The sequence below is a fragment of the Streptomyces sp. NPDC056452 genome (genome assembly GCF_042796085.1).
Taxonomy (GTDB): domain Bacteria; phylum Actinomycetota; class Actinomycetes; order Streptomycetales; family Streptomycetaceae; genus Streptomyces.
This window is the reverse complement of record NZ_JBHTRI010000023.1, coordinates 57,672-115,342: the sequence shown is the minus strand read 5'-3', so window position 1 is coordinate 115,342 and position 57,671 is coordinate 57,672. Positions and strand designations below refer to the sequence as shown.

The window sequence follows — 57,671 nt, the reverse complement described above, 5'->3', positions numbered from 1 at the left end:
ACAAGTGAAATGATCTATAGCAACTGTTAAGCTCATCTACATGCTGGATATGAGGCGCCTGCAGATCCTCCGTGCTGTGGTCACCAGCGGATCGGTGTCCGCAGCGGCCGCGAATCTCGGATACACACCGTCGGCCATCAGCCAGCAGGTAGCGGCTCTGGAGAAGGAGGCGGCGACGCCGTTGCTGGAGAGAGCCGGCCGGGGCGTACGGCCCACCGAGGCCGGGCGGCTGCTGACCGGGTACGCGGACACCATCAGCAGGACCGTCGCCGAGGCGGAGACGGCGCTCGCCGACCTCCGGGAGGGCCGGACCGGCCATGTGAGTGTCCGCTACTTCAGCTCCGCCGGCGCTTCTTTGGTGGCTCCGGCACTCGCCCGCATGCGGCACGGCCACCCGGGCATCCGGGTCGAGCTCAAGCTGAGCGATCCTCACGACCCGTTGCCGGAGGTCAAAGAGGGCTCTGCCGATCTGGCGGTAGTGGTCCGGCCGCAGGGGGACGTCCCGGGTGGGGTCCGCCTGGTACCTCTTCTCGACGACCCGTACCACGTGGTCCTGCCGGTCGGGCACCGGCTGGCAGGGCAGCCGGTGATCGATCTCGGCGCCCTCGCCGACGAGGCATGGGTGGGCAGCGAGCGGGCCTCCGACCGGTGCCTGGACATCGTGCTGACCGCATGCGCGTCCGCGGGCTTCAGCCCCGGCTTCACGGTGGAGAGCGGGGACTACGCGACGGCGCTGGGTTTCGTCGCCGCCGGCATCGGTGTGGCGCTGATCCCCCGGATGGGCTTGCGCGGCACCGATGCGGACGTTGTCGTGCGCCGGGTCCGGGGGCCCGAACCGGTCAGGGAGATCTGCGCGGCGGTGCGCGGGACGACGAACGTCCCGCCGTCACTGGGCGCCCTGCTCACCGCACTCTCGGACGCCGCGAGCTGCCTGGACGCGTCTCCTCCGGAGTCCGCGGCGGCAGGCAGGGACTGACGGCGGGGGCTCGGCGCGCCGACGCGTCCATCGGCCGTAAGCGGGGCGTGCGTCGGCACCACGGGCCGGCGGGACGGAACTCCGCCTCGCCGGGCCGGGGTTCGGCCGGGCCTGCCGCAGCAGGTCAGGCCTTGCTGGTGCAGATCGTGTCGTACGGCCTGCCCGGACTCGGGAACAGGTCCATGGGGTCGGCTCCCGCAGGACATTCCTCGGCCGTCTTCGTCAGGGCCACCACCTTGCTCGCGCCGCTGCCCCCAGCACCGCAGGCCACTTCCTTGGCCGTGTCGTCCACGCAGTCGCCCACCACCAGTTGGCCACCGCCCGCTCCGGCATCACCGGGGTGGTCGCCGGACAGGTTGCGGCCGCAGATGGTCTTGCTGGGGAGCCCGTTGCTGGCGTCACCGGAGCCGATGGCGACCTTCACCGAGATGATCTCGTCCGTACCGGCCGGGCATTCGACGGCCCCGGCGAAGAAGGAACCGTCAGTGACGGCAAGGGCCTTGATCGTCGCCTTGGGGTCGTCGCAGTCGAGGCTCTGGAAGCTGTCCTTCGCCCCGCCGCTGTCGGGCCCGGCACAGTCTCCGACCTTCCACTCCCGGGCCTTCTGATCGCCGCCGCCGGAGGATTCGCCGCAGGCAGTGGTGACCCCGAGGACGAGCGCGAGGAGCAGCACCGCCCTGGCACCCGCACCAGGACCGCGTCGCGATGACGAAACCGGGTTGCTCCGTCTGCTGTGGGGTCGCGTGCTGCCGTGAACGCTCATCTGCTGCTCCTTGGGTATATGGCGTGGCACGCAAGGCATTTCGGCGTGGCACACGCGCGCCTGACGACGCCCGGAAGGAGCGTGGCGGTTCCCGGGGCGGACCGTGCCGCTTGCATGCGTCCCCCGGGCGCGCTCCCGCACGGCCGTAAGCGGAGGTCTGCGGCCTGCACGGGGATTCCCATGAAATCAGGGGCGCGGGAGCAGGAGCCCGGTTAGAGTCCTGGCATGCACTTCCATCAGATCTACGGCTGAGGCGGACGGGGCAGCGCCCCGTTTCCGTCACGCACGCCCGTGCGCCTCCACGACAGGGACGCCTCTCGTGAGGCCGGCGCACCGGTGTGCTGTTTCCCCTTCGCCGTAGAACTGAAATGAGTGATCTTCCATGTCCCGTCGCCGTGCCCACATCGCGATGATCGGCATCCCCATCGTCAGCCATGTCCTGCCGACTCTTGAGGTCATCCGCGAGCTGGTGGCCCGCGGCCATCGGGTGACGTACGCGAACGATCCGGCGGTGGCCGACCTGATCACCGCCACCGGAGCGGAGTTCGTCGCCTGCACCTCCGTGCTGCCGGTCGCCGACAACAACTGGCCGGACGACCCCATCGCCGCGATGGGCCTCTTCCTCGACGACGCGGTCCAGGCCCTCCCGCAGCTGCGTGCCGTCTACGACCACGACCCCGCGGAGCTGTACCTGTACGACATCGGCGCTTACGCGGCACGCGCCCTCGCCGAGGCGCAGAGCCGTCCCGCCGTGCAGCTGTCCCCCACCTTCGTGGCCTGGACGGGCTACGAGCAGGAGGTCGCAGCACCGGTGTGGAAGCTGCCCGGCGCCGACGCGTACCGGGCCAGGTTCACCCAGTGGCTCACCGACTGCGGAGCGTCCACCACCGACATGGACGCCTTCTCCGGCCACCCCGCGCGAGCCCTGGCCCTGATCCCCCGGGCGATGCAACCGCACGCCGACCAGGTCGACAGCAGCACGGTGACGTTCGTCGGGCCCTGCTTTCGCCCGCGGGGAGACAGGGAGGCCTGGGTACGCCCCTCCGGGGCCGACAACGTCCTGCTGGTCTCCCTGGGCTCGGCGTTCACACGTCAGCCCGAGTTCTATCGCCGGTGCCTGGCCGCGTACGGCAACCTGCCCGGCTGGCACGTCGTACTCCAGATCGGGAAGCACACCGATCCGCAGGAGCTCGGCGACATCCCGCCCAACGTCGAAGTGCACTCCTGGGTACCCCAGTTGGCGATTCTGGAGCAGGCCGATGCCTTCGTCACCCATGCGGGGATGGGCGGCAGCAGTGAGGGGCTGTCCACCGGTGTTCCGATGATCGCCGTTCCTCAGGCCGCCGAACAGTTCATGAACGCCGACCGCCTGGTCGAGCTGGGCGTCGCCCGCCGCATCGACACCGCCGCGGCCACTCCCTCGGCGTTGCGGACCGCACTGTGCGAGCTGGTCGCCGACCCGGAGGTCGGCCGGCGTTCCGCGCAACTCCGCGCCGACATGCAGGCCGAGGGCGGCACCACACGGGCCGTCGACCTCATCGAGGACACGCTGTCGGTGGCTGCACACCTCGGGACGAGGTAGCCCCGACGCCCTGCGCCGCGGCCACGCGCGTATGGCCCAACCTCACTGATTCGGCGGCCTCCTGACGGATCTGCGGGCAGACCCTTCGGCGGGGCGCACGAGCCCCGTGGTGCAATGGGGGCCGCAGAGCAGATCACGGGGTGGAGTGGCGCGTGTTGAGCAACGGTGGTCCCGTCGCGGGGAGTTTCCAGCCGCTGGAGGACGACGATCCGCGGGTCGCGGGCAGTTACCCCCTGGTGGCGCGGCTCGGGTCCGGCGGCATGGGGCGCGTCTATCTCTCGCACACGCCGGGAGGGCGGGCCGTGGCGGTCAAGGTGATCCGTCCGGAACTGGCCCAGAACCCCGAGTTCCGGAAGCGGTTCCGGGCCGAGGTCGCTGCGGCGAGCCGTGTCCACGGGCTCTATACGGCTCCGGTCGTGGACAGCGACACCGAGAGTTCCATGCCGTGGTGTGCGACCGCCTATGTTCCGGGGCCGTCCCTCGCCGATGCGGTGCGTGACCAGGGGCCGCTGCCCGTCGACACCGTGCTGCGGTTGGTCGCCGGAGTCGCGGAGGCACTGCAGGCGGTCCACCGCGAGGGCATCGTGCACCGGGATCTCAAGCCGTCGAACGTACTGCTCGCCTCGGACGGGCCGCGTGTCATCGACTTCGGCATCGCCCGGACCGCGAACACCACGTCGGTGACGCAGAGCGGTACGGCCCTCGGCACGGTCGCCTACATGGCACCGGAGCAGGTGCTCGGCGGGGAGGCCGCCGCTTCGGCCGATGTGTTCGCGTTGGGGCAGACCGCCGTGTTCGCGGCGACGGGCGGTGCCGCCTTCGGCGACGGGGATCCGCACGCGGTGCTGTACCGGGTCGTGCACGAGGAGCCCGACCTGGGCAACGTGCCCGGCCACCTGAGGGACTTGGTGGCTGCGTGTCTGCGCAAGCCCGCCGCCGAGCGGCCTTCTGTCGAGGAGGTCATACGCTGGGTTCAGACGCTCCGTGCGCATCACGGGGACGCTGGGCAGTTCACGTCCGAGGCGTGGCTACCGGACGAGCTGGCGGCCGGAATCACGGCTCGTACCGAAGGGGCCGATCACGCCAGGGCGGGGGCGGATCCGCGCGCGTACCGTCACGACGGCTTCGGCCCCGCGTCGGGCTACAGCCCCACCGATCCGTCCCACGCCGTTCTGCCCGGGCCGTTCGTGATGGGATCTCAGGCCGTACCGCATGGGTACGCGCCGCCTGCCGGACCGCAGTCACAGCATCCGGTCGGTGCGGCGACCTCCTCGGTGGCCGCGAACGGGAAGGGCCGCAGGGCCCGGGTCTGGATGCTGTCGGCGGCCGCCGTCGTACTCGTCGCCAGTGGGGCGACCGCCGCTCTGCTGCTCGTCCCGGGCGGCGGTGAGAAGAGCGACGGGGCGGCGCAGGGTTCGGCCGCCTCGCAGTCGGCTCCTGCCGCCGAGGCGTCATCGTCGGCGTCGGGTTCCCCGTCCGCCCGAGCCTCGAAGAGGCCCACGCCCACCGAGTCGGCACTGCGGTCCACCCCTTCGGGCCCCGCGACACCCACGCGGGCCGCGACGTCCGCTCCCGCGGTCGCGGAGCCCAGCAGGCCCGCGGCCCCGAAGCCCCCCGCCTCGGTGACGTACTCCGGGATCCGGATGACGGCGAGCCACGACCTGTATCTGGCGGACACCCCGGTGCGGTCCAAGGCGGACGCGGGGAGCGCCGACGAGGACCTCACGTACGCCGTCTACTCCTCGGGCTCCGTCCTTGCCCCGGGCACCACTTCCGGCAGCTCCCTGGCCCTGCTGCCCGCCGGTCGGCAGGGGACCCTGTCGGCGTGCAGGGCGGCGACCGGCTACAAGAGCTACGTCTGGGTCAAGGATCTCACCGTGGGCCAGCACCTGTGCGTCGTCAGCGGGACGGGCCACGTGGGGCTCATGACGTTCCGGGGCTCGTCGGGGACGGCGTACGCCACCTTGGACGTGACCGTGTGGCGCAACGCGGCCTAGGGTCTCGCGAACCCCTTTGCTCCTAGAATCGGGCCATGAGCAGGACTGACCGCGCCGGCCGGATGATCGCCGCACCACCGGCGGCTGTCTACGGCGCTCTCCTCGACCGGGAGTCGCTCGAGGCCTGGCTGCCGCCGGACGGCATGCGCGGGCGGGTCGAGCGGTGGGATCCCCGGCCCGGTGGCGGATTCCGGATGATCCTCACCTACCTCGACGCCGCAGACAGCCCCGGCAAGACCTCGGATGCGACGGATGTCGTCGACATCGTGTTCGCCGACCTGGTTCCACCGGAGCGCGTGGTGACACGGGCCGTGTTCGAGGCCGACGACCCGTCGTACGCGGGCACCATGACGATGACCTGGTACCTCGCTTCCGCCGGTGACGGGACCGAGGTGACGGTCACCGCCACGGACGTACCGCCCGGCATCGACCAAGCGGACCACGAGGCCGGGATCGCGTCCTCGCTGGACAACCTGGCGTCGTACGTCGAAGCTGCGGGCTGACTCACCTCGCCTGCGCCGGGGACTGCGCTCAGTTCCCGACGCCGAGGCCCGACATGAACGCGGACGGGTAGCGGTCACCGCGCGCCGAGCCCGGCGGCACCGCCTTCTCGATCTCGGCGAGGTCGTCCGCGGTGAGGTTCAGGTCGATCGCGGGCAGCGCCTCGGCCAGTCGCTCGCGGGTGCGAGCCCCGACCAGCGGCACGACGGCCTCGCCCTGTGCGGCCACCCAGGCGATGGCCAGCTGGGCGACGGTGCACCCCTTCGCCTCGGCGACCCGGCGCAGGGCTTCCACGAGGGCGAGGTTGTGTTCCACGTTCCCGCTCGAGAACCGCGGGCTGAAGCTGCGGCTGTCGCCGGGACCGGCGGTGTGGCCGGCGGACCAGTGCCCGGAGATGAGGCCGCGGCTGAGTACGCCGTACGCGGTCAGGCCGATGCCGAGCTCCCGCAGCGTGGGCAGGATGTCCGCCTCCACCGCACGGGAGATCAGCGAGTACTCGATCTGCAGGTCGGAGACCGGGTGCACGGCGTGCGCCCGGCGGACGGTCGCCGCGTCGACCTCCGAGAGGCCGACGTGCCGCACGTACCCGGCGTCGATCATCTCCTTGATCGCGCCCACCGTCTCCTCGATCGGTACCGCCGGGTCCAGCCGTGCGGGGCGGTAGATGTCGATGTGATCGGTGCCCAGCCGGGTCAGTGAGTAGGCCAGGAAGTTCTTCACCGCCTCGGGACGGCCGTCCGTACCGTTGAACTCCGGGCCCGGCCCCCGCAGCATGCCGAACTTGACGCTCAGCTGATAGCTGTCCCGATCGCGGCCGCGCAGCGCCTCGGCGAGCAGCATCTCGTTGTGGCCCATGGCGTAGAAGTCGCCGGTGTCGATCAGCGTGACGCCGGTCTCCAGCGCGGCGTGCACGGTGGCGATACTCTCCGCCCGGTCGGCCGCGCCGTAGACACCCGACATGCTCATCGCGCCCAGGCCCAGCGCGGAAACGGCCGGTCCGGTGCTGCCAAGGTTTCGGGTCTGCATCGCGTTCTCCTTCGTCGTCGGTCTGTCTCCCACCTTGCGGCCGCGCGGCGGCGTACGGGAGCGGAGCGTTCATCATGGGAGAGCCGCTCCCTGGATCGGATCGTCCCCGCGAGGGACCATGGGGTCATGCAACGCGCCGAGCTCGCCGACTTCCTGCGCCACCGCCGCGAGGCGATCCGCCCGGCCGAGGTCGGCATCTCCGACGGCCCCCGCCGCCGCACCGCCGGGCTGCGCCGGGAAGAGGTGGCCATGCTCGCCGGAATGTCGGTGGACTACGTCGTACGCCTCGAGCAGGGCCGCAGCAGTCAGCCGTCGACCCAGTTGCTCGGCTCGCTGGCCCGGGCCTTGCGTCTCTCCGACGACGAGCGGGACCACCTGTTCCACCTGGCGGGCCACCAGCCGTCGCCCGCGGAAGGGGTGGCCCGGCTCGCCCGCGCCGGCCTGATCCGCATGCTCGACCTCCTGGGTGACACCCCGGCCATGGTGCTGTCGGACCTGGGTGAGGTCCTCGCGCAGAACCGGGCCTCCATTCTGCTCACGGGCGACCAGAGCGGCTTCTCCGGCGACCGGCGCTACCTCGTGTACCGCTGGTTCACCGATCCGGCTGCCCGCGCCGTCGGCTCTCCCGAGGAGCAGGAGTACCGCTCCCGCCAGGTCGTGGCCGACCTGCGCGCGGTCGCCGGCCGCCGTTCCGGCGACCCCACGGTCGCCGGACTCGTCGAACGGTTGCAGGCGGCGAGCGCCGACTTCCGTCGGCTCTGGGCCGAACACGAGGTGGCTGTCCGGCGGGCCGACCGCAAGACGATCCTGCACCCGCGTGTGGGCCGTCTGGTGATGGACTGCGAGACCCTGGTAACTCCTGACCAGGGACAGCAGTTGCTGGTCCTCACCCCGGCGGACGACGAGGCCCGTGAGCGGCTGGAGCTGCTGCGGGTGCTCGGCATCGAGGAGTTCCCCGTGGGAGCGCCGGGCACGCGCGAACAGTGAGGCGGCCACCGGCGAAGGCAAACCTCCGTTCCGTCAGCAGACAGCGCCGTAGGCTACGGCTGTCATGACTTCCCGCAGGCCAGGCCCGCGCCTGATCCGCTCCGGCCTGCTCGCCCGCATTCAAGGAGACGGCAGTGAGAAGCAACGCCTCGCGGTGGCCGGTACCGATCATCGCGTTCGTTCTGGCGCTGCCGCTGCTGACCGGCTGCGCCATCGACGAGGGCACGGCGCTCGCTGCGGATTTCGAGGAGAACTGGGCCGGCACCTCGGACGTCGAGAAGGTCAGCACCTTCGAGGACAACACCCTGCCCTTCATGGGAAAAGCGACCGGTGTGCTCGTCCTCGAGGACGGCACCCCGCCCGATCGCGTGGCCGAGCGGGCGGACGAGCTGAGGGAGTACGTCGCGCGCAACGACTCGGTCACCGGCCGGATCACGGCGGACGGCATCACCATCACCGTTGACGCGGACGAGCGGCGTGCCGGCGAAGTCGTGGCACTGTGGCGGTCCCTGGCGGCGGACGAACGGGTGGTGGACGGCGACATCAGTGGGTCGTCCTCGAAGAAGGGCCACCGCTGGCTGTCCAAGGTCACCGCAGTGGACTCCGCCGGCGCCCTGGCGGTGTTCGACGACATGGCCGGCAGCGGCGGCCTGCACCGACCGCTGACGGATGTGACATCGGTCGAGGTCCGTACGGGGCGCGACACGCGGCCCGGCCTCCTCGTCCAGTCCGACGTCGACGGCGGCCTCCCGACGGAGGCGATCGCCGCGTACGAGGCCGTGGTCGCTGAGCACCCGGTCGTCGGCGCGAGCCTGCAATCCGCCCGCGTGAGCATCACCTTGGCGGACGCGGCGGATCGGGACGATGCCCTGGAACTCGCACGGCGGGCGGCGCCGGGACTGGATGCGACCGCCGTCTCGATCACCGGTGCGGGCGGCGCCTGACCGCTGGAAGGGCGGCGCCCGGCCTCCGAGGGCGGCGCGGCAGCCCATCCGGGCCTCGGATCGTGAACCGCCACGCAGGGTGCGGCCCGACTTGATAGGCAAGTGAATGTTTGCCTATCCTGGGGGTGTGGCCGACGACCTCTTCAAAGCCCTCGCCGACCCGACCCGCCGCACGATCCTCGACGAGCTCACCGAGAAGTCCGGACAGACACTGTTCGAGATCTGCTCGCGGCTGAGCATGAAGCATCAGCTCGGCATCTCGCGCCAGGGGGTCTCCCAGCACCTCGCCGTGCTGGAGGCCGCCGGGCTCGTCGAGACCAGGCGGGAGGGCCGCTACAAGTTCCACGACCTGAACACAGCCCCTCTGCGGCAGATCGCCGAACGGTGGCTCGTGCCCGACACATCCGGACCGGAGAAGAGCACCTCATGAAGATCCATCTGACCAGCGTCTTCGTCGACGACCAGGCCAAGGCCCAGCACTTCTACACCGAGATCCTCGGCTTCGTGACGAAGCACGACGTCCCGCTGGGCGAGAAGGACCGGTGGCTGACCGTCGTCTCGCCCGACGAGCCCGGCGGTACCGAACTCCTCCTGGAGCCCGCCGGTCACCCGGCCGCCAGGACCTACCGCGACGCGCTCGTCCAGGACGGCATCCCGCTGGCCCAGTTCGCCGTCGACGACGTCGAGGCGGAGTACGAGCGCCTGCGCGGCCTCGGCGTCCGCTTCATCCAGGAGCCCCTGAACATGGGCCCTGTCACCACCGCTGTCTTCGACGACACCTGCGGCAACCTGATCCAGATCGCGACGCAACCTCAGTAGGCGGTCCGTCGGCCGGCCCGACAGCGCGGGGCGTTCACCGGATGTCCGTACACCGCGCGGCGGAGCGCCCTACGCTGGGCCTCATGCCGACCCGGGTGCCGATCAGCGACGAGCTGCGTTCCGCGTTGGGCTCCCCCACGGAGGCCACCCTCCTGGACAGCAGCCCGCGCTCCCGGGTGTGGCGGGTCGAGCTTCGCGACGGTGGCCGGATGATCGTCAAGCAGATCACCGATGGCGGCGGAGGCGGTACCGGGCCCGACGGGGACGCGCGCTATGCGCGGGAGGTCGCCGCGCTGCGGCTCGCCGCACGGGCCACCCGTCCGACCGTCGCGCCCGCACTGCTCGGGACGGACCCGGCGTCCCGTGTGATGGTTCTGGAGTACCTGGACGACCTCGGCGGGGTCGACGACTGGCTACCGGGCTACGCCGAGTCCCTGGCCCGGCTGCACGCGCTCACCGGGCCGGCAGATGCGGGCACGCTCCCCTCCTGGTCCGGGCCGACGGCCGCCGACGCCGACTCCTTCCTCGCCCTCGCCAAGGCCCTCGACGTCCGTGTCCCACCCTCGGTGACGAACGAACTCGCCGGCCTGATCGAACGGCTCCGACCCGCGCCCCACCATGCGCTGCTGCACGGGGACCCCTGCCCCGGCAATGACCTGCGCACCGCCACCGGGGTCCGCTTCGTCGACTTCGAGCACGCGTCGCTGGGCAACGGCCTGGTCGAACTCGCCTACCTCCGTATCGGGTTCCCGACCTGCTGGTGTGCGATGTCGGTCACGGGTGCGCCGCTCGCGGAAGCCGAGGGCGTCTACCGTGCCACCTGGCGGAGCCTCACCGGCACCGACGTCCCCGGCGACCTCGCGGACGCCTGCGCCGGCTGGCTGATCCGTGGCGACGCACTCGTCGAACGCGCCCACCGGGAGTCGGTCGACCACCTCGCCCGGGTACCGGCGGAGGACTTCGAGTGGGGCTACGTATCCGCCCGGGAGCGCCTCGTCCACCGGCTCGGCGTGGTCGCCGGCATGACCCGCGACCACGACCGTCTGCACGCACTCGGTCACCTCAGCGCGGCACTGGCCGCACGCCTGCTGGAACGCTGGTCCACGCTGCGCCCGCTGCCCACGCAGGACACCCGCCCCTGGGACTGACGGCGTGGGTGATCAACGCCGCTCGTCGCCGGTCAGGCGTCCACGTGTCCGGCGATGTTCAGGATGTTGCCGTCGGGTGCGCGGACGAAGAACCGGCGCAGCCCCCACGGTTCGTCGGTGAGCGGGTGCACGATCTCGTACCCGCGCCGTCGCGCCTCGGCGTACGCGTCGTCGACAGCCGCACCGACCCTGACCGAGGCGACGGGATCCTGGGGCGCGGTGGCGTCGCGGGTGAGGAGCTGGAGTTCCGCACCTCCGTGGGGCGACCGGTAGCGGGCGACCCAGCCCAGGTTGAAGTCCTCGACGCTCAGGCCGAGGTAGCCGGTGTAGAAGTCCCGGGCGGCCGCGATGTCCGGCACGCGAAGATTCACTGTGATGCGGGTGGCTTCCATCATTGCTCCTCGAAGGCGGCTGGCTTGTCCCGTGGCGCACAGCCAGTGGCGCACTGTGCTCGCACTCCGCAGCCTGCCACCGCGCCACAGCCCCCGTGCCGCCAACGCGCGGGGGTGCCGCCACCATCGTGCCGGGCGGCCGGGGCGACACCGGCAGTTCAGGCTGCAGGCGGGGCGCCCGCCTCGGTTCGGGGCAGGTAGGCGCCCTTGGCGAGGATGCCGTCGATCTGCCGGCCTTCCGCCGTTGTCACGCGCCGATGGGGCAGCGGTACACCCACGATGTGTGCCAGGCGCCGGAGTTGGACATCGATGGCGGCCTCGCAGCTGACGCAGAAGTCGTCGGCGCCACGGCGCCCCTGGGACCAGCCGAGGAGCACCAGGGCGAGGGCGAGCGGGGCGGCCGGCCACCAGAGGACGGACACGGCCAGGTAGGGCAGGGCCCAGGCGACGCGGACGGTCGCGGCGGCGTAGTCGTCCCACGCGGCGGAGACGACCTTGGGGGTGCGGTCGCTGTGGAGTTGCCAGAGGCGGGGCCACACCCTGGCGAGGGATACGCCGTACTGGACGGCCACCCGCTCGTCCACGAGGGCGAAGCGGTCGCCGATCCAGGTGGCGCGGTGGGGCAGGTAGCGTTCCGGCGAGGCGTAGCCGCCGCGCCGGGCAGCGTCCAGGGCGAGCCGGCGGCGGCGCCTGATACCGGGGCCCATGAGGCGGCACAGGAGGGCGGACCTTCCTGTCCAGAGCCGGTTCACGACCAGGCTCGTCTCCCTGACGAGCACGGCAGTCACGGCGACTCCCGCGAAGAGCAGGCAGCCGACAACGACACCCTTGGTGCTCCGGGCCGTGCCGACGAGCGCGTCCAGGCGCCGGACCAGGACGTCGAGGTCGAGGGCGTGGGCCGCTCCGGAGGGTGCCATCGCCCAGGCGACGACCACGGTCGCGGCGAAGGGCACGCCCGGCAGGATCAGGAAGGCGAACCAGCGGTCGGCTATGCGTTTGCCGAGGTCGGAGAGGATGCCGTCCATCAGCCACCGTCCTCGGAGAGCATCGGGGTCCCGTCGAGATGGCAGCGCGGTTCCGTGGCGTCGGCGTTGCGCCCCCGTGCGGGGCAGCGGCCGTGCGGGCACCGGAATCCTTCGATGACGGGCCGCTCCTGCCAGGTCTCACCCGCCGGGAGTCCGGAGGCGCGGGATCCCTCGCGACGGAGCCGGAGTTCGCTCAGTGCGTCGGTGGCAGCCTTGCCCGCACGGACCTCGGCGAGCTCCCTGTCGAGGTCCGCCCGCCATCCGAACCGGTCGGCCTTCTGTCTGAGGTCGGGCAGGTTGGCGCACAGCCACCCGAGGGCCGCCTGTTCCTCGGTGGCGGCGGGTCGGGGGGCTTCGGCGTCGGGGGCATTGCGACGGGGGCGTCGCTGCCAGGGCAGGCGCACGCGGATGGGCATGCGAATCACTCCTCTACGGTCCGATGTGCAGCAGGGAAGACCAGACGTCGACGTCGCGCGGGGCGGCGCGGCGCAGGGACTGCGCGGCGTTGTGGACGGCCTCGGCAGCACGTGCGCCGTCAGGTGCGCCGTGCTCGGTCAGGGTCCGGTACACCTCCCGTGCCGCGTGGAGGGCCTTGTCGCTGTCGACCTCCCACAGAGTGCCCACGACGTGGACGAACGACTGGAGGTGGAGCAGGGCGGCCAGGTGGACGGCCTCGTCGTAGGCGCGCGGGTCCGGGGCGGCGGTGCTGCAGGCGGACAGGTAGCAGAACTCGGCGTCGTCCAGCCGGAGATCGGCCAGCTCCTCCAGCGAGACGACGCCGTCGGACACGGCCAGCCCGGAGGCGTCGGCGTGGCAGGCGAAGTGCACCCAGTGGGCGCCGCCCAGCTGCGCGAGGACGTCGGCGACGCGTGCGGGATTGAGCGGCACCGCGTCGGGGAAGCGCTGCAGGAACTCCTCGGCCTCCTGTTCCACGGCCGGCAGGTCGGGCTTGTCGGGGGTCCGGGTCGCGGCTACGACGAGTCTGCGGCGGGGCGCCACCACTCGCTCGGCCGACCTGATCAGTGCGCTGATGGTGGGGGTGTAGGAGGAGACGACCTCGTCGAGCAGGGCGGGGCCGCCGGGCCGGGTGTGGTGGCCCGCCGCGTGGAGGGGCAGGGCGGCCAGCGGTCCGGTCGGGCACCACCAGATGCGCCGCCCGGCCCGCAGGTGGGGGGTGACGGCGCGTAGCACGGGAACCGCCAGGTCGTCCCAGAGACGTGCGGATACGACGTTGAGTAACGCCTGGTGGCGACCGTCGGGGTCGACGGACTGCTCGGCCCATGCGACCAGTTCGCCGTATTCGAGCCTGTCGAGCGGCACGAGGACGGGTTCGCTGTCCGCGAGCAGGACTATCGCGTCGCACCGCAGCGGGCTCGCGTTGACCACGACGACGGGCCCGTTGGCGGCGGCTCCGGAGAGCTCGTGGTAGTCCCGCCGCCCGGCCGGTCCCAGGCGTGCGGAGAGTTCGTTCCACTCCCTGCCGAGGCGGATGCGTCGCTCCACGTCGGCCCCGCCTTCGTCGAGGTGCCATCGGGTCTCGTCGGGCACGTCGAGTTCGGCACGGATCTCGTCGAGGCGTCGCGCCAGGGCGGGGTCGGCGGTGCGGACCGCCTCGACTCCGTCCCGCAGCCGGGCGAGTTGGCCCCACATGACGGCGCGCCCGTGTTCCAGGATCTCGACCGCGTACTCCACCCGGCCGACGGCGATCGCGGCCGCGGCGGCTGCCGTCGACACCCCCTGCCAACGCCGGAGCAGCCACCGCTGGTCGTCGCGGCGCAGTCCGATCCACGCCAGCTGGGGCAGGAGTTCGACCGCTGCCCCGTAGCCCTCGACGGCCAGGGCTCCTCCGGCGCCGAGTTCACCGAGGTTCATGGCGGCGGCCAGCCGCGCCTGCAGCGGCGAGGAGGTGCTGCCGGCCGCCTCTCGAAGGCAGTCGGCGGCTGCGTCGCTCCTGCCGGATGCGGAGAGCGCTCTGGCGTGGACCATCAGGCACGCCGCATGCCACGGGTGACCGGGCCCCTTCTCGTCCACGAGACGTGCGGCCAGCTCCTGGGCCTCGGCCAGGTCCCGTCGGTCCCCGTCGCGGGCGAACCGTTCGAGGAGCGCCCGGACCGTGTCGGGGTCGGGCGCGGCGCGTCGGCCTGCCCGGATGGCGGCGGCCAGCGCCCCAGGGTCCGCCGTGGCGCGGTAGAGGAGCAGCTCCAGCTCGCTGACATGGCCGTGCACCCGGTTCGGATACCGGCGGCCCACGCGCCGTACGAGGGCGAGCGCCCGGTCCAGGTCGGCGGGGTCCCCGCGCAGTTCGTAGCGGTGTCTGAGCGCCCAGGTCAGGTTCAGACAGACGAAGGACCATCGGGCGAAGGTGAACCAGAACCAGGGGCGGGGTTTCGCGGCGAGCCGGTCGAGAACGGCGATCGCACGGTCCAGGTTGACCACTGCCCCGGTCCACTCGTAGCGGAGGACGAATGCCCGTGCCACGTTCGTTTCGAGCGCCGGCCATCCCAGGGCGAGGATGAGCCGGTCGATCGAGTGCCGGGGCGGAGCGCCGAACGCGGTGGGGCCGTCCCTCAGCAGGTCGTCCAGCGCGGCCGTGTCGTTCCCCCGCTCCGCCAGGAGGTTGATCAGCGCCTCCGTCCGCATGAACCAGGCTATGGAGGCGAAGTCGCGGGTGCCGGAAAGCCGGAACCGTTCGGCCTGCTGTACGACCCTGCGCAGGGCGTCCTGCCTCCCGGGGCCGGCCGCGTGGCGGTCGGGTCGGGCTGCCACGGCGCGGATCGCGATGACCAGCAGTCCGAGCATCCGGTCCGCCCACCACGGGACGAACGCCAGCACGGCCGGCACCAGTACCTGGACGCCGAAGGTGACGCCGAGGAAGTTCGCCGTCGTCCGGTCCGACAGGAGGTCGTCGAAGTCCTCGCTCTCGGGCAGGAAGGGCACCGTGACCGAAAGCCCCAACATGCCCAGCACAGCGAGGAACTTGAGCGGCATCGCCACCGGCTGCCGGACGAAGGCGAGATAGGCGTGCCCCACCAGTCGCCGGTGTGTGACGGTCCAGCTCACCGCGAAGACGAAGAACGCGAAGCAACCGGCCCCCAACAGGGGCAGCCCGTACGGCATCAGCGGTGAGTCGGGCGTGTACCGGTGCAGCTCGTACGTGGTGAGATCACGCCAGGCGGCCAGACCTGGGTCGTAGACGGCGTTGTGCTCGACGTCGTAGACAGGCTGATCATGCGGGCCGAACCGGAAGAGCCGGTGCTGCGCCACCTGGTGCCCCCAGCGTGCGCCCACCGTGGCGGCGACCGCCGCCAGAGCCCACACCGCGATCCGCCGCTTCCCCCATGCCATCGCACAGAGAATACGCCTCGCCATGATCGTTTGTTTCCCGGGGAGTTGTCGGCACCGGGCGGCAGGATGCCGTGCCACGACCGCACCGATCAGTGAGTCGTGGACGCTCATCGAGAACTGGCTCGCCGAGCACGCCCCGGCGACCAACGCCGCGCCCGTGGTGGACGAGGAGCAGAGACTGCGCCGGGACTTCGTACCGCTGCGCGGTGACCGGCCTCCGCATCGGTCGTGACACCGCAGCGGAGGCCGGCGGAGCAGCGTCGGGCCGGGGTGATCACGTACCCGTCGGCTTCCGCCGCCCGGACCGGCGTGTACGACGGGAGGCGGGCGCCCGTCGTAGGCTGAATCTCGCACGAGAACGGACAGGAGGCTCAAGTGGCCGGGACGACGGTGGCCGAGGTGATGGCCGAGCTGGCCGAGCTGGAGGACCCGAAAGCGCGCGCGGTGAATGAGAAGCACGGTGACGATCACGGTGTGAACCTCAGCAAGCTGCGCGCCCTCGCGAAGCGGCTGAAGACGCAGCAGGATCTCGCGTGCGGGCTCTGGGAGACGGGTGACACCGCGGCGAGACTGCTGGCGATTCTGATCTGCCGCCCGAAGGCGTTCGAGCGCGACGATCTGGACGCCATGGTGCGCGAAGCGCGTACGCCGAAGGTGCACGACTGGCTCGTGAACTACGTGGTGAAGAAGAACCCCCGTTCCGAAGAGCTGCGCCTGGCCTGGTTCGCCGATCCGGATCCGGTGGTCGCGAGTGCCGGCTGGGCACTGACCACCGAACGCGTGGCGAAGAAGCCCGAGGGCCTCGACCTCTCAGGACTGCTCGACATCATCGAGGCAGAGATGAAGGACGCCCCGGATCGCCTGCAGTGGGCGATGAACCACTGCCTGGCTCAGATCGGGATCGAGCACCCCCAGCACCGCGCCCGTGCGATCGACATCGGCGAGCGTCTCGAAGTGCTCAAGGACTACCCGACGTCCCCGGGCTGCACGTCGCCGTTCGCGCCCGTCTGGATCACCGAGCTGGTCCGCCGACAGCACGCGCGGTAGGACGGTTCGAACCTGGGGCGGGACCGGGCTGAGCCCGCGCCGCGACTGGGGGGCACCCTCAGGTGCCACTGAGCGGTGAGCCCCATGCGCGGTCGTGGTGGGCTCTCCCCCTCAGATGCGTGATCAGCAGCTCCGCTGTGTCCGGGGCGGTGGTTCGGGGGGCGCCCGTCGCGGTCAGGGCGGCACTGAGCCGCGCCTGCGCCGAATCCGGGAAGTGCATGTCGTGGAGAAGGGGAAGGCCCAGCAGGAGTCGGGCGGAAGGCTCCTGGACCCCTTCGGCCGCGGGAGCGGGGTTGTCAGCGATGCGGACCAGCTCGTTCCAGGTGAGCCCGGCCCCCGAGAACCCTCCTTCCCAGGTGGCGATCTGCTGTGCGGAGCTCCGCCCCGGGTGAGTGAGGAGGTAGTCGATGCCGTAGTCGCCGACCATGTTTCGGTAGACCACCACGACTCCGGAACCGTCTGCCGAGGGCAGCCGGAACACCGGCCAGCGTTCGGGATCGAGGAGGATCTCGGACAGGGCATCGGCATCGGCGCCGTCGTCGCCGAACCACTCCGGAACGGGACTCTCAGCGCCTGGTACGTCGACACACATAGCCAAGAGGTAGTTCGACCAGAAGCCCGGTCGAGCAGGCAGTGACTCCCCCGCAACCAGCGGGCCGTAGTCGTATCCCTTGATCAGCACCCTGCAAGGGTGCCACCAACCACTGACACAGCCCGGTCCCGGGGATGCGGCACAGCCAGGTGCGGCAACCGCATGGCAAGACCGCACGGTTGACCGCGCCCACTCCCCCGCCTCACCAGCAGACGCCGAACCGTCCGGTCGCGACAAGGCTGCCTCGTAGCGATCGATGACCGGGGCCCCACGCCCCGGTCGCAACAGTCCATTCGAGGGCCTAGGCTCGTAAACATCGGGATAAGTATCGAAGGCGCAAGGGTGCCGGGCCGCGTTTCACCGAAACCCCCTTCGTTTCCTGTCGAAAGGCATCCCTCCCCTTATGCATGCGTAGTGTCCATGGATCTGCCCCTCGAGGTCGATTCCCCCGCTGCACCGGGATGAGCGAGGTCCCATGCATCAGAGCGTTCGTGACTATTGGATTGCGTTCAACGACCCGCTCGAAGGACGCGTCGACTTCATGTACCTGGACCAGAAGGGCTGGGTGAGCACCGGTATCGGCAACAAGATCGACGAAACGGTGCAGGAGAACTCTCCTCCGAGCCACGCGGAGCGTGAGGCCTCACTTGCCGCGGCCAACGAGCTCGGGTGGCAGGTGGGAAGCGGCGGACCCGCTGCCACGCAAGAGGATGTCGCCTCTGCATGGGACGCAGTCAAAGCCCGCCTCGACCTGGCACCCCACGGACATCGGGCGTTCGAAGGACTGACCGGTCTCCGACTGGACAACAGCGAGATCGACCGCCACGTATACGCGAAGCTCGACCAGATGGAGTCCTTCCTCATCACGCGCGCCCCCTTCGCCCAGTTCTCCACCTGGTCGGCCAACGCACAATTGGCAACCCTCAGTATGTGCTGGGCACTGGGGCCCAACTTCCATTTCCCTCTCTTCGAAGGGTGGGTGGCAGAACGCGACTGGAATGCCGCCGCAGAAGAGTGTCATTTCACGCCGGATATCGGCACCATCAGGATCCGGAACATGCTTGACCGGTCCCATTTCCTGCTGGCCCGAATCGTCGAGGACCAAGGGCTGCCCGGTGAGCAGATGGCCCTGTATCTTTCCGACGCCTTCGGCGTGCAGGGCGCGCTACTGGTTCTGGGCTACAAGCCCGGACTTCAGGACGGTGACGACGGGCCCAACACACAGGGCGCCGTCATGTCTTTCCAGGGCGACAACGGACTCGACCAGAACGGGGCGTTCAACGACCCGAACACCGTGAGCGCTCTGGGCGCCCGGCTCGCAGAGCTGGGCTTCACGGTGCTGTGAGCCCGAAGGTGATGGGAGGACCTGGCATGACCGCCTTCGACATCGATGTGTCCAGTCCCTTCTCCGGGGGTTTCACCGGTGGGCTCGGCGGCCCTCATGTGGGTACGCACGCGCCACCGGCTGAGTGGTACATCGAGTACGGGATGGACCTGGGTGCGCAGGAGGGTGCGGAAGTCCGTGCCGCCTTCGACGCCCATCTCACCGTCTTCCATCCCCATGACCCCGCCACGGACACGCCCAAGATCTACGGGGCTCAGATCTTCATGCGATCTCCGAACGACATGATGGGCGGCTTCTACACCCACCTCAAGGACGTACCGCCCCACCTGACGACCGGCACCCCGGTCGGCCGGGGCGAAGTGCTCGGTTCGGTGCTCCGTTTCGACGGCACCGCGTCGCATCTCCACATGGCGATGGTCGAGATCGTCGGCGGCGCACCGGGTGGCTCGTACCAGGGGGTCGACAACCTGTACGACTTCTTCCAGACTTCGGCCAATTCGGACACCGTCACCCCCGTCTCGTTCATGCAGGACGGATCGCCCCCGGTCCTGGGGGCGGGCGGCCCGACGGTCATTCATCTGGCCACGATGGTGGGCGTTCAGCAGGGTCTGGCCGTACTCGGATACGACCCCGGGGCGATCGACGGCCTGGACGGGCCGAACACCCAGGCTGCGGTGCAAGCCTTTCAAGGTGATCAGGGTCTGCCGCAGGACGGGCAGTACACGCCCGAGACACTCGCCGCGCTGGCAGCCGCCCTGACGGCGCAGGGTTACCTGGTCGACGGGCCCTGACCTGTGTCATCCGACGGGCCCTGACCTGTGTTTCACGGGTCCCCGCAAGCGAAGGCGTTCCCCACGTGACGTCACGTGGGGAACGCCTTCGCACGCAGGGGAGCCAGCTCAGCCCCTTCCGTACCTCCGGGGGTCCTGCTCCGGAGGTACGGCCTCTGCCGGCGGCTCGTCGCCGGTAGGAGCCTTCTCAGGCGTTTGTCCCTCCTGCCGCTTCTTCATCTCCTCAGCGCTCTTCTGTGCCGCCTTCAGGTCCTGCTTCGGGTCGACTCCGGGTTCTTCCTTTGGCTTCGCCATCAGGGACACTCCTTCTGCCGGTCGTGTTTCAACTTTCAGAGTTCCTGGCCCAACAACTCTTGATTTTAGTCACTATGACTCAAGAATTCGCGTCGAAGGTTTCCTGGAATTTCGCTTGATCAATCGTTCCTGCACTGCCCCGCACAGGTGACAATCCGTGTCCTGCGGCAGCCGTTCCCCTCATATCCGGAGACATCAGGTGAACTTCTCCGTGTGAATCTGGACGACGTAGTTCGATGCGAGATCCATCCGACCGTGGGCATCGCCCGCGTCGGCAACAGCCCGACGGAGTTCTTCGTAGGTCCCGAGCGCCCGGGAGTTCCGGCGCAGCCCGACGGAGGCTTCAAGGACACCGCCGGACGTGTGAAGCGGCAGGCGGCGCGTTTCCGCGTCTACGGCTACGACGCGGACGGCGATGTCGTCGGTGAGCTCACCTCCGCGCACGCAGAGATCTCCTGGACGGCCGAACTCGCCAACTCCAAGGCAGAGTGGTTCAAGTTCCTCGGTCGCCACCACGATGAGCAGGACCAGGGCAATTCCGACGGCGAAAGCCGCGATCCCAGGACGCGCCGCAACCAGGCAATCGATGTCGACGAGCCCGATGCCCGCGCCCGTCTGGTCATCAGGCCCGGTCCCCGTACCGTGAGCGGCCCCGATCAGGACGGCAGCGCCGGCCGATTCGACACCGGTGCCTTTCTGGGCAAGCAGGTGCCCCTTGGCGAACTGCGTACGGACGGCGACGGCCGCCTGCTGGTCCTCGGCGGATTCGGTGACTCCGGCACGACGGAGGCGGACAATCCCATCACCGACTACGCCAACAACGACTTCTGGTACGACGACGTCTCCGACGGTCCGGTGTCCGCCCGGGTGACACTGCGTGGTGGCAGGCGGACGCTCCAGGTACAGCCGGCGTGGGTCATCGTCGCGCCACCCGACTTCTCCCCGCACACCGTCAACCTTGTGACCCTCTACGACGTGGTCGCCGAGACCCAGGCTTCCAGGCAGTCCGAGGACGTCTCGTTCACCTGGGACATCCATCCGATCCTGCGCCGTATCAGCGACTACCAATGGGTCAACGCGGCCGCGCTCCGGGGTCACGGTGAAGGCGAGCCCGGCCACTTCGTCGATCCGGCGCTCCTGCGGCAACTGGCGTCGAACGGTCCGGAGAGCGCAGATCTGCGGAGCACCATCTTCCGGAGGCTGCGCGAGCCGGGGGCGAACGTGGCCGAGGCGACCTCGGAGTACATGCCGCAATTCGCGGGGGACGACGGAGAGCCGGTGGACGGCCGACCCGAGACGTGGATGTCACTGCTGCCGGGGCAGTACGAGCGCATGAGGCGCTGGGCGGAGGGTGACTTCGTCGCGGACTGGACCGGCTCGGCCCCGGAACCCCTGGAACCCACCCTGTCGCAGGAGCCCCACGCCCTGGTGCGCGCGGCTCTGGAGGCGTGCACAGGAGGCCCGTTCTATCCCGGCATCGAAATGACCTACATCGCCCAGCGCCCGGATACGTGGTCGGGCCCGTTCCGTCTTCGCCAGGATCTGATGGCCGGCGATCTGACCAGACACATGGCCCTGCCGTGGCAGGCCGACTTCTACGAATGCCATACGCACTGGTGGCCGGCCCAACGACCTGACGACGTCTATCCCGAGTCCCACTTCCACGCGCTGATCCGGTCCGCGGGCGAGCAAGGGGCTTCGGTCACCGGCCCGTTCCCCTACCGGCGCCCGTGGGCCCGCGGAGTGGGACAGCAGGTGGTCCACAAGCCCAAGCTGCCTCGCGGCGCGGGCGAGAGCGACACGGCGTACGAGAAGCGGGTGGCCGATGCGTGGAAGAGGATCCGCGAGCACGCGGGCGCAAACGACATGGTCGAGCAATGGAACCGGCTGGGATTCGTCGTGGCCCGGCAGTCCCCGGACGGCAGCAGGGCGCTCGTCGAATCGGAACGGTCCCACCATGTGGGCCTGAGCCACCGTGACTGGTTCTACACACTCCAGCACCCCGACCGCTTCCCCGAGCAGGTCAAGACCTCACGAGCGTTCGTGCACACCGTTCTCAGAGCCGCCGTCGCGGCGCAGCACAGCCCCTCCGCGCCCCAGACCCTGCGCCCCTTCCGATACACCCGGGAGAACCTGGAGGAGCGGCTCGACCTCATCTACACCGGCCTGGCGCAGGATGCCGAGGCGTACGATCCCGCCGACCCGGACATCGAGCCGGTCTTCCGCACCCGGGATTCGGTCGTCGAACGACTGAAACAGATGGCACCGTTCAACCTTCTCGACGGTGTCTGGCTGCGCTACGTCACCGAGGGCAAACCCATCGACGACGTGCACGCCCTGCTCTTCTCGATCTGGAAGGAGGAGGTCGGCGACGGGAATCCCGCCCTCAACCACTCGAATCTGTACCAGACCCTGCTCCAGCAACTGGGGATCTACCTTCCGCCCGTCGACTCCTACGCATTCGCCGCACGAACCGACATCCTCGACTCCGCCTATACGGTGCCGGCGTTCGAACTGGCGATCTCCGCCCATCCCGAGACCTTCTTCCCCGAACTCCTCGGGATGACGCTGTTCCTGGAGTGGGAAGTCATGGGTGTCCTCCCCACGGCGAAGCTGCTGGAGCACCACGGAATCGACTCCCGGTTCTTCCGCATGCACATCGGCATCGACAACGCCGCCGACGGCCACGGCGCACTCGCCCGCGACGCCGTGATGCACTCGCTCGACCAGTTGCACACGCTCGGCGGTGACGAAGCGGTGCAGCGACAGTGGGAGCGCATCTGGAACGGTTACGTCGCCTTCCAGATCACCGGCAACCTCGGCGAGGAACTGGTCGCCCGGCTGAAAGCGCCGCCCACCGCGGAGGAACGGCTGATCCGCATCATCCAGGACAAGGCACCGCGGGCCGCGCTCAACCATGAGAGGAAGAAGCTCGCCGACAGCTACCTCAACGACTGGTTCGCCGATCCGGAAGGGCTCCTGGCCGCATTGAGCGAATCCGAGTGGATCACCCGGGGCGATCCCGACGACAGCAGGTTCTTCCGACTGCTCGGCTGGGACGGCCCGATGTACAAGGTGTTCGACGAGGAGGAGACCGAACTCTGGCGTGAATGGATCCGCTCACTCGCCGAAGAACCCGCGCAGGAGCGAACCTACTCCCCCCTCGAGTCGATGGTTCTGCTGGCCGACGCGGTGCGCGCACGGCCGGACGGTTTCCTGTCCGCCGACGCCACCCTTGTGGGACCGCAGCCGGGGAATCCGGACCAGATCGTCGAGAGGCCCGTTGCCTGGTGGTCCCTCCAGCCCGCCTCGGCTCTGCTCGCCGCTGTCGCTCACCCGGCAAACGCCACCGCGCGCGCGTCGTCGGACGGGGCCGAGGGCGGCCTCGCAGCAGGCCGGGAGTTCATCGACGAGTTCTTTGCCAGGGCGGACCACTCGCGACTGGCGAACGATCTGCCCGTCACCAAGGCTGTCAGGGACATCGTCGGAGACTGGGTCGACGCCGGTTGTCCCCTGCCCGATACTGCGGCACCGACCAGCAGGGTGAGCCTGTCCACCACGCAGTCGGTCACCGATTTCGACAGCCCCTTGAGGCTGCGCATTCACGGTATGGGCACGATCCATTGACGTCGCGGCGCAAGGGCGCCGACGTACTGGTCGCCGGAGCGGGCCCGGCCGGTTCGGCCGCTGCGCTTGCCCTGGCGACCGCAGGTGCCGATGTCGTCCTCGTCCATAGGGATCGCCCTTCCCAGGTGCACGTGGGGGAAAGTCTGGCGCCCACCGCACGCCCTCTGCTGGAACACCTCGGCATCCTGGACAGGGTCACGGCGCACGGCCACCGGCCGTGCTACGGCAACCACTCCGCCTGGGGACAGGACACCCTCACAGCATCGGACTTCATCGGCGGCCCCTACGGATCGGGCTGGCATCTCGACCGGCCGCTCTTCGACAGGTCGATGCGGGAAGCCGCCCAGGAGGCGGGGGTGAGCCTGCACAGCGGCAGCGTCACCGCGGTGGTTCCCGCCGGGGACCTGTGGCGGGTGACGGTAACCGGCTCCGAAGTCGTCGCGCCCTTCCTGGTCGACGCCACGGGGGCGGAAGCCCGCGTCGCCCGCCGGCTCGGGGCCCGCGTCCTGCCGACCGACCACCTCGTCGCCGTGGCCGCCGTGCTCCCCGGATCCGGCCCTCAGGGGGGCACCGCGCCGTGCGACACCGAACGCGTGTCTCTCGTCGAGTCCACCGCCTTCGGCTGGTGGTACACCGCGCCCCTGCCGTCCGGACACCACATCGCCATGGCCGTCACCGATCCCGATCTGGTCGCACGCGCGGGGCTGCGCACGCCGGCCGGCTGGTCGGATGCTCTCGCATCGACCCAGCACGTGGGCGCGCGCCTGGCGGTGCGCGGCACGGGGCCACCGCAGAGGCTCTCCGTGCTTCGTGCCGGTACGTCACGTGTATCACCGGCCGCAGGCCCTGGCTGGGTGGCCGTCGGCGACGCGGCAACGGCAACCGACCCCATTGCCGCACGCGGCATCACCACGGCCCTGGCGACGGGCATTGCCGCGGCTTCCGCGCTCACGGCCTTCGCCGACGGCGACGGACACGCCCTTGACCGCTACGCCGATCTCACGTCCGCGGTGCACGCCGAGTTCCTTCGGGCACGGACGGTCTGCTACCGGGCCGGACGCCGGTGGGACACGCCCTTCTGGACACGGCGTACGGACTGCCGGAGCCTCACTGGGGAGGAACGGGTTGCAGACGCCATGCCTGGTTCTTGGCGTTGAGACAGTCCCACTGCTCCAGGTAGGCGCCCGGCAGGGGCGTCGTCAGCTTCGGGTTGTGGGCGGTCAGGCACTTGTCACTGTGGCGTGCGCGCAGATCCCAGAAGGTGTCTCCTCGGCTGACCAGGTACCAGATCTGATTGTCCGTCTCCTCGCAGGGCTCCATGAGGATTCTGGCCCCGTTGTCCTTGGCCGCTCCAGCCACAGTCAGGCAGAGGCCGCTCGCGCGGTCCTTGATCTGGAAGGCGTTCGCCAGGGCCACGCTGTCGCCGGAGCGCTGGAATTCGAACTGCTGGCTCTCCTTGGCCGCCTCCTTCACGACCTCGGCCCCCTGACCGGTCTCCAGCACCTGCCCCTCGGCGTCGATCACCAGGTCCGGCGCCTCACCCTCGGCGGGGCCGGACGGAACGGGCGGACGGACGGCGACCGTGTAGGCCTGGCCGGGGTGGAGGAACGGATTCGTGTTGGACCCGTCCGACCGGGTTGTGGCCTTCCAGTGGTTCGGTGCCTCGGCGTTCTCCTGCGCGGTCGCGCTCCGGACTTCGACCGTGACGCAGATGAGGTCCGCCGGAGTCGCCAGCCGCCACACGTATCCCTCAAGGCACGTGTTGGGACCCCAGGGGCCTCCTTCGGGGTTGCGCCGGGCCTCCGCCTGACTGTTGTCCTCGGCGGCCTGCTGCTGGACTTCGGGCGGGACGCAGACGCGGTCACCGGGGGTCGCTCCCCTCCACACGAATCCCTCGACGCATGCCTCGGGATCGAGTGGAGCCTGCGCCGTTGCGCCCTGTGTGGTGCCGAGGCCGACAGCGCCTGCCATCAGGCCGGATATGAGCAGAACGAATGTCTTGGTCACGGCCCATCTCCTGGAGAATCACGCTGCAGTCATGCCGGTGTCCGGCCGCATGAGCGCGAGGTGGTTGGCATGGAACTCGTCACGGACCCGGTCAATTCGCCTCGCCCTTCCTCATCGTCGGCCGACCCTCAGGTGACCGGGGTGATATGCAGGTTCTTCCCCACGACCGACTCCCAGGGCGAGAACTCTCCCGTCCCCTTGGTCGCGACGTTGCGCCGCCGGTACTCGAATTTGGGCTGGTCCGGATGCAGGTCCGCGACCAGGTCCGAGAATCCGAAGGGGATGTCGATGCTCGCCTCGGGTGTGTCGCGGTTGAGGCTCACGGTCACCGCCTCGGAGGTTCCACGCTTCACCTCGACGTCGATGCCGAACACGTCGGCGAGTTCTGGGGGCAGGCTCTCCGGGTGCTTGAGCTGGTAGCTGCTGACGTCCACTCTCGCCACCAGCCCGGTGGAGGTGCCCAGTTCGTGGACACGCTCCAGCATCACCGCGGGGTCCAGGCGCACGGTCACTCCGGTGAAGTCGAGGGCCAGGGAGCTCACGAGGCGGGGATCGACGGGTGTCGACTCGGTCTGTGTGAGTCGCACGAGCACCTCGCCGTTTCCCACCTGCGGGTTGGCCGGAGGCTGGAAGGCGGGGGCTCCCGCAGCGGCGGCCGGCGCCGATTCGGGCGGAGGCTGCACGGGAGGCGCACTGGGGAGACCTACCGAGAACGCGGTGGGTGCGGCTGCCGCGCGAGCGTGGTCCACAGGCACACCGGTCAGCGGGTCGACTACGAGAAGTGCGGCCATCACGCCGGCCACATCGGCCTGAACGGCGCACGGACTTCGGACCTTCGCGTAGAACGGCGGTGTCCATCCCGTCGGCCATGTGGCGGGATCGGGGAACGGTGCAGTGATCTGCTCCGTCGTGAGGAACCCGTCGTCCGGGCGGTCAAGGCGTATCTTCACCGGCACTTCGCGGCGGGCCAGGGCCGCCTGCTCGTCGGACGAGGTCCGCAGATCGAGCATCACCCGCCCCTCGACTCCGGTCGCCGCCCCGGTGGCCGGAGCGAGCAGCCTGGCAAGCAGCGTGTAGAACTCCATCGAGCAGTCGAGTACGAGCTCGAAGCCGCGGGCATCGACCTGAGTCGCTCCGCCTTCCGAGCTCAGGGCCTTGCCGCCCAGGTCCCGCAGCCATGACGACTCGTCGAAGGTGGCGCCCGAGTATCCGCCCATCACGAGCTGCGGGTAGGAGACCCCCTCCAGCTCGGTGATCGTCGTGCGCAGCTTCTCCAGCTCCTGCGGCTCCAGCCAGGGCACCAGCTTGAAGCGCACGCGCACCTTCCACGCCTCTGCCGGGCCTTCGGTCTCGCCGGCTCCGGCCTCGCGTACGAGCAGCACGCTCATGGCGGGGGTGCCCCGCTCCACGTCGAAGGCCAGCCGGTACTCGTGCGGGAGGACGAAGTACTGGTTGGGCAGCGGCGACACCTGCCACAGGCCGGCTCCGCTGTCGACCCACACGTTGTCCGGGTCCATGCCCTCCTGCGTGTCGGCACCGCTCTTGAAGTTCCAGTGGTAGTAGATCGGCCGGTTGGGCTTGTCGGACACCGGCAGAAAGGCCGGGACCCCTCCCCCGCCAGGTCCCAGCAGCATCGAGGCACTGCCCACGTCGAGCAGCTCCGACATCGAGGCGTGGGCCTGCTCGCTCTGCAGCTGAGCCATGCGATAGGCCTGTTCGTCGGAGCCTCCGCTCGCGCGGAACCGCTCCATCTCCTCACGGCGTGCCTGCTCCTCGGCCTGCAGTGCATCCTCCTCCTCGGGAGTGAGCTCCACGGCGCTCTGGTCGCGGTAGTAGACCGTTCCGCTCACGACGACGGCCGCGTTCATGTCGGTGCGCAGTGCGTCCGCCATGACGGCGGCGTCCACGGGAACGGCAAGTGCGAGGCGGCGCATCACTCCGGCGTCGGGCGGCGGCAGGTCGGTCACCGAGAAGGTGGCCGTGGACTCCGACGCCGTCGCGGTGAGGAGCGCAGTGATGTCGCTCACCGGCAGTGGCTGCGCGTCCTTCGGTGCCCCGGCCGGCCGGACCAGGTCGATCCAGACCAGCAGGCTCCACTGGCCGGTGTCGTCCGCTTCGAGGAACACCGCGGGTGTCTTGGATCTCTTCGACCGGGTGGGCAGGGTCGCGACGGGCACGAAGAAGGCGGAGCCGTCGGCGCTCCGGAGCACCTCCCCGGACTCTGTCGGCGCGGATTGCAGGACCGGGATCCGTTCGGCGGGCAGTTGTGCCTGATGGGCGATCACATCGCCCAGGAGACCGGGCTGGAAGGTGTCACCGGCCTCGGTCGTGTTCGGCGCGGAGGCTGCGTCCGTCAGCCCTGGATCCAGCTGGAGTGCCTGCAGATTCGAGACGTTGACCTCGTCATTCATGACACCGCTCCCTCTGCGCCCGGATCCGTCACAGTTCGACGACGAGCAGTTCGTCCCTGCTGGATGTGACGGGCACGGTCTTGCGTGTCCCGTCCACGCCGTAGCCCTCCACCTCGTACGTGTAGGTGTCGGCCTTCGGGTCCTTCAGCGCGACCTTCCAGGAGGCGTTCTGGCCCGCGTTGGCGGCGGTCAACTGAACGACTTCGTCCTGCACTTCGTGTGTGGCCGGGTCCTCGTACCGCAGCTTGACGACGACGAGCTTCCACTTGGCCATGTCCAGCGCCGCGGCTGTGACCGACACGTCCATCAGCGAGCTCTTGACCTCTCCGACCAGCACGGTTCCCTCCTGGCCCACCTGCCACTGGCCTGGAGTCGTCGTACCGTCGACGTAGGTGATGTCGGCCTTGTACTGGAACTCACGCTTCTTCCCATCGGGCAGGTCGACCTCCCAGCGCCACGGTTCGGTGTTGTTGGCGAAGACGTGGGTGGCCTCCGTGTGGTGCGCGGAGGCCTCGTCCGCGTACTTGGCGGACAGCACGATCGACTGGAGCGGCGGGAAGAGACCCTGCGGCACGAACGTCGCCGACATCCGGTCCTCGAACGGTGCGTCGACCAGCAGCCGGGCCGAGGAGGTGCGCTCGGGCCCCGCCTTGAGGCGGCTGCCGTTCTTGAGCAGGAACTCGCAGGTGTACTCGTACTCGTGGGTGGCCTGCCCACCGGTGTAGCTGAACCACGCACCCTCCGGAGCCGCCTCGGTGAGCACGAGCGTCTCCTTCGCCGAGGGCAGGGACACGCCCGGCAGGCTGAGATCGACCTGGATCGACTGCACCGCCGCCCAGGGCACGGTGCCGGCCACGACCTTGACGTCGACGCACCCGAGGCGGTCGTAGCCGATGATGAGGCTCTTCTCGCGTGTGGGCTGCGGGGGAATCGCCGTCGATTCCTGAGATGCCTTGTAGTGCAGGCGGCTGGAGTAGTTGAAGGTGTCCTTGGGCGCCCCCTGGGCGTCCTTGGCGAGGGTCGTGCGGAAGTAGAACTTCTCGTCGCCCTTGACGAAGTCGTACGTCTGCGAGAAAGCCTTGACCGCTCCGGTCTTGTCGTCGGTCTGGTTGTAGTCCAGCGTCACCTGGATGCCCGCGATCGGGTCGTTCGCGAAGTCCGCGGTGACACGTACCGGCACCTGGAGGGTGTGGAAGATCGGCGTGTTGAGGTCCGCCGTGACGAAAGCCTTCTCGAGCTGTGCCTGGGTGACCATGGCCACCAACGCCGAATTCGGGTACGTGGCGAACGGCCTGGCGATGCTTCCGTTGAACGTCATGCCGAAGTCTCGTTCGTCGCCCTGCTCGAACTCCTTGAGCCACAGCTGGTTGCCGCCTGCGACGGGCGGGGCGGGCGGGCCGGGCGGCTTGAAGTTCTGCATCGGGTCGGTTCCCAGCTTCTCCTTGTCCAGCTGACCGTTGATGACGGGCTGGCAGAAGATGCTCTTGAGGTACGTCTGCGTGACCTCGAGTACGAAACTCTCCAGTTGTTCGCGGAACTTGTCGTCGCCCGCCGCGAAGTCGAACTTGGTGTACTCCACATGGAGACTTCCCGAGATCTCCTTGAGCTGCTTCAGACTGGACACCTGGGGAAATGTCCGGACCGGAGTGCCGTTCACGGACTCGACGATGGGAGTGTGTTCCTTGATTTCCTTGAAGACATTGTTGGCGTCCCCAGTGACCGTGACCGTGATCGAGGGAACGCGGGCGACGAACTGCAGGGAGTAGGCCACATGCGCGGGGAGCTTTCCCGTGCTGATCGTTTCGCGGAACAGCCGGATGCCTTCCTGCCCCATGGCGATGGTGAAGCTCGATACGTTCGAGCCCGTCAGCGACGGCTTGGTCTTGTTGTCCCCCGGCTTGATGAACGTCGGACCGAGTGCCGAGGGCAGACAGAACTGGACTTCTCCGTCGATCCATGTCGGATAGGCGACCTTGGGCTCGCCCCCGACCGGCTGACGCCACTCCGTGGTGACCTTCCCGTCGACCGCCACCGGCCGCACGAGTTTCAGCGCCCCTGACAGCACCTGGGCACGCAGGTAGTCGACGATCTTCTTCTGGTCCTCCTGATCCACGGTGCACTCGATGGTCATGGTCAGCAGCCCGCCCTCGGTCTCGCCGACCGGCAGTGCGGTGTCGATCCCGGCCATGAGACTCAGGTCCCTGGCGAAGGCGAGGATCGACAGTTCGGGGTCGCCGTCGGGCCTCATCGACGGACGCACACGCTGGGGGACCATCCAGAACTGCAGTGCGTCCTCGTCGTCCTGATAGATGTCCACGTGGCTCACATCGGGAACCACGAACTTGTTCAGCAGGTTCAGCATGGCGTCTCCCAGGGCGTCTGGTTCACGCGGGCGGCAGCTGGCACATCGTCAGCAGGAACTGTGTCGAGGTGGTCCGAGCAGACAGGGGCAGACCAGGACCATGAGCGCCGGAAGCCGCAGCACAAGCGTCCACCTCTTCCCGTACGTACGGGCGAAGTTCACTGATCTCGCCTTGTTGCCATAATCACTGTAAGGGCTAATTCATCAGTTTTCATGCCGAGTTCGACGCTTTCGTTCGGTATGCTCGGCAGGTTCGGCTCGCCTTCTCCCTCGACGTGCGGTTCACGCGGGCGGCAGCTGGAGAACGACCACCGGATCGACTCCGGGCGTCTCGGGCGTGGTGCGATGGCCACCGCTTCGCATGTAGAAGGTGGATGTGACGGTGTAGCCGCTGTGCGCCCCGGCGTCGTCCTTCGACAACGGCAGACGCCACGAACCACTGGTCGGCTGCCCGGGGGCGAACATCAGCTCCTTCGTGTCCGCCTCCCCGCCGGATGCCCGGTTGCTCAGAGTGGTCTTCACCAGCTTGACCACGGAGAAGTCGATGAGATCGGCCATCACCGTCACGTCCAGCACCGCCGAAGGCGCCGGCCCGATGTGGAGGCTCTGCGAGGCCTGGGCCTCCTTCCAGGGGTCCACTGCGGAACGGCCGTCGGCGAAGACGGATGTCACCCGGTACCGGAAGGTCCCGGCGCCCGTGTCACCGGTCCCGACCCGCCATTCCGCCGTGTCCTTCTCCGGCGTCAACTGCACGGTGGTGCCGGTCTTCCGGCCGACGGCATCGTCGGCCTCGAGGTCGACGAGATAGGAGGTGATGCCCTCGAACGCGCCGGGCACCCGCAGCCGTACCGTCATCCAGTCGTCGAACGGCGGCGGGATGAGGACGGTCCGGTCCGTGGTCGGCGTCCAGTCACGGTCCACGGTCCGGCCGTCACCGAGGTCGTAGGACAGCCGAAGCTCGTACGGTCCGGCCTGCGGTGCGTACAGCGCACGCTCGTATCGCTGGTTCGGGTGCGCGGCGTCGAGCTTCAGGATGTCCTCGACCAGGTCGACCCCGTGCTCCTTGTCCTCGTAGCGCAGCCCCGCCTCGACATGACGGACCGTCGCCCAGTCCAGCGCCGCCGTACTGAGATCGATGTTCAGCCAGCCGTCGGTGTCGACGCTCATCAGCACGGACTCGTCGTCGGTACGTATCTCGGGAAGGTGCATGACTTTGCTGGAAGCGGCGAAGGTCACCACCGGGCGTACCGTGATCGTGCGCCCCAGGGCCGGGTCGAGAGGGAAGACGAAGCTGTCGGCGCCCTCGTTGGCGGTGAATACCGCGGTGTGGCGCCGCTCCCCGTACTCGACGTTCGCGGTGACCGCCGCGATTCTGCCCTGGCTGAAGTCCGCGTTGCACCGGGTGACCAGGCGCCGTTGTTTGAATATTGGATCGGAGAGATCGACCGCCAGGAAGCATCCCTCGTCCTTGGCCATGTCGAGTCCGTCGAGGCTGCCCGCGATCTCGAAGGGCCACGGCAGCCCGGCGGATCCGGTGAATTCGGCGTCGATGTCGGAGCTCGGTGGCGTGCCGTTCGGCGGCAGCCAGGGTGAGAGCCACGCCCATCCCCACTCGATGAAGTGGTCACGCAGTCGGGGGTCACCGTCCGGAGGCCAGTCCAGCAGGTCCACACCGGCTGCGGACGCCTCGACCAGCGCGCCCCGGACGTCCGGCAGTGCACCGGCCTTCGCCCAGAGCGCCGTGACGTCCGCGCTGCGCGCGTACGCGTGAACGCGGCCGTCAGGGATGCGCGCCATTGCCCGCATCCGGTAGGCGGCCTGCAGCGAGGGCTTTCCGGACCGCAGCACCTCCCACTGGAGCGTGGCCCCCTCCATGGACAGCGCGGCCTGGAACGCCGCCGGATTGTTGCCCGACAGTGAAGGCTGGGTCCGGGCGGAGCCGCCACCGGGCCCCGCCGCGGGATCGGGAATCGACAGCGAGGCGGTTCCGTCGAGCCAGAGCGGCTGAGCCAGCCGGGGCTCGGGAGCGGCGCGGCCGGCGAACACAGCGCCGAGGTGGGTGCGGGCCGCTGACAGCGCCTCGGCACTCTCCTCGGGCCTCAGGGCCAAATCCGTTTGCAATTCAATGATTCCGCCCCGCGGCCCGTCGGGGCCGGAGCGGTATTTGAGCATCGACAGGACGGCGGCACCGTCAGGGGCGCGGCTGAGCCGGGGGACGGATGCGATCGCGTAGAAGACTTCGTCGAACTGGTCGTCGGCGAAGAGCGACCATGTCGGCCGAACAGTGAGGGCTGGGAGTCGGAGCACTGGCGTCCACTTCTTCCTCTGCACGAGGCTGGAGCACGCTCTAGACTCAATTATGAGCATGATCACCCATAAGGGGCAAAATGTTCTCTGATTCTCCCCCTCGACTTGTCGTTGATCGGCGTGACCCTCCGACGGTCCATCTCATCCCCGGCAGCCCCGCCCTGGACGTTTCGCCCCAGGGCGTACCCATGGCGACCTTGGTGGGCGCAGGCAGCTCCGTGTCTCTGCAGATCAGTGCGCACTGGTGGCCGGACAAGCAGGAGACCGCCGCCCTAGTGGCGCAGGCCGCCGATCAGTTGCAGGTTCCGGCGTCGGCCGTGACCGTCACCGTCGGCCAAGTCCAGGTCCATCGCGTCACGCTGGTGGCCCTCGGTGAGGGAGACGACGAGATCGAGCTGGCGTCGTCGTCCTCATCGGGCTACCCCCCGTTCACGACGATACTGACCAGCCCTTTGTCGCCGGAACTGCTTCCCGTCGCGCGGGACGCGCTCCAGGGCTCCCGGGGCCGGCTCCTCGTCCGCTTCGACGCCACGCTGGGAACCGATCGGATGCTCGCCGAACTCGACGTCGGCAGGGCGATGGCTGATGCCCCATCAACCGAAAGGCATGTATTCCTGACGGCCACACAGCCGGATGCTGCCGAATCCCCGTCGGCCGCGCCGCCGGCGTCGCTGCCGCTGCGGATCACCGTTCCGGTGGGAGAGCCTCCGGTCCATGCGATCGACCTCGCCGGCACCGACGAATCGGGTGCCCCCTGGGCGGTGACCGTGGCTTCGGACAGCCCGGCCCCGGCCAGCCTGCCGGCGGCGGAAAGCCTCCAGATCGCCGTACGGGGCGACAGCGGGAAGCCCTACCCCCGCACCACACGTCCCGATGTCTCCGGGTGGACCGTCGACGACGCCGCACTGGGCGTGGTCACCGTCACGTGCGAGGCACCAGGACGGGCCGAGGGGACGGTCGTCGCGCTGGAGGTGTGGTACCAGCCGGCCGGCGACGGCCTGCCCGACCATCGCAGCATCAGCCTGAACGCACCGCCCTGGTCGACGTCCTGGCGGGTGGCCAGCGCTCAGGACAACCTCGACGGCGAGCTCGTCGTCGATGTGTCGGAGACCTCCGGTGACGGCAGCACCGTCCCCAAACACACCGTCCGTTCCACCAGCCCACACGTCCGGGTCTAGTCATCGACTGTTGCAGCCCGGCCGGCCGAAGGAAGGCCAGCATGCTCCAGATCGACAAAGCGCAGATGATCTCAGGCGTACAGGTCTACGGCGACCACGCCGACCCGGCACTGTTCTACGCGGTGCCACAACAGCCCACGTTTCGTTGTGACGCACAGGACCGGCCGATCTTCATGTACCTGAAATACCGTCAGCCCAAGCCTCAGCCCTCGGGGCAGACGGGCGGCGGGTTCGCCACGTTCGACACCCAGTTCGCGCTGGACGACACCGCCCGGGTCGACATCCTGGAAGAGCTGCGCAAGCAGGTCGGCCCGGACCTGGCCGACAGAGTCAGCCTGGGATCCATCACCTGGGCCAGCGGCACCGCTCATCTGAACCTCTCCGAGGTGGGCGGCAAGCTGGTCACCAAGGTCTGGAACCCGGTGAGCCCCTCGCTGTACGGCGACAACGTCACCCCGTTCACCGTCGAGATGCCCGACTTCGGCGCCACCCTCTTCGCCGAGGCGATGCAGGGCAAGGGGGGCATCGTCCAGGTCTCCTACGCCATGAACGGATGGGTGAAACTCCCGAAAATCACCGGCTACGGCCACTTCAACTCGCTCAAGTTCCGCTCCTTCGTCCAGGACGCCCACGACGATGCCGGCTGGGGTGACGACTCCTTCTCGAACAAGATGTCAGAGCTCGCGGTCAACAGAGACGTGGTCACCGTCCACACCGAATCGGGTGCCGGAGCCGACCCCGATGTGGTCGCCAAGATCGACGAGAGCATCCGGCGCACGGTGCTGGACATGGCCACCAAGAGGATGACCGAGCAGATCGACGGATACACCGGCGACCGGTCGGTCCTGGAGGACTACGAGGCGATCCACCGCGAGTACAGCAACATCCGCGTCGACGACTTCACCATCAACATCAGTCAGCAGACCGCGGTGCTCTGGCCGTTCAACCCGCAAGGAACCCTGCCGAACATCACCACGCTGGTGGACAAGCAGGGACAGCCCGTGCAGTGGGCCGACCACTACCGCGAGATCGATCTCAACGACCCCTTCTTCCGGTCCTTCTCCATCCCGGTCCGGGTCAACGCCGACTTCAGCGACGGGCTGGTGCACAGCGTGGACGCCCACGTCGAGTATCCGGGCGACACCCTGGTGACGGGCGACTACCACTTCGAGACACCGAACCAGACCGAATCGTTCTCCTCGTACGTCAAGGGAGACTCCGAAGAGGTCCAGTACTCCTTCACGGTGAACTACAAGGGGAGCTCCACCGTCTACCGCGCGCCTGCCGCACCGCACAAGGGCCCTCTGACGATCAACGTCGACGACCTGGGCGTCCTGGAGGTGGAAGTGCTCCCCGGCAACCTGGACTTCGAGAAGGTCGCCGCCGCGACCGTCACCCTCGCTTACGCACCGGCCACGGGGACCCCGGTCGAGGATCAGGTCGTGTTCACCAAGGAACAGAACAAGGAGCAGAAACTCAGCTGGCTGATCGCGGAGAAGCGTGACCGCCCGATCCGCTACAAGGTCGACTACCGGATGCCCAGCGGCCAGGTGATCGAAGGCGACTGGGTGGAGGTGAACAGGCAGCGCCTCTATATCAGTTCGCCCTTCACCAACGTGCGGAAGGTGAAGGTCCTGGCGGTCGGCGACCTGACCAACAAGATCGACTCGATCCTGGTCGACCTGCGCTACGAGGACGCCGAGAACGGCTACATCCAGACCTCGACCGCCGAACTCAACGCCGCGAACGGGTTCAGGGAATGGGCCTTCCCCGTCCTGGACTCCGACGGCGGCACGGTCACCTACAGCGGTCTGGTGCGCTACAAGGACGGAACCGTCCGCGACATCCCCCAGACGGTGTCGGACGACCCGTCGATCCTCGTCGGTGACGAGGTGGCCGGAGTGATCGCCGTGACCATCGCACCCGACCTCGTCGACTGGAGCACGGTCGCCCTCGTCAAGGTCGCCCTGACCTGTGACACCGACGACCCTGCGGATCAGCAGATCAAGAGCGCGGTGGTACGCAAGGACGCCGTTCCGCCCTCCATCGCCTTCTACCTGCTCGATCCTGCGGCGAAGAAGGACTTCTCCTGGACCGCCACGTATTACCTCAACGACGGCACCAGCGCCAGCACGGCCTCTGTCACCACCGGTGACACCAATGTGCTGCTGCCCCGCCTCGCGACCACGCCCTAGGAGTCGCCATGCTCTCGCTGGCACCGCCGTTCCTGTCGGTGAACGGCTTCACGCTCTTCCCGGACCACGCCGACCCGCTTCAGTGGTACTACCTGCCGATGGGGCCGTCGATCGCGGTACGCACCGAGGGCGGCGCGCCCGTCCCCGTCTTCTCACTGCTGCAGTTCCGCGGGGCGGAGGGGGAGGAGGACATCACCGGCGGGCTGCTGAACTTCGACGTCGTGCTCGGGCCGCACGCGGAGATCCTGGACAGCGTGCTCGACGACGTCGCCGGGCAGATCCAGTCCCAGCTGAGTCTTCCCGATCGGCCTCGCCGGCCCGCCCCGGTTCCCGTCGAGGACGGCTCGGTGAAACTCGTTCTGCTCGACAGCCAGACCGGTGACGAACCCGGCACCTCGTCCTTCGTCGAGAAGATCATCCAGCACGCCAAACCGAGTCTGTACGGTACGAACCAGGCAGCCTTCTCGGCCCGCCTCGACCAACAGGGCGCGGCCCTGATGGCAGGCTGCCTGGACGGCGCCGTGGCACCCATCGGAGTCGTGTACTCGCTGGAGTTCCTGGCCCTGCGCCCCGCCTACGCGGTGACACTGAACGTCCGGTGGGACCAGATGAAACAGCGGCTCGACAAGACATTCGGTGTCTCGGGCGTCTTCGTCTCCAGCCAGATCACCGAGGAGCTGGACAAGCTCAAGGACGAGCGGATCATCGACATCCAGGACGACATGTTCATCCCGGAGGGTGAAGCGGGCAAGAACGTGATCGCGAACCACAGCCGGGCGGTTTCGGCGGTCTACGACATGATCACGGACGCGCTGTTCGAGGTGACCCTGCCCCCGCGGCCGGCCCCGGACGGATGGGACCGTGCCGCGGCGATGGCCAACGAGTTCGGCCGGGTGGCCGTGACCGGAGGACTCTCGCTGATGGGCAACTACACCTACCGGCGGCACTCGTCCGTCCAGGAGGTGCAGAAGATCCTCAACGTGCGGATGAGCGAACGCACCACCGTACGCCGGACGGTCTACCCGCAGGGCCACCTCAGTGGCATCGCGTCGCTGATCACGGCATCCGGGCGTCCTCTGAGCGACTTCACCCGCAAAGTGACCGTCGACGACCCATGGTTCAAGTCACGCCGCGTCGACGTCCGCTCGCGCATCCAGTTCCCCCATACCTTCCTGACCTCGGCCGAAGTGACTCTGCGCTACGGCAGCGAATCCACGACCGTCCTCCTCGACGCGTCGAACAACGCCGGCGAGGCGCAGTGGCTCAGTCAGGTCCAGGACGGCCAGCTGGTGAAGCCGGTGGCGATGGATGTCACGTATCACCTGGCCAACGTCGACAACTACACGCTGCCCGACAAGCTCTCCGTCAGCAGCGTCGTCGAGGACGAGATCGCCGAGGTCCGGCCCGACGACGCTTTTCGCATCCGCACGCTGGTGGTCCGTGACGACGGTGTCACCTGGGACAACTGGTCGAGCGTCAAGGTCGAGCTCCGCTACGAGGACGAGGCCGGGGGTACGTCGGGAGAGCAGGTGCTCGACCTCGTCAGGGAGGGGACGGGCTGGCAGTGGCAGCTCTTCCTCATCGGTTCGGCACCGGGCACCTTCTCCTACCGTCTGACCTACCGCGGCCTGGGCCGGCAGGACGTCGTGCGTGAGTGGACGGAGACGGACAGCTCCGAGGTTCGGGTGAGCAACCCGTTCTCCGACAAGTACGACGTCACTGTCCGTCCGCTGGCCGACTGGAATGCGGTCGGAACCATGCTGGTCAACCTGACGTACATGGATCCCGCCAACGGCGTACGGCAGGAAGCCACCATGGAGTTCACCAAGGACAAGGCGGGCGCCCAGCTGTTCACAGTCGGCCTGCGCGACCCGGCCATGCGGCGGGCGACGTACCAGATCACCACACTGCACAACGACGGTCATAAGAGTGCTGTACCGGAATCGTCCACCGGCCGGTCCCAGCTCATCGTCAGCCCCGACATGCCCGCCCACCAGGCGGTGGTCGTGCGGGTCGACACCTCGACCTGCGCGGAGGCCGACGTGAGCGAAGTACTGGTCGAATTCTCGGAGCCGGGAACGGACACGGCCGTCGCGAGCTACCCGTTCACGCTCCACACCGGTTCGGTCGTCCACGAGTTCGATGTGAAGGGAACGCCCGGATTTCGGTACCGCGTCACCTACCTCCACAGCAGCGGAATGAAGCGCGTGGGGGCATGGACCGATGCGAACAACCCCGTGCTCGACATCCCCGGCTCCTGACGAGCTATCCGGAGGCCTCCCCCATGCTGCAGATCGGCACCACGTCCCTACTCATCGAAGGCGTCGAGGTCTTTCCTGATCACGCCGACCCCAACCAGTTCTGGTATCTGCCCGCCCCCGTCACCCTCGCCCAGCGGGAGGACGGGCCGGCTTTCACACTCATCACCTACCGCCCCGCCGTGGTGGAAGCGGGGGCCAACGGCGGCGGGTTCCTCATGTTCTCAACGGCCCTGGTCCTCGCCCCGGACACCGAGGCGCTTGTGAAGAGCCGGCTGGCCGAGCGGGCGCCGGGAACGGTCCGCCTCTCCCCGGTCCCGTACGACGAGGGCGACGTCCAGTGCGTCGCCCTCAACGCGCAGGGGCCGGGCGGGACGGTCGCCGAGCTTCCCAATGGTGCCTTCCGTGCCGTCGAGACGATCCTGGGCGCGGCCGTGCCCTCGTTGTTCGGCGAGAACACGGCCATGTTCAGCCTCACGCTCTCGAAGGAGGGCGCGAAGCTTCTCAAGGAGGTCTTCCGAGCCGGCGGCACACCCGTTGGTGTCATCTACCGGCTGAAGTTCACCGCACTGCGGCCCGCCGTGTCGGTGACGATCACGGCGAACCTCCACCGGGTGTACAGCGAACTGGCCGCCGGGCTGGACGCGCAGATCTACTGGGCCCACGTGGGACTCGAGGCTGCCTTCCAAAAGCTGCGCCAGGACGGTGTCATCAAGATCAAGATCCACGAGTTCACGACCGACGACGACAACGATCAGAAGATCCAATGGGCGCTGGACACGTTCATGAACCACATTCTCAGCAAGTGGTTCGAGCCGACGCTCAGTCCCCGCGACCTCCCCTCCCCGGGCGCCAGAAGCCCCGCGCCGCCGGTCGCGGGCCCTGCTCCCGCAACACCGGTAGCGGGCGCTCCCACGCCCGTGCGGGGCGCGCCCGTGCCCGCCGGGGGCGGTCCGACACGCTCCGGAGCGACGCCACTCGTTCGGCCGGGGGCAGCGCCGGCACCGCCGGCAGCGGGAGGGACCGCCCGTCCTGTCCCCGGCCTCGTCGCGGCTCCTGTACCACCCCCAGTTCCCGCACCACCCCCAGTTCCCGCACCACCAGCAGCACCTGCACCGGCCCCTCGCCCGGCGCAGCCCCCGGCACCGGCCGCTCGCCCCGCGTCACCCCCGGCTCCGGCTCCGGCTCCAACGCCTCTGCGACCTTCAGGGCCTGCGCCCGCCGCGACCGGCGGTGTCAACCCGACGCTGCTCTCCTTCAAGCTCCGGTACGGCCTCCAGATCGAGGACAAGGAGGTGCTCTTCAGCTACGACCGTGCCGAGGCCGTGCAACGCACTTACGCGCCCCAGGGATTCCTCAGCACATTGGCCGCCGACCTGAACGGGCCGCCCCATGTCATCGACGTCGACCTGAGGGACGAGTTCTTCACCACGCTCACGGTGAAACTGCTCGGTGCGGTGGACTTCGCCGGCCTCGGCCTGACCAGCATCGCGGTGACGATCCATTACGGCAGGCCCGAGGACGACGGCGGAGTCCAGACGTTCGACCGTCTGGTCGACGCGAGCAATCCGCTTCCCGAACCCGTCACCTTCTTCGTGAACAGTTCGATGGACACCAGCTACACCTACCGGGTGGAGTACCACTTCGCGGCGGAGTCCGGCTGGCAGGGACAGAGCAACACCTACGTACGGGAAGGCACCAGCGAGCACCACACCCTCGACATCGATCCGCACCAGTTCCTCGGCTTTCTGCGCGTCGAGGTCGCACCGCACGACGTCGACGCCGATGTGGTCAAGGAAACCCGTGTCGAACTGACGCGGCAGGAGCCCGACGGATCGGTGCTCCACGACACGCGCACCGTCCGGCCGGCCGACAGCGCCACGCAGTGGAAGGTACGCACGGCGGATCCGAAGGACATCACCTACACGTACCAGCTCGTTCACACCCTGAGCAGCGGAGCAGTGGTCACGTGCGATCCGGTCTCCACCGGAGCGACGCAACTGGCCGTCAACGACCCGTATCCGGGTCAGCTCGACATCGACCTCGTACCCGCCTGGAGTACCGTCGACATGCGGGCCGTGTTCATCGACCTCCAGTACACGGACGCGGACCACGACTACCACCGCGAGAAGCGCATCGAACTGGATGGTGCCCTGACCGCGACACATCGGACGTGGATTGCACTTCCCGACCCGGAGAAGCGTGAGTTCTCCTACCGATTCACCTTCGTACGCAGCGACGGGAGCACGTCCCAGACCGGCTTCGTATCGACGACCGACGCCCTTCTGACCGTCCGGCCGCAATGAACGCCCGCACAACTCGCCACACCCCGCTTCCGCCCCGGCTGAGCCACGCCCTGCCCCTGCTCGGCCCGGGCGCCGGGCACTGGCTGCCGAGACTGCTCGAACCGGTCGCCCGGAGCACCCGTGAAGACCGCTGGCACACGAGCCTCCTGACGCCCCTCCGTTTCCCCGTCGAGTTCAGCGTGGCGAGCTCCTCCCCGCACATGACGCGCTACACCACGGAATTCGTCTCCCCCGACCGTGCCCCGGCCACGCGGCTGCCCGCGGGACTGGAACGGCTGCGCGAACTCCGGCTGCCGGGGCCGGACGACCAGGTCGCCGAGCTCCTGCTGCGCGCCCATCGGTGCCACACCGTGGTCTGGGGCACGTGGCTGGGCGGCCGGCACGATGCCCGGCGCGATCGGTTCAAGCTCTACGTGGAAGTGCCGAAAGCGGCCGCGGTCCCCTTCGAACGGGACCTCACCGCCCATCTCGGCACCCGGCCGTTCCCGCTTCAGCAGGGCAGGCTCCGCCTCGTCGGCCTCGATCTGACAACCGGCGGCGTCGAACGCTACTACCGGGTCGGCACCATGTCGGTGGCCGACCTACGGGGGCTCGTCCCCGAGGGCTCGCACGGTCGGGCAGAGGCCCTGACCGCAGCACTCGTACGACTCGTCGGGCGCCCGTTCGTGAACGAGCTCCCGGGATTCAACGTCAACATCAGTCTCGCCGGCCCCTCCCTGACCGTCTCCGGTCCGGCACTCAGCTGGCTCGGCACGGACCGCGTGGCTCGCCGCCGGCTCCTGGACTTCGCCGCAGGGTCCGGGCTGGATCTCAGCCGGTACGCCGCTCTCACGGCCGCTTGCGCCGAGCAGCACCGCAACCACCACGGAATCCTCGCCCTCACGCTGCCTCCCGGCCCCGGCGTACAGCTCACCATCGGATTCTCTCCGTTCGGCCCCGCAGCCCCGATACGGAACCCGGCCGACGGGGCGGACTCCCCGTCGACAAGCTCCGCGTCGAGTGGCGAGTCGCCCTCGTAGCCCCTCACCTCACCGAAGACCGGCGACTCGTCGGTGACCCCGTCGAGAACGCCGTAGTGGCGGATCCGCAGCTTGCGGACGTTCATGCCCGGGTCGTCGCATGCACGCTCTGCTGGTAGGCGGTGCCTTGGTCGTGAGGGCCGGAGACCGGGGCCGGAAATTCGGTGTTCTGCCCGCCCCCTGAGGACACAAGATGGTCCGCATGACCTTGGCCACCCCCATGCTGCACACCGATCGCCTGCGACTGCGCGCCTTCGCCGACGCCGACACGGACCCCCTCTTCGCGCTCCACAGCAGCACCTACGTGATGCGCTACTGGGACTCCCCGCCGTGGAACGAACGGGCCCGCGCCGCGCGCTTCATCGCGAGGTGCCGGACGATGGCGGACGAAGGCACCGGGGCGCGGGTGGCCATCGACCGTGCTTCCGACGGGGCCTTCGTCGGCTGGTGCGGTCTGACCGGATGGAACCCGGACTACCGCAGCGCGTCGTTGGGCTATGTCCTCGACGAGGCGATGTGGGGCCACGGCTACGCCACGGAGGCAGCACACGCCTTGCTGCAGTGGGCATTCGACACACTGGACCTGAATCGAGTCCAGGCCGAGACCGATACGCGCAACGTGGCATCTGCCCGGGTTCTGGAGAAGATCGGATTCGTGCATGAAGGGACGTTGCGGGAAGACTGCGTGGTGAACGGCGAGGTATCCGACTCGTGGGTGTTCGGGTTGATCAGGCGGGAGTGGCGGCCGTCGGCTGTGCCGATTCCAGTCCGCGAAGTTCGACGTTGAGTCCGTTTCTGGGAGAGACCGCGTCCGGGTTGAGCGAGGAAGCCTTGACGGGTCAGGCGTCCAAGGCGGCTGTGGGTGACGTTCATGGCCGGATCGTCGGTGCGCTGCCGAGGAGTTCACGTAGACCACGGACTCGGAACGCCTGATCGTGGTGGGTGTTGAAGGCGTTCGAAGCAAACGCAGCAGGCTGGGTCGTTGAGCAGTCCGCGTTGAACGCCGGTGCCGCATGCGGCCGGACGCCGAGCCTCACACGGAGGGCGCCGCGCAGGGGGCGTACTCGAACCAGTCGAAGGCGACCGCGCCCTCGGTGGCGTACATACCGATGACGCGGCCGGTGAAGCCGCAGGCAACCTCGGCGGAGAGGTAGCGCCCGTCCAGTTCGGCGAGTGGTGGGGAGTCGGAGGTGTCGGGATCCCCGAGCCAGAAGGCAATGGTGTCGGGGCCGGTGGTCCCGCCACCGGTGAGTTCGGGCGACGCGGGTACGAGGTCGGACGTCCGGATCGCTACCGTGAGGGTCAGCGGCCCGGACGGGATCGGTCGGCGGGCCAGGGTTTGGCGCAGTGGACCGATCCGGGCCACGACGCCGGCCTCTCCGTTCCCGACCTCCAGTTCGTAGTGGTGGGCCTCGTCCAGGCGGACGCTGAGGCCGCCGCGTCCCGTACCCGGGTCGACGACAGCGGTGACGCGGCAGTCGTGGTGTTGTTGGCGGCGGCCGACGAAGGTGTACCCGGGGCGGTCGAGGGTGGCTCCGGTGGCGCTGAGGACCAGCCAGCCAGGGCGCTCGGTGAGCGACCAGGAGCCCTCCGGGCGGGTGAACGGCGAGACCCAGTGCGGCGCGAGGGCGGACTCGTCGAAGTCGTCGCGGGCGGGCAGGGGCGGAACGGGGTGCCAGGCACCGCCGGGGGCTGGGTGGCTCTCGGGAACGGGCGCGACGACGGGCCAGCCTTCCTCGTCCCATTCCACGGGGGTCAGGAACGTCTCGCGGCCGAGCACGTGCACGTCGGGCGTGAAGCCGCGGGGCCGGACGCCGAGCAGCACCATCCACCAACTGCCGTCGGGAGCCTCCACGAGGTCGGCGTGGCCGGTGTTCTGGATGGAGCGGGCGGTGCCGCTGTGGGACAGCAGGGGGTTGGCGGGCGCGCCTTCCCAGGGGCCGCGCGGGGAGCCGGCACGGGCGATGGACACGCTGTGGCCGCGTTCGGTGCCGCCTTCCGCGATCAGCAGGTACCACCAGTTGTCGATGCGGTAGAGGTGCGGTGCCTCGGGAAACTTGAGGCCGCTGCCCGACCACGTGGCAAAGGGTCCCTCCAGCACCTCCCCCTCGACCGGGTCGATCCTGGCCATGTTGATGCCGCCTTCGGGCCCGGAGAAGGCGCACCAGCAGGTGCCGTCCTTCTCCCACGCCAGATCGGGGTCTATCCCGGGCAGGTCGATCCACACCGGGTCGCTCCACGGCCCCTCGGGCCGTTCGGCCGAGACGACGAAGTTGCCGCCGCCGTCTATGTTCGTGTTGATGATCCAGTAACGGCCGTTGTGGTGGCGGATCGTGGGGGCGTAGAGGCCGCCGGACGCCTTGGTTCCGGGGAGAGGCAGGGGCAGTTGCTCGGGGCGGTCGAGCACATTGCCGATGTGCGCCCAGTGCACGAGGTCCTTGCTGTGGAAGAGCGGCAGCCCGGGGAAGTACTCGAAGCTGGAGCACACCAGGTAGTAGTCGTCACCGACTCGGCACACGCTCGGATCGGGATGGAACCCGCTGATCACGGGGTTGTCGTACGTACGCACAGAGCATGTTCCCTTCGAGCCGCCGGCCGAGCCAGGCGTGATGCGCGAAACGTGATCGACCCAGCTGGGTCAAGCTGCGATTGCGGTACTGGAGGCAGGGACCGGCAGTGATGCCCGTCGGATGCTCTTGTGGATCTGGCGGGCGGGGTACTGCTTCAGGCACCTGATGATGTGCCCGCTTCCCTCGCCTTCGATGGTGCGTCGTTGCAGATCAGCAACCCGTTCTCCTCCCACGCACACATCACCGTGTCCGGCCCCCAGCAGGCTCGGAGCCGCGGCAAGCCCCTCCACTGCGGGCATCGGCGATCACAGTCGAGATCTGGAACCCCTCAACCCCAAGGAGGTAGTTTTGAGACACAATTACCTGCCGTCAAGGGTGCACACTTCCCGTCGTGAGCTTGCGGACCATACCTCTCGGCGGTGGACGACGAGGAGTAGCGGCGACCTCCTGCCCGAGCCGGCGCACTACTGAGAGGCCGCGCAACTGCGGGGACCGTGCCGCTTGTTGGGACCACCCGGCGCGCAGCCGGAGGTCCTGGCGGCCTGGTGCTGCAGAGCTTCGATGGATCGAACCGCACGGACTGCAGTCCGGAGGGCACGATCTTCGGAGGCTTCGAAATGTTTCGGTAGCCACGCTCGGCAGTTACTCGTAAGTTTCGAAGAACTTTCGGAAACAAGTCATTGACTGCCGCTCTGCGTCGTGCGCATACTTCCGAGCGATCGAAGCCTCCCGTAACGGAGAGGACCCCGTACGTTCACACCCGTTCACCGGGCGCGTCGACAGCGCATGCCCGGAGCCGGTAAGCACGGGTGGCGGCGATCGTCGCGAATCCGCGAACGGGAGGCCCGATCCCTCCCTGTTGCGGCGGACGAAACCTGACCCTTGAACTCCTGGATCAGCGCACATGGCAGGACTCGTAGGGCTCAGCAGGCCATCAATGTCCACCAACTGTTCCTATGCATTGCGTTTATGACGACAGATCAGGGAGCTTGCACTATGGCGAGGGAAAAGCGCAGCGCCGCGACGGCTGTCGCAATCGGCTTGGGCATCGCACTCGCTGCCACCGGATGCGCCGGCGGCAGCAGTACGGACAATGGCGGCGGTTCGTCCGATGGCAAGGTCACGCTGACCCTCTGGGAGAACGCGCAGCCCGGCCCCGGAGAGAAGTACTGGCAGGCCGCGGCGAAGGAATACCACTCACTGCACCCGGACGTCACGATCAAGATCCAGGCGATCCAGAACGAGGACCTCGACGGCAAACTGCAGACCGCCCTCAACTCGGGCTCCGCGCCGGACATCTTCCTGCAGCGCGGTGGCGGCAAGATGCAGGCCATGGTCGATGCCGGTCAGGTCCAGGCGCTGAACCTCACCGCCACTGACAAGGCGAACGCGGGCGCGGCGGCCGTCGAAGGCTATTCGATCGACGGCAAGGTCTACGCCATGCCGGTCGACACGCAGCCCGAGGGCATCTACTACAGCAAGGACCTGTTCCAGAAGGCAGGCATCACCTCCACCCCGACGACGATCGACGAGCTCGAGGACGCTGTCGCGAAGCTGAAGGCGATCAACGTCGAGCCGATAGCGGTCGGTGCCAAGGACGCCTGGCCGGCCGCCCACTGGTACTACAACTTCGCTCTGCGCGAGTGCAGCCAGGACACCATGCAAGAGGCCGCGAAGTCGCTCAAGTTCACCGATCCTTGCTGGACCAAGGCCGGCGACGACCTGGCGTCGTTCCTGAAGGTCAAGCCCTTCCAGAAGGGATTCCTGACGAACTCGTCGCAGCAGGGCGCCGGGTCGTCGGCGGGCATGATAGCGAACCACAAGGCGGCCATGGAGCTCATGGGCAACTGGGAACCCGGGGTGATCGCCGGCTTGACCCCCGACAAGAAGCAACTCCCCGACCTGGGCTGGTTCCCCTTCCCTGCCGTGGCCGGTGGCCAGGGCGACCCGACCGCCATCATGGGCGGCCTCGACGGATTCTCGCTGTCCAAGGACGCGCCGAAGGAGGCCCTCGGCTTCCTCCAGTTCCTTGTGACCCAGGAACAGCAGAAGGCCTACGCCAAGGCCTTCTACACGATTCCGGTGAACAAGGACGCCCAGGCGGTCGTCACCGACCCCTACAACGTCTCGGCACTGCAGGCCTTCAACAAGGCCGCCTACTCCATGCTCTTCCTCGACACGATGTACGGCCAGAACGTCGGGAACGCCATGAACACCGCCGTCGTGAACCTGATGGCCGGCAAGGGCTCCGCCGCCGACATCGCCAAGGACACCAACGCTGCTGCCGCGAAGGGCTGAGTAAGCAGACGATGAGCAACACCCTGGGTACTGACCCGGCCACCGGCCGCCAGTCGCAGGGCACGCCTGGAGTCGGGGGCGCGGCCGAGTCCGCGTCCCCGACTGCGCTGCGAGCGGCCGCGCGCCGCCGCGGCCGTGCCAAGATGCGACTTGAGATCGCGGTTCTGTCCGCGCCTGCGATCATCATGTTCCTGACGTTCGTTATCCTCCCGGTGGCCCTGGCCGCGTTCTACGGTTTCTACCGGTGGAAGGGCTACGGGGCGCCCACCGACTGGGTCGGCCTGGACAACTACAAGCTGATTCTTACCGACCCCGCCTTCCAGCAGGTTCTGTGGCACACCTTCCTGATCCTGGTGCTCTCCCTGGTCATCCAGGGGCCGTTCGCGATCGTCCTCGCGCTCCTGCTCAACCAGAAGATCCGTGGTCGCTCGTTCATCCGCGTACTGATCTTTGTGCCCTACGTCGTCTCCGAGGTCATCGTCGGCACCGGCTGGAGTCTGATGCTCCAGACGAACGGCGCCGTCAACGACCTCCTGCAGCACGTCGGCCTGGGCTTCCTGCAGGCCGAATGGCTCTCCGACCCCAAGCTGGCCATCTGGACGCTGATGGGCATCATCTCCTGGAAGTACATCGGCTTCGCGGTGATTCTGATGCTCGCCGGCCTGCAGTCGATCCCCGAGGAACTCTTCGAGGCCGCTCGGATCGACGGCGCCTCCTACTGGCAGATCCAGCGCCGCATCACGCTGCCGCTGCTGGGGCCGACGATCCGCATCTGGGTGTTCCTGTCGATCATCGGCTCGCTGCAACTGTTCGATCTCGTCTACATCATCTGGGGACCGTACGTCGCGGGCACCGCGGGCACCTCGACCATGGCGATCTACATGGTCGCCCAGGGCCGTAACGCCGGCAACTACGGCTACGGCAGCGCCATCGCCGTCGTGATGTTCCTGATCTCGCTCGTCGTCGCGCTGATCTACCAGCGTTTCGTCCTGCGCCGCGACCTCCGCGGCGCCGTCACCGAGGGAGCCGCCTGATGGGCGCGACGACCGTCACCTCCTGGGGCTCCTCCGACGCGGAGCCGAACGCGCCCATCGACCGTCGTACCAAGCGTGACAAGCCTCAGAAGTGGGGGAATCCCTTCACCTACTTCGTCGCGCTGCTCTTCATCGGGGTCTGCATCGCACCGGTGCTCTACATCGTGCTCGGCGGATTCCGCACCAACTCGCAATTCACCACGAGCCCGGCCGCCCTGCCGCGCCCGTGGGTCCTCAGCAACTACACCGACGTCCTTACGTCGAACATCTTCTGGGGGGAATTCGCCAACTCCACCATCGTCGCGCTCGTGAGCACCGTGGGCATTGTCGTCCTCGGTCTGATGGTGAGCTTCGTGATCGCGCGCTACGACTTCAAGCTCAAGGGCGCGATGTATTCCCTTTTCGCCGCCGGCCTCATGTTCCCGATGGTCATCGCCATCACCCCGCTGTACATCGTCATCAAGAACATCGGCCTGGTCGACAACCTGTTCGGCATCATCGTCCCCCAGATCGCCTTCGGCCTGCCGACGACCGTCATCATCCTGGTGCCGTTCCTCAGAGCCATTCCCAATGAGATCGAGGAGGCCGCCGCGATCGACGGTGCGAGCCGACTCGGATTCTTCTTCCGCATGGTGATCCCGCTGTCGCTACCCGGCGTGGTGACCGTCGGCGTGCTCGCGTTCATCGGCAGCTGGAACAACTACGTACTGCCGCTGTACATCCTCAACTCGGAGGCGTACTACACCCTGCCGCTCGGCGTCCAGGCGTTCTCCTCGCAGTACTCCTCGGACACCGCGAAGGTTCTCGCGTTCACCTCACTCGCCATGTTGCCCGCACTGATCTTCTTCTCGATCTTCGAGAAGAAGATCGTCGGAGGTCTCACCGGTGCTGTGAAGGGGTGAGACCACCACCAGGATCTGCACCGGACCGTCTCGCCTCCGCCCCTGCCGCGTCTCCGGCAGGGGCAGGCGCGCAGATCACCCTGGTCAGCCGAGTGGCGGGGTGTGGGGCCGGGCAGCGCTGCCCGGCCCCGCACCGTACGGCAGGGGCGAGATGGGAACGTCCGCTGGCCGAGCTGTGCCGCAGCGGGGCGTCACCCAGGCACCGGTATCCCCACCGTCGCCGCCTCGGCGGGCGCCGGATTCGCCGCGACCAGCATGCCGATCGCGAAGGTCGCCACCACCACCGCGACGAACCGCGACCACCAGCGATGTCTCTGCGGAGGGGCGGGGGCAGCCACACCGATGGGGTTCACTGATTCACCCTTTCGCCGACGGGTCAGGTACGGGTCCAGCGTTGGTTGCTGCCGTTCGAGCAGGAGTAGAGCTGGATCAGGGTGCCGTTGGCGGAGCTGCCTGCGACGGCGTCGAGGCAGAGGCCGGACTGGACGCCGACGATGGTTCCGTCGGAGTTGAGGCGCCATTTCTGGTTGTCGCCGCCCCAGCAGCTGTAGATCTGGACCTTGGCGCTGTTGCCGGTCCCGGCGGCGTCCAGGCACTTGTCGCCGTAGACCCTGAGCTCGCTTGCGTCGGTGTAGGTCCACTGCTGGTTGGTGCGGCTGTTGCAGTCCCACAGATGGACCTGGGTGCCGTCGGCGGTGGTGCCGCCGGGCACGTCCAGGCAGCGGCCTGAACCGACTCCCCTGATCTGTCCGGAACCGGCCGGGGGTGTAGTGGTGGACCCGTTGAGCGCGTTGAGGACGGCGGTGTAGGCGGGCTTCTTGCTGCCGTCACCGTTGAACAGCAGCGGCGTCTGCTCCGATCGCCATGAGTCGGTGTCGCGCACACCCCAGACGGTGATGCCGAGGCAGCGCGGGACGGCCAGGCAGTCGTTGGTCACGTTGGCGTAGGTCGCGGCCGATGCGCCCTGGATGTCCAGCTCGGTGATGGCCACATCGACGCCGAGCGCGGCGAAACTCTGCAGGGTGGTGCGGAAGTTGCTGTTGTAGGCGCTGTCGTTGTTGAAGTGCGACTGGAAACCGACGCAGTCGATCGGCACGCCGCGCTGCTTGAAGTCCCGGACCATGGCGTACATGGCCTGGGTTTTGGCCCAGGTCCAGTTCTCGACGTTGTAGTCGTTGTAGCAGAGCTTGGCGGCCGGGTCGGCGGCGCGCGCGGTGCGGAAGGCGACCTCGATCCAGTCGTTGCCGGTGCGTTGCAGGTTGGAGTCGCGCCGGGCTCCGGAGCTGCCGTCGGCGAAGGCTTCGTTCACGACGTCCCACTGGGCGATCTTGCCCTTGTAGTGGGCCATCACGCCGTTGATGTGGTCGTTCATCGCCTGGCGCAGTGTGCTGCCGCTGAGGCTCTGCATCCAGCCGGGCTGCTGGGAGTGCCAGGCCAGGGTGTGGCCGCGCACCTGCTTGCCGTTCTGCACCGCCCAGTTGTAGACGCGGTCACCGGCGGTGAAGTTGAACTGGCCCCGCTGGGGTTCGGTGGCGTCGATCTTCATCTCGTTCTCGGCCGTCACCGAGTTGAACTCACGGCCGGCGATCGTCGTGTAGGCGGAGTCGCCCAGCCTGCCCGAGGCGATGGCGGTGCCGAAGTAGCGTCCGCTCTGCGCCGCGGCGGCGCCGAGCGTGCTCTCGGCGGCGTGTGCGGTCGGCGGCGCCACCAGCGCGGCGACCGCACCGAGTACGACGACGACCAGCGTTAACAGCAGACCGCGGATCTTCCGGCGGACTCCGGGTCCGCAAAGGGCATACGAGCCCATGGCTGTGCCTCCAAGGTAGAAATCAGGGAAGGACCGAGAAGCGGAGGGGATTGCGTCCGCTCCCGGTCGACAGACGGACGGGCGGGCCGGAACCGGGGCAGCACGGAATCCCCGGACACCGCTGTCGTGGGACGGGACGTTCTTCGGCACAGGCACGGGGGACTCCATCGCGGCTCAGCCGGGGGACCGCCACGCGGCGTCGCATGCCTCTCCAAACTGCGTGAAGAGCCAGGATGCGCTGATGCGAGCCTCACCGGAACGAAACGGGGTGGCACAGGTGCTTCGGTGCGCGGAGCTGTAGTTGTGCGCGGACTTTCCATGTGGCACGGATTGCCCAGGGCGGCTGTGGTTCGAAATATCGAACTGTGGCCGGTTCCTCAGACAGGAATGATTGAGGTATTGATGATGCATCGTCAATACTTCCACCAGTAAAAGTTTCTGTGAATCGTTCGAAACTTTCGATGCCCAGATGGTGGGAGATGGCCGGGCCCAGCCTTCGACGCGCCGCTTACGGATAGGGCCCCGCCTCTTCGATACTGGACGACGTCCTTGGACTCGTCAGCGACACGCGGGGCCATCTGATGATCAGTCATCAAACTCAGCATCGAGTCAGCGACAGCCCCGCTGGAAACCGCCTGAGGGAGCTGTCGACCGCCACTCGCCAAGAACCGCTACAGGCCCACTGACCAGGCATTACCCCGCACCACGGGATAACCTACCCAGGAGGAACCGTTGAGGATGCTCATCAACGTGCCGGAGACCGTCGTCTCGGACGCCCTTCGCGGCATCGCCGCCGCCCACCCCGAGCTCACCGTGGACGTCGAGAACCGTCTGGTCGTGCGGCGCGACGCGCCCGTGGCCGGGAAGGTGGGAATCGTCTCCGGCGGCGGGTCCGGGCACGAACCCTTGCATGCGGGGTTCGTCGGGCCGGGGATGCTGTCCGCCGCGTGTCCCGGCGAGGTCTTCACCTCCCCCGTGCCCGATCAGATGGTGCGGGCCGCCGCCGCGGTCGACAGTGGCGAGGGGGTGCTGTTCGTCGTCAAGAACTACACGGGTGACGTGCTGAACTTCGACATGGCGGCCGAGCTCGCCGAGGAGGAGGGCATTCAGGTCGCCCGGGTCCTGGTCGATGACGACGTGGCGGTGACCGACAGCACGTTCACGGCGGGCCGACGCGGCACGGGCGCGACGGTGTTCGTCGAGAAGATCGCCGGTGCCCTCGCCGACGAGGGTGCGCCGCTGGACCGGGTGGAGGCCGTGGCGCGGCAGGTGAACGAGTCCTCCCGGAGCTTCGGGGTGGCGCTCAGCGCGGTGACCACGCCGGCGAAGGGCAGCCCGACCTTCGATCTCCCCGGTGGGGAACTCGAATTGGGCATCGGTATCCACGGCGAGCCCGGGCGGGAGCGGCGCCCGATGATGACGTCGGGAGAGATCGCCGACTTCGCCGTCCACGCGGTGCTGGAGGATCTGCGGCCGAACGGTCCCGTGCTGGCCCTCGTCAACGGGATGGGCGCGACCCCGCTGCTGGAGCTGTACGGGTTCAATGCCGAGGTACACCGGGTGCTGGCCGAGCGGGGCGTGGCCGTGGCTCGTACGCTGGTGGGGAACTACGTGACGTCGCTCGACATGGCGGGCTGCTCGGTGACGCTCTGTCAGGTGGACGAGGAGATGCTACGGCTCTGGGACGCGCCGGTGCAGACGTCTGCGCTCCGCTGGGGCCGGTGAACCACTGCCCGGCATGCGTGAGGGAACAGGAGATCATGTGCTCGACACCGACTTCTTCCTTCGCTGGATGGCCGCCACCGCGGCGGCCGTCCGGCGTGAGGCGAGCCGTTTGACCGACCTCGACGCCGCGATCGGGGACGCCGATCACGGAAGCAACCTGGAGCGCGGCTTCACCGCGGTGACCGCGGTACTGGAGAAGGACCCTCCCGCAACACCCGGGGCCGTGCTGACGCTCGTCGGGCGGCAGTTGATCTCGACGGTGGGCGGGGCGTCCGGACCGCTGTACGGGACGCTGCTGCGGCGGACAGGAAAGGCGCTGGGCGAGACGCCCGAGGTGACGCCCGGTCAGCTGGCCGAGGCGTTCGGTGCGGGCGTCGCCGCCGTGGCCCAACTGGGCGGTGCTCAGGCCGGGGACAAGACGATGCTCGATGCGCTGCTGCCTGCCGTCGACGCGCTGGGGGTGTCGTTCGCGGCGGCCCGGGACGCGGCTCAGGCAGGCGCGCTGGCGACCGTGCCGTTGCAGGCGCGCAAGGGCAGGGCCAGCTATCTGGGCGAGCGCAGCATCGGACATCAGGATCCGGGTGCGACGTCGTCGGCGCTTCTGGTCGCGGCGCTCGCCGAGGCCGCGGGGACGAGCGGCGGAGGAGACGCGTGAGCGAGGAGAAGCAGGTCGGGATCGTCCTGGTGTCGCACAGCGGCCCGGTGGCCGAAGCCGTCGTGGAGCTGGCCAAGGAGCTGGCGGCCGGTGGGGTCACCGCCCCGGTGGCTGCGGCCGGGGGCACATCCGCCGGAGGTCTCGGGACCAGCGCGGAGCTGATCGCCGGGGCTGCGAGGTCGGTGGACAGGGGTGCGGGGGTGGCTCTGCTCGTCGATCTCGGGAGCGCGGTGCTGACGGTGAAGGCCATGCTGGCCGAGGGGGACGAACTGCCCGACGGCGCCAGGCTGGTGGACGCGCCGTTCGTCGAGGGCGCGGTCGCCGCCCTGGTGACCGCGTCGGCGGGGGGCGATCTGGCGGCGGTGGAGGCGGCGGCCGCGGACGCGTACGACTACCGCAAGGTGTGAGCGGAGGCAGGCCGTCCCGCGCGCGGCGGGGCGGCCTGCCAGGAATCACCCGCGCGTTCAGGTCACCGTGCAGACCGCGCCGTTGAGCGTGAACTGCTGGGGCTCGGTGAAGGCACCAGAGTACGTACCCTGGAAGCCGAACGACTGGGTGCCGCCTGCGGCGATCCGGCCGTTGAAGCCCACGCCGGTCGCGGTCACCGCGCCCGAGGACGGCGAGAGGGTCGCGTTCCAGGCCTGGGTGACCTTCTGTCCCGACGGCAGGGTGAAGCCGAGCTTCCAGCCGTCGACAGCTGTGGTTCCGGTGTTGCTGACCGCGACGTCGGCAGTGAACCCGCCCGACCACGAGTTCGTTCCGTAGGCCACGCGGCAGGTGCCGGGCACCTGCGGATCACCCGGGTTCTCCGTACCGCCGCCGGTGTTGACGGCCGAGGAGAAGGAGGTCACTCCGAGGCCGGCGCCGTTCTGCCACGGCTCGAATCCCGCCTGGACGCTGGTGAGGTACCAGGAGGGCTGGGCCATGCCCCGGGCCACGGTCTGGTCGACGAAGTCCATGACGTCGAAGGTCCAGCTGCTGATCGCGGACGGTGCCACGAACGAGATCACGTCGTTGCCGCCGTTGCTCCCGGTCCAGACCTCCCAGGTGCGGCCGCCGACCGAGGCGGTGCCGGACTGCGAGCCGATCGGCTGGATGGGACCCACCCGGTTGAACCAGATCATGATCTCGGTCCGGTTGACTCCGTCGGTCTTCGGCTCCGGGTCGAGCCAGATGTCGTAGGACGCGTTGTACACCGCGTTGTCGACGAATGCGTACGTGATGCTGCTCGGCGCGCTGCTGATCGAGCTCAGCCGCTCCGGAAGCGCCGTACCGGGCGAGCAGTTCGTGTAGTGGCAGCCGTTGAAGACGGACGGGTACGACTTGGGTGCCCCGTTCGTCGGCACCGACCCGCCGGCCCGGGCGACGGTGAAGCCGTTCGCGGTGACGTTGACGCACTGCTCGTCCGCGGTGCCCCAGCGGTTGTTCTGGACCACGTACCGCCCCTGGATCACGGCCGAGCCGTACTGGTCGCAGATCAGGGTGTCGGCGTGAGCGGGCGTCGCGACCGTGCCGAGGGCCGCGAGCGAGGCCAGTGCCACGAGTAACGCCGTCACGGCGCTCCGTGCGGACCTGAGAGAGACGATGAGGCTCTTCATGATGTCCTTTCGGTAGGACCCAGTGATGGGAGCGCTCCCAGTTCTTGCTCCGGCGTGGAACCTATGGGGCTGCTGGGACTCTCCACAAGGGCCCCTCCGTAACACTTCCTGCGCCGCCACGCCCCGAACGCCGCACGGACGGGTCACACAGGACCCGGCGGGTACGACACATCCCGGCAACGAGCACGCAATCAACAAATTGTTTAAAGCCCTTACGGTCTCGTGCTGTTGGACCTTCTCCGTCCCGCCCGCCCGTCCTAGGAGCGCCCCATGGTGTCCGCAACACCCGTACATCCCGTCGACGCGGTCCCACCGATACGCCAACTGGCGGCCTTCGGGCTGCAGCATGTGCTCGCGATGTACGCCGGCGCGGTGGCCGTGCCGTTGATCGTCGGCGGCGCGATGAAACTGCCCCCCGCCGATCTGGCCTATCTGATCACCGCGGACCTGCTGATCTGCGGGGTGGCGACGCTCATCCAGTGTGTCGGCTTCTGGCGCTTCGGCGTGCGCCTGCCGATCATGCAGGGCTGTACGTTCGCAGCCGTCTCGCCGATGGTGCTGATCGGCACGCAGGGCGGCGGGCTGCCGGCCATCTACGGATCCGTGATCGTCGCCGGACTCGCGATCGTCCTCCTCGCCCCGGTATTCGGCCGGCTGCTGCGGTTCTTCCCGCCGCTCGTGACGGGCACGGTGATCCTGATCATCGGCGTCTCGCTGCTGCCGGTGGCAGGCAACTGGGTGGCCGGCGGCGCGGGTGCGCCGGACTTCGGCGCCCCGAAGAACCTCGCCCTGGCGGGCTTCGTCCTGGTCGTCGTACTGGCGGTCCAGGGCTTCGCGCCGCCCTTCCTGAGCCGGATCGCCGTGCTGATCGGCATCGCGGTCGGCCTGGCGGTGTCGGTGCCGTTCGGGTTCACGGACTTCGGCGGGGTCGGGGACGCGCACTGGGTGGGCATCAGCACGCCCTTCCACTTCGGCGCTCCGACGTTCCACGCCTCGGCGATCATCGCGATGCTGGTGGTCGCCCTGGTGACGATGACGGAGACGACCGGGGACTTCATCGCCGTCGGCGAGATGACCGACCGCAGGGTCGAGCCGCGCGCCCTGGCCGACGGTCTGCGGGCCGACGGTCTGTCCACGGTCCTCGGTGGCGTGTTCAACACCTTCCCCTACACGGCGTTCGCCCAGAACGTGGGCCTGGTCGGCATGACCAGGGTCCGCAGTCGCTGGGTGGTCGCCGCGGCGGGCGGGATCCTCGTCCTGCTCGGGCTGCTGCCCAAGCTGGGCGCCGTGATCGCGGCGATTCCCGCTCCGGTGCTGGGCGGTGCGGGCCTGGTGATGTTCGGGACCGTCGCGGCGAGCGGCCTGCGGACCCTTGCCCAGGTCGAGTTCAAGGACAACAACAACCTGACGATCGTCGCCGTCTCGGTGGCGATGGGTGTGCTGCCGGTCGGGGTGCCCACGCTCTACGACCAGTTCCCGGCCTGGTTCCAGACGGTGATGCACAGCGGGATCAGCGCGGGCTGTCTGACGGCCATCGTGCTGAACATCCTCTTCAACCACCTGCCCTCGAAGCCGGGTTCACCGGCGGCCGCCGCCGCACCGGTCGGCGTGCCCGTCAGCCGCGGCGAGGAATCCGTCCGAAAAGCCGGCGATCAGCGCGTCTGAACCGGCCGGGCGCGGTGGAGCCCCGGGCGCCCCTTCGGTTCCGGTGGCCGGTGCGGCACCCTCCGCAGGGTGCCGCACCGGTGGCGGTTCAGGCTGCCGGGGCGAGCACCGCCCCGGCGGCGACCTCGATCCGGACCTGGCGGGTCGTGCCGTTCACACTCACCGCGAGCGTGACGGTGCCGGGCCGCAGTGCGGTGAGCGTTCCGGTGACCGGGTCCAGCGCCGCGACGTGACGACCGCGCACGCCGCCCGGTCCGCCGATGTGGAGATTCGGGGAGCCGGTCCAGTCGGCGCTGAGCGGGAAGGCGACCGGCACGGTCCTCGACCCCTGGGTGACGCGCGCGCCGACCTCCGTACGCTCCCCCGTGCCGATCACGGACGGCGCGTCGAGGGTCAGGGAGTCGACGTGGGCGCGCGTCTGGGCCGAGACCCAGTCGGGTCCGCCCTGCCACGGCCGGTGGCGCGCCGTCGCCCGTTCGGCGGGCGATACGCGGTCGGCGCCGATCAGGCTCCATCCGGTGAAGCCTCCCTCGTCCGCCGGTCCTGCCGGTGCCTTGCCGGAGTTCCCGTTGATCAGATACGGGACGCCGTCGACGTGCGAGGCATGGAAGACGCCCACATGACTGCCGATCAGGGCCGCGCCCTTGCCCGTCGTGCGGCGGAATCCGGCGAGCCACTCTTCGACGAGAGCCGCTTCCTTCCTGTCGCCGAGCTGGCTGCCCTTCTGCACGGTGGGGTCGCGCGGCGGTACGTGCTCGATCAGCATGACGGAGCCGACCGACGGGTCCTTCGCTGCCGCGTCCAGCTGCGCGCGCAGTTCCTTGATCTGGGCGAAGCCGCCGCCGCGCAGGCTGAGGCTCGATGTGTCGAGCGTGATGACACGGGTGCCCTTGTGGTCGAACGTGCGCTGGGCGGGGCCGAATTCGGTGATGAAGTTGTCGATCTTCCCGCCCATCACCTCGTGGTTGCCCGGTACGTAGTACCAGGGCAGCGCGTCGCCGAGTTCCTCCTCGAGGACGCGGCGGGCGAAGGCGAGGTCCGCGGGTGATCCCTCGTCGACGAGGTCGCCGTTGACGACCAGGAAGTCCGGCTGTGCGGCCTTGATCTCCTGCAGGGTGCGACGGGCCTGCCGGACGATCGCGCTGTCCGGGTCGCGGGCGACGAACTGGGCGTCGGACATCACCGCGAACTGCCAGTCCCTGCGTTCGGTGACGGCCGCAGGGTCGATCAACGGGTCCGCAGGGGCTGTCTGTTCGGGCAGCTCGACGGTCGGCGGCACCTGGGCGGACAGGTCGTCGATGACGATCTCTCCAGTGTACTGCCGGGCGGCCGCCGTCTCGGCGAGATAGAAGCGGTATACGGACAGCGGCATCGCCACGCCCTGCGGTACGGCGAAGGTGACCTGGCGCCAGCCCGTCCAGGTGACGTAGGGGCCGCGCAGCAACTGGTCCGAGCCTGCGGCGTCCTTGAGGTGCAGCGTCGGCCAGGCTCCGTTGCCGTCGCCCTTGATCCACAGGGTGAATGACTGGGGCTGGCCGGGTACGGGGACGGGCTGCGGCGGCGCGGCGTAGGCGGCGCGCGTCGCGGTCGACATGGTGAAGTCGTAGGTGAGCCGCAGTCCGGTGCCGGTGTGTCCGTCGGGTGTCGCGGCGAGGGAGCCGGCTGCCCTGGCCTGGCTGAACTTCCAGGACCCGGCGTCGTCGAAGGCCGACACCGCCTGCTCGGTGAGCCCGACACTCACCGCGAGGGTGGTGCGGTTGCCCTGGACGGTGGCCTTGATCTGTCCCGCACCGCTGCCTGTGAGAGACCTGACGGTGAATGAGCCCCGGCCGTCGTCGTCGATGTCGAACAGGGCCCGGTCGTAGTCGAGGGTGACGTCGTCCGGCTCCACGGGTGCGCTGGTGCCGTGGGCGTCGAGACCCACGATGCCGAAGGTGCCGGTGGCCTGCGTGTCCGCCAGGCCGACCCGGACGGTCGTCGGCTGGATCCGGGCCAGTCGGTCAAGGACGGTGAGCTGCGTGGCTCCGTGGGCACCGGCCCGTTCTGCGCGCACGTCGGTCGTGCCGCTGCGGCGGGCGGTGAAGGTGCCGTGGGAGTCGACACTGCCGATGGCCGGGGCGGCGGTGCGCCAGCGCGGAGTGCCTCGGGCGGGCCCGTACGTCTCGTCGAACCC

45 protein-coding genes (1 of these 45 only partly in view) are annotated in these 57,671 nt (G+C 68.7%); 28 read left to right on the top strand and 17 right to left on the bottom strand.

Annotation, left to right across the window (positions count from 1 at the left end; genetic code table 11):
- Nucleotides 1–40 precede the first annotated feature (40 nt).
- Nucleotides 41–976 (top strand): LysR family transcriptional regulator, encoded by a 936-nt coding sequence (locus ACFQ6X_RS22845; RefSeq protein ID WP_383184164.1) that lies wholly within the window; start codon nucleotides 41–43, stop codon nucleotides 974–976.
- Nucleotides 977–1,100: 124 nt separating this feature from the next.
- Here ACFQ6X_RS22845 and ACFQ6X_RS22840 read toward each other — a convergent pair whose 3' ends face one another.
- On the bottom strand, nucleotides 1,101–1,739 hold the full coding sequence (locus ACFQ6X_RS22840) for a hypothetical protein (protein ID WP_383184162.1): 639 nt from the start codon (nucleotides 1,737–1,739) through the stop codon (nucleotides 1,101–1,103).
- 382 nt (nucleotides 1,740–2,121) lie between these two features.
- Here ACFQ6X_RS22840 and ACFQ6X_RS22835 point away from each other — a divergent pair, with 382 nt between their 5' ends.
- The 3 genes from ACFQ6X_RS22835 (at nucleotide 2,122) to ACFQ6X_RS22825 (ending at nucleotide 5,821) form a co-directional block, all read left to right on the top strand.
- Nucleotides 2,122–3,321 carry a macrolide family glycosyltransferase gene (locus tag ACFQ6X_RS22835; protein WP_383184160.1) on the top strand — a complete coding sequence of 400 codons (1,200 nt, stop codon included), beginning with the start codon at nucleotides 2,122–2,124 and terminating at the stop codon, nucleotides 3,319–3,321.
- Between the two features lie 152 nt (nucleotides 3,322–3,473).
- Complete coding sequence (locus tag ACFQ6X_RS22830; RefSeq protein WP_383184158.1) at nucleotides 3,474–5,318, top strand: serine/threonine-protein kinase; 1,845 nt, start codon at nucleotides 3,474–3,476, stop codon at nucleotides 5,316–5,318.
- Nucleotides 5,319–5,353: 35 nt separating this feature from the next.
- The gene (locus ACFQ6X_RS22825; protein ID WP_383184156.1) at nucleotides 5,354–5,821 is read left to right on the top strand and encodes an SRPBCC family protein; all 468 of its coding nucleotides are present in this window, start codon (nucleotides 5,354–5,356) and stop codon (nucleotides 5,819–5,821) included.
- A 28-nt stretch (nucleotides 5,822–5,849) separates the two neighbouring features.
- Here ACFQ6X_RS22825 and ACFQ6X_RS22820 read toward each other — a convergent pair whose 3' ends face one another.
- Entirely contained in the window at nucleotides 5,850–6,845 is a 996-nt protein-coding gene (locus ACFQ6X_RS22820; protein ID WP_383184154.1) for an aldo/keto reductase, read from the bottom strand.
- 126 nt (nucleotides 6,846–6,971) lie between these two features.
- Here ACFQ6X_RS22820 and ACFQ6X_RS22815 point away from each other — a divergent pair, with 126 nt between their 5' ends.
- From ACFQ6X_RS22815 to ACFQ6X_RS22795, 5 genes are all read left to right on the top strand, one after another.
- Nucleotides 6,972–7,832 (top strand): helix-turn-helix transcriptional regulator, encoded by an 861-nt coding sequence (locus tag ACFQ6X_RS22815; RefSeq protein WP_383184152.1) that lies wholly within the window; start codon nucleotides 6,972–6,974, stop codon nucleotides 7,830–7,832.
- 134 nt (nucleotides 7,833–7,966) lie between these two features.
- The gene (locus ACFQ6X_RS22810; protein ID WP_383184150.1) at nucleotides 7,967–8,776 is read left to right on the top strand and encodes a hypothetical protein; all 810 of its coding nucleotides are present in this window, start codon (nucleotides 7,967–7,969) and stop codon (nucleotides 8,774–8,776) included.
- A 127-nt stretch (nucleotides 8,777–8,903) separates the two neighbouring features.
- Nucleotides 8,904–9,206, top strand: coding sequence for an ArsR/SmtB family transcription factor (locus ACFQ6X_RS22805; protein WP_383184148.1), 303 nt, complete (start codon nucleotides 8,904–8,906; stop codon nucleotides 9,204–9,206).
- Nucleotides 9,203–9,595 (top strand): VOC family protein, encoded by a 393-nt coding sequence (locus tag ACFQ6X_RS22800; protein ID WP_383184146.1) that lies wholly within the window; start codon nucleotides 9,203–9,205, stop codon nucleotides 9,593–9,595. Before ACFQ6X_RS22805 ends, ACFQ6X_RS22800 begins: the two co-directional genes overlap by 4 nt.
- Before the next feature lie 83 nt (nucleotides 9,596–9,678).
- Nucleotides 9,679–10,743: a phosphotransferase family protein gene (locus tag ACFQ6X_RS22795; RefSeq protein WP_383184144.1), complete on the top strand. Its 1,065-nt coding sequence runs from the start codon at nucleotides 9,679–9,681 to the stop codon at nucleotides 10,741–10,743.
- Between the two features lie 32 nt (nucleotides 10,744–10,775).
- On the opposite strand, the gene ACFQ6X_RS22790 is transcribed toward ACFQ6X_RS22795, so the two are convergent.
- The 4 genes from ACFQ6X_RS22790 to ACFQ6X_RS22775 form a co-directional block, all read right to left on the bottom strand.
- On the bottom strand, nucleotides 10,776–11,135 hold the full coding sequence (locus ACFQ6X_RS22790) for a VOC family protein (protein WP_383184142.1): 360 nt from the start codon (nucleotides 11,133–11,135) through the stop codon (nucleotides 10,776–10,778).
- A gap of 158 nt (nucleotides 11,136–11,293) precedes the next feature.
- The gene (locus ACFQ6X_RS22785) at nucleotides 11,294–12,160 is read right to left on the bottom strand and encodes a hypothetical protein (protein WP_383184140.1); all 867 of its coding nucleotides are present in this window, start codon (nucleotides 12,158–12,160) and stop codon (nucleotides 11,294–11,296) included.
- Nucleotides 12,160–12,576: a hypothetical protein gene (locus ACFQ6X_RS22780; RefSeq protein WP_383184138.1), complete on the bottom strand. Its 417-nt coding sequence runs from the start codon at nucleotides 12,574–12,576 to the stop codon at nucleotides 12,160–12,162. The genes ACFQ6X_RS22785 and ACFQ6X_RS22780 overlap by 1 nt, the downstream gene beginning before the upstream one ends.
- Nucleotides 12,577–12,589: 13 nt before the next feature.
- Nucleotides 12,590–15,505 (bottom strand): CHAT domain-containing protein, encoded by a 2,916-nt coding sequence (locus ACFQ6X_RS22775; RefSeq protein WP_383184136.1) that lies wholly within the window; start codon nucleotides 15,503–15,505, stop codon nucleotides 12,590–12,592.
- A 22-nt stretch (nucleotides 15,506–15,527) separates the two neighbouring features.
- Here ACFQ6X_RS22775 and ACFQ6X_RS22770 point away from each other — a divergent pair, with 22 nt between their 5' ends.
- Nucleotides 15,528–15,737: a hypothetical protein gene (locus ACFQ6X_RS22770; RefSeq protein WP_383184134.1), complete on the top strand. Its 210-nt coding sequence runs from the start codon at nucleotides 15,528–15,530 to the stop codon at nucleotides 15,735–15,737.
- 170 nt (nucleotides 15,738–15,907) lie between these two features.
- Nucleotides 15,908–16,552 carry a DNA alkylation repair protein gene (locus ACFQ6X_RS22765; protein ID WP_383184218.1) on the top strand — a complete coding sequence of 215 codons (645 nt, stop codon included), beginning with the start codon at nucleotides 15,908–15,910 and terminating at the stop codon, nucleotides 16,550–16,552.
- A 58-nt stretch (nucleotides 16,553–16,610) separates the two neighbouring features.
- On the opposite strand, the gene ACFQ6X_RS22760 is transcribed toward ACFQ6X_RS22765, so the two are convergent.
- Nucleotides 16,611–17,234, bottom strand: a complete 624-nt coding sequence (locus ACFQ6X_RS22760; RefSeq protein ID WP_383184132.1) for a hypothetical protein — start codon at nucleotides 17,232–17,234, stop codon at nucleotides 16,611–16,613.
- A gap of 385 nt (nucleotides 17,235–17,619) precedes the next feature.
- Here ACFQ6X_RS22760 and ACFQ6X_RS22755 point away from each other — a divergent pair, with 385 nt between their 5' ends.
- Nucleotides 17,620–18,489 carry a peptidoglycan-binding protein gene (locus ACFQ6X_RS22755; protein ID WP_383184130.1) on the top strand — a complete coding sequence of 290 codons (870 nt, stop codon included), beginning with the start codon at nucleotides 17,620–17,622 and terminating at the stop codon, nucleotides 18,487–18,489.
- A 26-nt stretch (nucleotides 18,490–18,515) separates the two neighbouring features.
- The gene (locus ACFQ6X_RS22750) at nucleotides 18,516–19,280 is read left to right on the top strand and encodes a peptidoglycan-binding protein (RefSeq protein WP_383184127.1); all 765 of its coding nucleotides are present in this window, start codon (nucleotides 18,516–18,518) and stop codon (nucleotides 19,278–19,280) included.
- A gap of 108 nt (nucleotides 19,281–19,388) precedes the next feature.
- Here ACFQ6X_RS22750 and ACFQ6X_RS22745 read toward each other — a convergent pair whose 3' ends face one another.
- Complete coding sequence (locus tag ACFQ6X_RS22745) at nucleotides 19,389–19,574, bottom strand: hypothetical protein (RefSeq protein ID WP_383184125.1); 186 nt, start codon at nucleotides 19,572–19,574, stop codon at nucleotides 19,389–19,391.
- A gap of 255 nt (nucleotides 19,575–19,829) precedes the next feature.
- On the opposite strand from ACFQ6X_RS22745, the gene ACFQ6X_RS22740 reads away from it, so the two are divergent.
- Both ACFQ6X_RS22740 and ACFQ6X_RS22735 read left to right on the top strand, forming a co-directional pair.
- The gene (locus tag ACFQ6X_RS22740; protein WP_383184123.1) at nucleotides 19,830–23,201 is read left to right on the top strand and encodes a LodA/GoxA family CTQ-dependent oxidase; all 3,372 of its coding nucleotides are present in this window, start codon (nucleotides 19,830–19,832) and stop codon (nucleotides 23,199–23,201) included.
- Nucleotides 23,198–24,358: an NAD(P)/FAD-dependent oxidoreductase gene (locus tag ACFQ6X_RS22735; protein WP_383184121.1), complete on the top strand. Its 1,161-nt coding sequence runs from the start codon at nucleotides 23,198–23,200 to the stop codon at nucleotides 24,356–24,358. Before ACFQ6X_RS22740 ends, ACFQ6X_RS22735 begins: the two co-directional genes overlap by 4 nt.
- Here the strand turns inward: ACFQ6X_RS22735 and ACFQ6X_RS22730 are convergent.
- From ACFQ6X_RS22730 to ACFQ6X_RS22715, 4 genes are all read right to left on the bottom strand, one after another.
- The gene (locus tag ACFQ6X_RS22730) at nucleotides 24,309–25,208 is read right to left on the bottom strand and encodes an RICIN domain-containing protein (RefSeq protein ID WP_383184119.1); all 900 of its coding nucleotides are present in this window, start codon (nucleotides 25,206–25,208) and stop codon (nucleotides 24,309–24,311) included. The two genes, ACFQ6X_RS22735 and ACFQ6X_RS22730, sit on opposite strands and share 50 nt — an antisense overlap.
- A 128-nt stretch (nucleotides 25,209–25,336) precedes the next feature.
- Complete coding sequence (locus ACFQ6X_RS22725) at nucleotides 25,337–27,619, bottom strand: hypothetical protein (RefSeq protein ID WP_383184117.1); 2,283 nt, start codon at nucleotides 27,617–27,619, stop codon at nucleotides 25,337–25,339.
- A gap of 28 nt (nucleotides 27,620–27,647) precedes the next feature.
- Nucleotides 27,648–29,981: a hypothetical protein gene (locus ACFQ6X_RS22720; RefSeq protein WP_383184115.1), complete on the bottom strand. Its 2,334-nt coding sequence runs from the start codon at nucleotides 29,979–29,981 to the stop codon at nucleotides 27,648–27,650.
- Nucleotides 29,982–30,263: 282 nt separating this feature from the next.
- Nucleotides 30,264–32,288: a hypothetical protein gene (locus ACFQ6X_RS22715; RefSeq protein WP_383184113.1), complete on the bottom strand. Its 2,025-nt coding sequence runs from the start codon at nucleotides 32,286–32,288 to the stop codon at nucleotides 30,264–30,266.
- A 188-nt stretch (nucleotides 32,289–32,476) separates the two neighbouring features.
- Between ACFQ6X_RS22715 and ACFQ6X_RS22710 the strand changes: the two genes are divergently transcribed.
- From ACFQ6X_RS22710 to ACFQ6X_RS22685, 6 genes are all read left to right on the top strand, one after another.
- Nucleotides 32,477–33,466: a hypothetical protein gene (locus tag ACFQ6X_RS22710; protein WP_383184111.1), complete on the top strand. Its 990-nt coding sequence runs from the start codon at nucleotides 32,477–32,479 to the stop codon at nucleotides 33,464–33,466.
- A 41-nt stretch (nucleotides 33,467–33,507) separates the two neighbouring features.
- On the top strand, nucleotides 33,508–35,661 hold the full coding sequence (locus ACFQ6X_RS22705) for a hypothetical protein (RefSeq protein WP_383184109.1): 2,154 nt from the start codon (nucleotides 33,508–33,510) through the stop codon (nucleotides 35,659–35,661).
- 8 nt (nucleotides 35,662–35,669) lie between these two features.
- Nucleotides 35,670–37,922: a hypothetical protein gene (locus tag ACFQ6X_RS22700; RefSeq protein WP_383184107.1), complete on the top strand. Its 2,253-nt coding sequence runs from the start codon at nucleotides 35,670–35,672 to the stop codon at nucleotides 37,920–37,922.
- Nucleotides 37,923–37,945: 23 nt separating this feature from the next.
- On the top strand, nucleotides 37,946–40,225 hold the full coding sequence (locus tag ACFQ6X_RS22695; RefSeq protein WP_383184105.1) for a hypothetical protein: 2,280 nt from the start codon (nucleotides 37,946–37,948) through the stop codon (nucleotides 40,223–40,225).
- The gene (locus tag ACFQ6X_RS22690; RefSeq protein WP_383184103.1) at nucleotides 40,222–41,244 is read left to right on the top strand and encodes a hypothetical protein; all 1,023 of its coding nucleotides are present in this window, start codon (nucleotides 40,222–40,224) and stop codon (nucleotides 41,242–41,244) included. Before ACFQ6X_RS22695 ends, ACFQ6X_RS22690 begins: the two co-directional genes overlap by 4 nt.
- A gap of 202 nt (nucleotides 41,245–41,446) precedes the next feature.
- Entirely contained in the window at nucleotides 41,447–42,031 is a 585-nt protein-coding gene (locus ACFQ6X_RS22685; protein WP_383184101.1) for a GNAT family N-acetyltransferase, read from the top strand.
- A 246-nt stretch (nucleotides 42,032–42,277) separates the two neighbouring features.
- Here the strand turns inward: ACFQ6X_RS22685 and ACFQ6X_RS22680 are convergent, their stop codons facing one another.
- Entirely contained in the window at nucleotides 42,278–43,813 is a 1,536-nt protein-coding gene (locus ACFQ6X_RS22680) for a glycoside hydrolase family 43 protein (RefSeq protein WP_383184099.1), read from the bottom strand.
- Nucleotides 43,814–44,810: 997 nt separating this feature from the next.
- Here ACFQ6X_RS22680 and ACFQ6X_RS22675 point away from each other — a divergent pair.
- Genes ACFQ6X_RS22675 through ACFQ6X_RS22665 form a run of 3 tightly spaced genes read left to right on the top strand, consistent with a single transcriptional unit; the run spans nucleotide 44,811 to nucleotide 48,048 of the window.
- Nucleotides 44,811–46,112 carry an extracellular solute-binding protein gene (locus ACFQ6X_RS22675; protein WP_383184097.1) on the top strand — a complete coding sequence of 434 codons (1,302 nt, stop codon included), beginning with the start codon at nucleotides 44,811–44,813 and terminating at the stop codon, nucleotides 46,110–46,112.
- An 11-nt stretch (nucleotides 46,113–46,123) separates the two neighbouring features.
- Nucleotides 46,124–47,146 carry a carbohydrate ABC transporter permease gene (locus tag ACFQ6X_RS22670; protein ID WP_383184095.1) on the top strand — a complete coding sequence of 341 codons (1,023 nt, stop codon included), beginning with the start codon at nucleotides 46,124–46,126 and terminating at the stop codon, nucleotides 47,144–47,146.
- A complete protein-coding gene (locus ACFQ6X_RS22665) occupies nucleotides 47,146–48,048 on the top strand; it encodes a carbohydrate ABC transporter permease (protein WP_383184093.1) in 903 nt (300 codons plus the stop codon). Before ACFQ6X_RS22670 ends, ACFQ6X_RS22665 begins: the two co-directional genes overlap by 1 nt.
- 191 nt (nucleotides 48,049–48,239) lie before the next feature.
- Here the strand turns inward: ACFQ6X_RS22665 and ACFQ6X_RS22660 are convergent, their stop codons facing one another.
- The gene (locus ACFQ6X_RS22660; protein WP_383184091.1) at nucleotides 48,240–48,401 is read right to left on the bottom strand and encodes a hypothetical protein; all 162 of its coding nucleotides are present in this window, start codon (nucleotides 48,399–48,401) and stop codon (nucleotides 48,240–48,242) included.
- 23 nt (nucleotides 48,402–48,424) lie between these two features.
- Nucleotides 48,425–49,855: an endo-1,4-beta-xylanase gene (locus ACFQ6X_RS22655; RefSeq protein ID WP_383184089.1), complete on the bottom strand. Its 1,431-nt coding sequence runs from the start codon at nucleotides 49,853–49,855 to the stop codon at nucleotides 48,425–48,427.
- A 738-nt stretch (nucleotides 49,856–50,593) separates the two neighbouring features.
- Here ACFQ6X_RS22655 and dhaK point away from each other — a divergent pair.
- From dhaK to ACFQ6X_RS22640, 3 genes are read left to right on the top strand one after another with little or no spacing between them, the layout of a single operon-like run.
- Nucleotides 50,594–51,580 (top strand): dihydroxyacetone kinase subunit DhaK, encoded by a 987-nt coding sequence (dhaK, locus tag ACFQ6X_RS22650; protein WP_383184087.1) that lies wholly within the window; start codon nucleotides 50,594–50,596, stop codon nucleotides 51,578–51,580.
- Between the two features lie 37 nt (nucleotides 51,581–51,617).
- Nucleotides 51,618–52,235, top strand: a complete 618-nt coding sequence (dhaL, locus tag ACFQ6X_RS22645; protein ID WP_383184216.1) for a dihydroxyacetone kinase subunit DhaL — start codon at nucleotides 51,618–51,620, stop codon at nucleotides 52,233–52,235.
- A complete protein-coding gene (locus ACFQ6X_RS22640; RefSeq protein WP_383184084.1) occupies nucleotides 52,232–52,642 on the top strand; it encodes a PTS-dependent dihydroxyacetone kinase phosphotransferase subunit DhaM in 411 nt (136 codons plus the stop codon). Before dhaL ends, ACFQ6X_RS22640 begins: the two co-directional genes overlap by 4 nt.
- Nucleotides 52,643–52,699: 57 nt before the next feature.
- On the opposite strand, the gene ACFQ6X_RS22635 is transcribed toward ACFQ6X_RS22640, so the two are convergent.
- On the bottom strand, nucleotides 52,700–53,833 hold the full coding sequence (locus ACFQ6X_RS22635; protein ID WP_383184082.1) for a cellulose binding domain-containing protein: 1,134 nt from the start codon (nucleotides 53,831–53,833) through the stop codon (nucleotides 52,700–52,702).
- 270 nt (nucleotides 53,834–54,103) lie between these two features.
- Between ACFQ6X_RS22635 and ACFQ6X_RS22630 the strand changes: the two genes are divergently transcribed.
- Nucleotides 54,104–55,498, top strand: a complete 1,395-nt coding sequence (locus ACFQ6X_RS22630; RefSeq protein WP_383184080.1) for a nucleobase:cation symporter-2 family protein — start codon at nucleotides 54,104–54,106, stop codon at nucleotides 55,496–55,498.
- Nucleotides 55,499–55,586: 88 nt separating this feature from the next.
- Here the strand turns inward: ACFQ6X_RS22630 and ACFQ6X_RS22625 are convergent, their stop codons facing one another.
- Nucleotides 55,587–57,671, bottom strand: partial view of a phosphodiester glycosidase family protein gene (locus ACFQ6X_RS22625; protein ID WP_383184213.1) — the 3' portion only. Its footprint extends 1,344 nt past the window's final position; 2,085 of the gene's 3,429 nt are visible here — the last part of the coding sequence; the start codon falls outside the window, past its right edge — the gene reads right to left on this strand; it ends in the stop codon at nucleotides 55,587–55,589.

Coding starts and splice junctions, on each gene's coding strand:
- ACFQ6X_RS22835 (WP_383184160.1), top strand. CDS start 2,122: ATGTCCCGTCGCCGTGCCCACATCGCGATGATCGGCATCCCCATCGTC.
- dhaK (WP_383184087.1), top strand. CDS start 50,594: ATGCTCATCAACGTGCCGGAGACCGTCGTCTCGGACGCCCTTCGCGGC.
- ACFQ6X_RS22695 (WP_383184105.1), top strand. CDS start 37,946: ATGCTGCAGATCGGCACCACGTCCCTACTCATCGAAGGCGTCGAGGTC.
- ACFQ6X_RS22745 (WP_383184125.1), bottom strand. CDS start 19,574: ATGGCGAAGCCAAAGGAAGAACCCGGAGTCGACCCGAAGCAGGACCTG.
- ACFQ6X_RS22755 (WP_383184130.1), top strand. CDS start 17,620: ATGCATCAGAGCGTTCGTGACTATTGGATTGCGTTCAACGACCCGCTC.
- ACFQ6X_RS22800 (WP_383184146.1), top strand. CDS start 9,203: ATGAAGATCCATCTGACCAGCGTCTTCGTCGACGACCAGGCCAAGGCC.
- ACFQ6X_RS22710 (WP_383184111.1), top strand. CDS start 32,477: ATGGCGACCTTGGTGGGCGCAGGCAGCTCCGTGTCTCTGCAGATCAGT.
- ACFQ6X_RS22675 (WP_383184097.1), top strand. CDS start 44,811: ATGGCGAGGGAAAAGCGCAGCGCCGCGACGGCTGTCGCAATCGGCTTG.
- ACFQ6X_RS22825 (WP_383184156.1), top strand. CDS start 5,354: ATGAGCAGGACTGACCGCGCCGGCCGGATGATCGCCGCACCACCGGCG.
- ACFQ6X_RS22725 (WP_383184117.1), bottom strand. CDS start 27,619: ATGAATGACGAGGTCAACGTCTCGAATCTGCAGGCACTCCAGCTGGAT.
- ACFQ6X_RS22790 (WP_383184142.1), bottom strand. CDS start 11,135: ATGGAAGCCACCCGCATCACAGTGAATCTTCGCGTGCCGGACATCGCG.
- ACFQ6X_RS22795 (WP_383184144.1), top strand. CDS start 9,679: ATGCCGACCCGGGTGCCGATCAGCGACGAGCTGCGTTCCGCGTTGGGC.
- ACFQ6X_RS22785 (WP_383184140.1), bottom strand. CDS start 12,160: ATGGACGGCATCCTCTCCGACCTCGGCAAACGCATAGCCGACCGCTGG.
- ACFQ6X_RS22670 (WP_383184095.1), top strand. CDS start 46,124: ATGAGCAACACCCTGGGTACTGACCCGGCCACCGGCCGCCAGTCGCAG.
- ACFQ6X_RS22655 (WP_383184089.1), bottom strand. CDS start 49,855: ATGGGCTCGTATGCCCTTTGCGGACCCGGAGTCCGCCGGAAGATCCGC.
- ACFQ6X_RS22635 (WP_383184082.1), bottom strand. CDS start 53,833: ATGAAGAGCCTCATCGTCTCTCTCAGGTCCGCACGGAGCGCCGTGACG.
- ACFQ6X_RS22775 (WP_383184136.1), bottom strand. CDS start 15,505: ATGGCATGGGGGAAGCGGCGGATCGCGGTGTGGGCTCTGGCGGCGGTC.
- ACFQ6X_RS22770 (WP_383184134.1), top strand. CDS start 15,528: ATGATCGTTTGTTTCCCGGGGAGTTGTCGGCACCGGGCGGCAGGATGC.
- ACFQ6X_RS22700 (WP_383184107.1), top strand. CDS start 35,670: ATGCTCTCGCTGGCACCGCCGTTCCTGTCGGTGAACGGCTTCACGCTC.
- ACFQ6X_RS22765 (WP_383184218.1), top strand. CDS start 15,908: ATGGCCGAGCTGGCCGAGCTGGAGGACCCGAAAGCGCGCGCGGTGAAT.
- ACFQ6X_RS22690 (WP_383184103.1), top strand. CDS start 40,222: ATGAACGCCCGCACAACTCGCCACACCCCGCTTCCGCCCCGGCTGAGC.
- ACFQ6X_RS22685 (WP_383184101.1), top strand. CDS start 41,447: ATGACCTTGGCCACCCCCATGCTGCACACCGATCGCCTGCGACTGCGC.
- ACFQ6X_RS22815 (WP_383184152.1), top strand. CDS start 6,972: ATGCAACGCGCCGAGCTCGCCGACTTCCTGCGCCACCGCCGCGAGGCG.
- ACFQ6X_RS22840 (WP_383184162.1), bottom strand. CDS start 1,739: ATGAGCGTTCACGGCAGCACGCGACCCCACAGCAGACGGAGCAACCCG.
- ACFQ6X_RS22665 (WP_383184093.1), top strand. CDS start 47,146: ATGGGCGCGACGACCGTCACCTCCTGGGGCTCCTCCGACGCGGAGCCG.
- ACFQ6X_RS22750 (WP_383184127.1), top strand. CDS start 18,516: ATGACCGCCTTCGACATCGATGTGTCCAGTCCCTTCTCCGGGGGTTTC.
- ACFQ6X_RS22845 (WP_383184164.1), top strand. CDS start 41: ATGCTGGATATGAGGCGCCTGCAGATCCTCCGTGCTGTGGTCACCAGC.
- ACFQ6X_RS22705 (WP_383184109.1), top strand. CDS start 33,508: ATGCTCCAGATCGACAAAGCGCAGATGATCTCAGGCGTACAGGTCTAC.
- ACFQ6X_RS22820 (WP_383184154.1), bottom strand. CDS start 6,845: ATGCAGACCCGAAACCTTGGCAGCACCGGACCGGCCGTTTCCGCGCTG.
- ACFQ6X_RS22630 (WP_383184080.1), top strand. CDS start 54,104: ATGGTGTCCGCAACACCCGTACATCCCGTCGACGCGGTCCCACCGATA.
- ACFQ6X_RS22720 (WP_383184115.1), bottom strand. CDS start 29,981: ATGCTGAACCTGCTGAACAAGTTCGTGGTTCCCGATGTGAGCCACGTG.
- ACFQ6X_RS22780 (WP_383184138.1), bottom strand. CDS start 12,576: ATGCCCATCCGCGTGCGCCTGCCCTGGCAGCGACGCCCCCGTCGCAAT.